Here is a 57,380-nt window from a genome sequence, read left to right as displayed (position 1 = left end):
CGGCTATCTACGACGCGTACGGGAACGAGTGCCAGGCGGTCGGATCATCACCCGCACGGTGTCCTGCAACCAGCCCGCCGCCCGCCACCGCCCCGGAACCGCCGCTCAACGAGCCTCACCGGGCCGCACTCGCCCAGCCCCACCACGTACCCGCGACTCCCGTACCGCACCCGCCAACCGGGCACCCTCCGAACGCCCACCGCGCCGCGAGCCCGTACCCCTGTCCGTACCGCACCCGGGCTTTCCCACCGGGGAGCTACTCAGGGCAGCAACGGACCTCCTGGCCCGCCTGCACCACACCGACCCGCGCCTCCTGCTCTCCGCACGAGACACAGAGCAGCTGGCCCCGGGAGTCGCGGCCTGGCTGGAACACGAGGCCAGCCCCGACGCCGTACGCCACGCACTCACCACCAACCTGCCCGCCGATGGCCTGCGCCGACCGGCCGGACTGCTGGCCCACCGGCTCACGGCAGGGCTGCCACCAGCGCCGCCCTTCCGACCGCCCACCGAGAACCCGCCCGTGCGGCACCCGCTCCAGAACTGCGACCGCTGCGACCGGGCGTTCCGCGCCCCGACCCCGGGGCGCTGCCGTGGCTGCGCCACGACTCATCCAACCGACCCACCACCGTAGGAACCACATGGTCAGCTCACCCCACGAGGCGATGCACCGCATCTTCCAGGAGTACCCAGAACTGTTCACCGGGGTCTCCCAGTTACTCGGCCTCACCCTGCCCACGCCCAGCTCGGTCACGGTCCTACCGACCGACCTGACGGAGACCAAGCCTGTAGAACGGCGGGTCGATACGCTGCTGCGCTTCGATACGGAGGGCGAAGGAGCCTTCCTCCTCGCTGTAGAAGCCCAGGGCAAGAAAGACCCATCCAAGCCAGGGAGCTGGGCCTACTACCTCACCTATCTCTACGAGAAGTACCGGGTGCCGCCGCTGCTGCTGGTGGTCTGCCAGGACCGGGCCACCGCCGAATGGGCATCACGGCCGGTAGTGATCGGGCCACCTCAGTGGCCCTCAGTCGTCCTGCGAGCGCTGGTGGCGGGCCCACACAACATGCCTGTGATCACCAACCCGGCAGAGGCCCGCAAGGACCTGGCACTGGCCACCCTGTCGGCGATTACGCACGCAGCCGATCCGGACGTCGGTGCCATACTGAAGGCGCTGTCCACCGCACTGCGGGACACACCGGAAACCATCGCCGACCCCATCGTCGAACTGACCGCACAAGGCCTGGGTAAGCGCCCGGCCGCACAACAGTGGAGGAACCTGGTGGCCGTGGACCTTTCTTTCTACAAGTCGCCTCTCTCTGAGGAAATCCGAGACGAAGGCCGGGCAGAAGGACGAACAGCAGGCCGGGCGGAAGGCCGGGCAGAAGGCCGGGCGGAAGACATCCTGCTCGTGCTGGAGCTGCGGCAGATCGCCCTCACCGACGAGGCCCGGGCGCGCATCACCGAGTGCGCCGACCCCGAAATCCTGCGTCAGTGGCTCGCACGCGCCGTCCTCGCCAGCTCAGCCGAAGAGATCTTCACCGAGGCGTAGCAGCGACGAGGTGGTGACCACACTGTGCGGTCACCACCTCCCCCGAGAACCAGCTTGAGAATCACGTTGACCTGGCTCCACCAACCAGTCAGTACGCGGTCAGATACACCCGTACACGGTCTCCCGAGTCCTGGCCCACATGGATTTCCATGCCCTGGACGTTGCTCCGCCGTCCGTCGCCGACGCACGGCGGACAGACACTCGTCGTACGGACACCCTTGATGTCCTGTGGTGATGTGAGCCCCAGGTGCTCAAAACCATCCCCACTCAGCGAGTCAGTACCGGTACCGGCTTCCAGCGGGTACTCGGAACGCAGGTCATCCGCGATGGACTCGGCAGTCTCCTCGCTGGTGAGAAAGGACAGGAGGTACACCCGCTCCTGCGGCTGAACCCGCACGGCTCCCTTCACCCGCGTCGCACTCTGGGGAAGCTCAACATTCATGAATGCCACAGCCTCGGGGACCCCCGCCCCCTTCTCCCAGTACGGGTAGCGGTCGTCGATTCCTCGGCTCCCCTGTCCCGTCGCACAGCCGACAGTCAGCAGACCGACGGCCGCGGAGAGGACGGTAAGGCGATTCACCATTCTGCGGGTGTGATTCACCGGTTCTTCTCCTCGCCCCGCGAAACATCAGCACGCGTTCCCTCGCGCCCAGACTGATCAGCCATATCCGGCTCAATGCTAGGGAGCGCACCGCTGTTGAGGTCATGGTTACGGGCACTGCTAGTTCCCCGCATGTCGAACTCCTGCGCAGAGCCAACCTGATGCAGGCGCCCCATGTCGGAATCCGAGATGGTAGCTCCACCTTTGAACTCCGTAGCCTTACCAGCATCCCAGTTATAGCGGTCCCACACATTTACCTGATAGTCGAGAGAGACTCTCGGCGCGCCGCCATCCGAACCTGGTGTGACGGTGACCATTCCAGAAATGTTCTGCGCATGGGACCCGACCGCATGGAACCACTCTTCACTGCGCAACGTACTGTGCTGGACCTTGCTCTCGACAGGAACAACTACGGCCTGGTCTCCCCCAGACCGATAAAACTCGTCCAGCGCTTTCTGGCGCCACGCATTCTGACCGGAGGCCAGATGCTCTTCTTCGATTCTCGACCGAAACCCTGAGTCGTCCTTCAGCATCCGGTTCACATCAAGATTCAGGGTCTCTCCGGTGGCTCCAAGGTAATGGAGCATATTTCGTGAAGCCCCAACTTCACCGATTAAATCCCCGCCTGTGGCAATAGCCAGAGCCTGGGCATGAAGCATGGCGTCCCTGGGCGTGGATTTCTCCACGTTGAACTCTCCTGACCCTTCATCCGGGCTCTCCCACTGATACAGGGGCTCCATGACCCCTGCCGCCCTCATCTCGTCACCGCGCTCCTGGAGCAGAAGCCATCGGGTCGTCGGATCGAGGGAGCGCCACCATTCAGGAATCTCCGCCCTCTCCTTGGGCATGTTGGCAACCTTCCCCATTTCCGCCAAGGAAGGGTACGGACTGTCTACCGGCCTCCTGTTGAATCCATTCAACGTGCCGTCCATGTAGTCCGAGTCGCGCACCGCCGCCGCCAATGCGAGACGTACCCCGTCGTCCGTATCGGTCACCGCCTGGACGGCCTGGTTGATCCGGTCGAACCAGGCCGTCGCCGCCGCGCGCCTGCTCTCCTGATAGCTGGGGTCATGCACATACGCGAGGCGCTCCCCCGGAGTGAGGCGTTCGGTATCGAAAGCGACAACACCCTGTTCCGAGACCCGCATGCCTGCCGTGACCGCATCGTCCCGTAATGCCTTGAGCTTCGCCTGAAGACTGACGAGCTGGGTGTGGGCATCCCGCAGCAGGGAGGCGACCGCCTTTGCTTCCTGCTGGGCCCCACGAAACTCCTTCAGCGTCACACTAAATCTGTCGTTGGCGGCTTGGGCGCTCACCCCCAGCCACGAGGTGCCGAGCGATATCCCATGGACAGACCGCTCGTACTTCTCCCCGAGCTTCTTGAATTTTCCCGCGGTTTCGCCCCACCTGTCAGCAGCCGTGCTGAGTTTGGACAGGTCGGTGTTCATGATTTCGTAGTAGGTCGGCACGCATCCCCCCGGAGCAATTCAGATGTTCAGACGCCGTCTATTCGGGACTGCCGTGCCACTTTCGCCGCGATATCGAGTTCATTGTTACGGAAGTCGATTCCCGTCCTAGCCAGTGCGTGTTCCTCCGCAGCCAGCCGATCGAGCAGCATCTTGACCTGCTTGGTCCAGGTCTCCTGTGCCTTCTGCAAGGCGCCGGAGGTGTCCCAGCCGTGGCCGTCCCGTGGTCCGAACTCCTTGATGGCCGTGCGCATGCTGTCGGTGACGTGCTTACCGCCGCTACGAACTCCAGGCTCCACCTCTTCGTTGATCGCCCTCGCCGCGGCCTGCTTGTCCTCCGGGCTCGACGCAAGCTCAGGCATACCAACGCCGCCACCGTCCAGCGGGGCCAACTGGTTCAACCGCGTCTGAGCGGTCTGCCGGGCGCTCGCCTCAGCCTTCACCTGTGCCCACTCTTCCCACGCCATGATTTGTCCCCCGCCATGGTTCGCCATCGTGATGGTTCCTTCCATTCCAACGTACGGAACCCACGTACGGGCCGAAATCGGCATGCCAGTGGCATGGATCAGCATGGCCGGAATCAGGCGGAAATCACCGCAAGGGTCCTTATCACGCAACCACCCGAGCAACCCTCCATGTCGATAATCCGTCTAGTTGATCGCGAGCGGGTCTGACCAGCCCGTTCGCACTCGAATCACACCACTGCATCGCAGACGGGGGCTTGTTGCCGGCCCGCTGCGGGGGGAAGCGGACGGAGCACACACCCACGTGAACGATGGACTTGCCCATGCCCAGGTGACGCATGCCCGGACACGGAAGACCAGCCCACGGCGGCGCAGCATCCTGGCCGCGCTCGGTGTCACCTCGATCGCCGCCGGGGCGCTCAGCGGCTGCACCGTACCCGCGCCCCAGCGGCCCGTGCCCGCCGCTGATCCTGCTCCCGGCATGGCCATAGCCAGCTCCCGGCGCGCCCAGTTGATGCAGATAGTCGCCCACCCGGACGACGATCTGTACTTCATGAACCCGGACACCGAACGGCTGTTGGACGGCGGGGTCCCGCTGCTGTCCGTGTACGTCAGCGCAGGCGAGCACACCGGCATCAACAAGATCCCCGGACAGCATCACCACGGACCCGAGGACCGGCCCGGCTACTCCTCCGCCCGGCACCAGGGCCTGCGGCAGGCGTACGCGACGCTGATCGGACTCGACAAGTTCAGCGACTGGACCAAGGGAGTCATCTCCCTCCGCGGCAATCGGCTCGCCGAGATCAACACCCTCACCAACGGGCACCGCCGCGTCGAGTTGGTCTTCCTCAATCTGCCGATGCACACGGGCCGCCGCTGGATGGCGTTGCCCAGCCTCTGGCGCGACCGGGGAGTCGGCGTACAGACCGTGATCGCCAAGGACTCGCCCCTGCGCAAGACCATCTCGTACGGACATCAGGGGCTGATCGACGTCCTCGTCGGGCTGATGGAGCAGTACCGGCCGACCGTCATCCAGACGCTCGACCCCGATCCGGACATCCAGCACAGTGACGAGCGCACCCGTAAGCACGACAGCGAGCAGCCCGGCTACTCCGACCACGCGGACCACACGGCCGTCGCCTGTTTCAGCTGGGCGGCGATGGTGCGGTGGGTCGCGGAGGCCACAGCGGACGGTGGACGGGTGCCCGGGTTCGTCACACAGGCGTTCCGCGGCTACTACAACCGGCACTGGCCCAAGAACCTGCCCCCTCGGGTGTTGAAGGAGAAGGCGGCTGCCCTGGTCCCCTACGGCGGTGATCCGGGTTGGGAGTGTGGCAACGCGTCCGGTTGCGGTGACTACAGCGTGAGCGGTGACCGTCCGCTGAAGAACAGCAAGGGATGGGTGCGCTCCACCCACCACCGCTACCCCGGTGCGCGACCGGTCGTCGCCGTGGAGCGGACGGACCGCCTGGCCGCGTACGGGGTGCTCGGGCTGCGTGCCGTCCGCTGGCGGGAGACCGCGCCCGGCAGCGGCCGGTGGGGTGCCCCCGACGACCTCGGCGGTGGGCCGCTGGCCCCCGCGCTGGGCTCGGCCGTGTTGGAGGACGGCCGGCAGCTGCTGTTCGGGCTGCGGTTCGCGGCGCTCGGCGGGCGTGGCGCGGAGAACCGGCGCGAGATAGTCCTGCTGGAGGAGCGTGCCCCGGGCGGCGAGTTCCGGGCCTGGCAGGGGCTGGGCAACCCGGAGTACAACGACGATCGCGGACGGCGCATCGGTGTCCCGGTCGCGGTGACCGCGGCGGACGGCCGGGTCCATCTGTTCGTGCGCACCGCCGACAAGCGGATCAGTACGCGCGTACGGGACCTGGACGGCGAGTGGAGCGCCTGGCGCACTCTGCTGGGCGAGGAGATCCAGGACGGTCTGACGGCCGTCGTGGATCGCGCCGGTAGGGTGCACGTGTTCGCGGCCGGGCGGGACACCGTCCACCACTGGGGGCAGGAGTCCCCCGGCCAGGACGTGTCGATCCGTACGTCCGCGCCGGGTGGTCACGGCGTACGCTTCCCGGCTCCCGGCGGGCCGGTCGCCGCACTGGCGATGAGCGACGGCGGTGTTCGGCTGTACTACCGGCAGCCTTCGAGCCCGCTCGTGACGTCGATCCACACGGACGGGTCCCGCCAACACACCGAAGCGACGGGGTACGGGCCGTTGAGCGTGGCTGCCACACCCGGCGGGCCGGTCCTCCTCGAACAGGACCTGGGCGGGCGGCCTCGGCTGCGTACCGCGAAGGTGTCCCTGTCCCCGAAGGGGCCCTTCGTGATCACGGGTACTCCCGCGCTGATGGTGACGGGCCGCGGGCCCACGGCCGTCGGGATCGGGGCGGACGCCCGACCGTGGTCCTGGCAGGCACGGGACGTCGCCAAGGAGACCCGCCCCATCAGCAAGGTCTGAGACCGGCGCGGATCCACCACGCTCGGAACGGGCCCGAGAACAAGCGGCCCCGAGAACATGCGAAGAGGCCCCACACCTTTCGGTGCGGGGCCTCTTCTTGGTGCTCGTTTGGAGCTACCAGGTCAAACCGTCAAAACTACTTGACGATCTTGGTGACCTGGCCGGCGCCCACGGTCCGGCCACCCTCACGGATGGCGAACTTCAGGCCCTCTTCCATGGCGACGGGCTGGATGAGGTTCACCGTCATGACGGTGTTGTCACCCGGCATGACCATCTCGGTGCCCTCGGGGAGGGTCACCACGCCGGTCACGTCCGTGGTACGGAAGTAGAACTGCGGGCGGTAGTTGTTGAAGAACGGGGTGTGACGGCCACCCTCGTCCTTCGACAGGATGTACGCCTGGGCCTCAAACTCGGTGTGCGGCGTAACCGAACCGGGCTTGATGATGACCTGGCCGCGCTCGACGTCCTCGCGCTTGATGCCACGGAGGAGCAGACCGACGTTCTCGCCAGCCTGACCCTCGTCGAGCAGCTTGCGGAACATCTCGATGCCGGTGACCGTGGTGGTGGTCTTCTCGGTCTTGATACCGACGATGTCGACGGTCTCGTTGACCTTGAGGACACCACGCTCGATACGACCGGTGACGACGGTTCCACGACCGGTGATCGTGAAGACGTCCTCGATCGGCATCAGGAACGGCTTGTCGACGTCACGCTCGGGCTGCGGGATCGACTCGTCGACGGCGGCCATCAGGTTGAGGACAGAGTCGCCCCACTCCTTGTCGCCTTCGAGAGCCTTGAGCGCCGAGACCTTGACGACCGGAAGGTCGTCGCCCGGGAACTCGTACTCGGAGAGGAGCTCACGAACCTCGAGCTCAACGAGCTCCAGGATCTCCTCGTCGTCCACCATGTCGGCCTTGTTCAGCGCGACGACGATGTACGGAACGCCAACCTGGCGAGCCAGGAGCACGTGCTCCTTCGTCTGCGGCATCGGGCCGTCGGTGGCGGCGACCACCAGGATGGCGCCATCCATCTGCGCCGCACCGGTGATCATGTTCTTGATGTAGTCCGCGTGACCCGGGCAGTCGACGTGCGCGTAGTGACGCGACTCCGTCTGGTACTCGACGTGCGCGATCGAGATGGTGATACCGCGCTGACGCTCCTCAGGAGCCTTGTCGATCTGGTCGAAGGCCGAGGCCTCGTTCAGGTCCGGGTACTTGTCGTGCAGCACCTTGGTAATGGCGGCCGTGAGGGTCGTCTTACCGTGGTCGATGTGACCGATGGTGCCGATGTTGACGTGCGGCTTAGTCCGCTCGAACTTCGCCTTCGCCACTGGGGTCCTCCTGGGGAGTGGTTCTGTACGCCTTACTCATCGGCGCCAGGTGATCTTTGCTGGGATGCCGGGGCCAGGGACATTTCCTTGGAAAACTCTCGTAATCGGCTGGAATGCCCCAACGGCTCCGGTGATAAGCCTAAAGCGTCTACTCGGAAGAGTTACTCGCCCTTGGCCTTCGCGATGATCTCCTCGGCGACGTTCCGCGGAACCTCGGCGTAGGAGTCGAACTGCATCGAGTAGCTTGCGCGACCCGAGGTCTTGCTGCGGAGGTCTCCGACGTAGCCGAACATCTCCGAGAGCGGCACCAGGCCCTTGACGACCCGGGCACCGGCCCGCTCCTCCATGGCCTGAATCTGGCCACGGCGGGAGTTGATATCACCGATGACATCGCCCATGTAGTCCTCGGGCGTGGTGACCTCGACGGCCATCATCGGCTCAAGAAGCACGGGGCTCGCCTTACGCGCGGCCTCCTTGAAGGCCTGCGAACCGGCGATCTTGAACGCGAGTTCGGAGGAGTCGACCTCGTGGTAGCCACCGTCGAGGAGCGTAAGGCGCACGCCCGTCATCTCGTAGCCGGCCAGGATGCCGAACTGCATGGCCTCCTGCGCGCCCGCGTCCACCGAAGGGATGTACTCCTTGGGGATGCGGCCACCGGTGACCTTGTTCACGAACTCGTACGAGGCGTCGCCGCCCTCGATCGGCTCGATCGCGATCTGCACCTTGGCGAACTGACCGGTACCACCGGTCTGCTTCTTGTGGGTGTAGTCCACGCGCTCGACGGCCTTGCGGATCGTCTCGCGGTACGCGACCTGCGGCTTGCCGACGTTGGCCTCGACCCGGAACTCGCGGCGCATCCGGTCGACCAGCACCTCAAGGTGAAGCTCGCCCATACCACCGATGATGGTCTGGCCGGTCTCCTCGTTGGTGTGCACCTGGAAGGAGGGGTCCTCCTCCGCGAGACGCTGGATGGCAACACCCAGCTTCTCCTGGTCACCCTTGGACTTGGGCTCGATCGCGACCTGAATGACCGGCGCCGGGAAGTCCATGGACTCCAGGATGACCGGGTTCTTCTCGTCCGCGAGCGTCTCACCGGTGGTGGTCTGCTTGAGGCCCATGACGGCGACGATGTCGCCCGCGCCCACCGACTCGATCTCCTCACGCTTGTTCGCGTGCATGCGGTAGATCTTGCCGATGCGCTCCTTGCGGCCCTTCACAGAGTTCAGGACCGCGGTGCCCGCGTTCAGGCGCCCGGAGTAGATCCGGATGAACGTGAGCTTGCCCAGGTGCGGGTCGCTCGCGATCTTGAACGCAAGAGCCGACAGCGGCTCGTCGTCGGACGGGCGACGCTTGACGACCAGCTCCGGGTCCTTGACGTCGTGGCCTTCGATGGCCTCGACGTCCAGGGGAGAAGGCAGGTAGCGCACGACCGCGTCGAGCAGGGGCTGAACGCCCTTGTTCTTGAACGCGGTGCCACAGAACACCGGCGTGATGGTGATGCCATCGGACTTGCCAGAGGCGATGGTGATACGACGGATCGCCGCGTACAACTGCTCCTCGGTGGGCTCAGTGCCCTCCAGGTACAGCTCCATCAGCTCTTCGTCGTTCTCGGCGACCGTCTCCAGAAGCTTGCCGCGGTACTCCTCGGCAGCCTCGGTGTGGGTGGCCGGGATGTCGACGACGTCGTACATCTCGCCCTTGGTCGCCTCGGCGGACCAGACGAATGCCTTCATGGTGACGAGGTCAACGACACCCTTGAAGTCCATCTCGGCGCCGATGGGCAGCTGCATCACGATCGGCACCGCGCCAAGGCGGTTGCTGATCATGTCGACACAGCGGTGGAACTCGGCACCGGTGCGGTCGAGCTTGTTGACGAAGCAGATACGCGGCACGCCGTAGCGGTCCGCCTGACGCCAGACAGTCTCGGACTGGGGCTCGACACCCGCGACACCGTCGAACACGGTGACAGCGCCGTCGAGGACGCGGAGCGAACGCTCCACCTCGACGGTGAAGTCCACGTGACCCGGGGTGTCGATGATGTTGATCGTGTGATCGACCTCATCGAGCGGCCAGTGGCAGGTCGTCGCGGCGGACGTGATCGTGATGCCGCGCTCCTGCTCCTGCTCCATCCAGTCCATCGTGGCAGCGCCGTCGTGGACCTCACCGATCTTGTAGCTCACACCGGTGTAAAACAGGATGCGCTCGGTGGTCGTCGTCTTGCCCGCGTCGATGTGGGCCATGATCCCAATGTTGCGGACCTTGGCCAGGTCAAGCGAAGTGGTGGCCATATGGCTCAGTCTTCTCTCGGTCTCGATGTGGGTAGGGACTACCAGCGGTAGTGCGCGAAGGCCTTGTTGGACTCGGCCATCTTGTGCGTGTCCTCACGCTTCTTGACCGAAGCGCCGAGGCCGTTGGAGGCGTCCAGCAGCTCGTTCATGAGGCGCTCGGTCATGGTCTTCTCGCGGCGGGCGCGGGAGTAACCGACGACCCAACGCAGCGCCAGGGTGGAGGCACGACCGGGCTTGACCTCGATCGGCACCTGGTAGGTGGCGCCACCGACACGGCGGGACTTGACCTCAAGAGACGGCTTGACGTTCTCAAGGGCGCGCTTCAGCGTGATGACCGGGTCGGCGCCGGTCTTCTCACGAAGACCTTCCATGGCGCCGTAGACGATCCGCTCGGCCGTGGAACGCTTGCCGTTCAGCAGAAGCTTGTTGATGAGCGAGGTCACCAGAGGAGAGCCGTAGACCGGGTCGATGATGACCGGGCGCTTCGGGGCGGGGCCCTTACGAGGCATTCTTACTTCTCCTTCTTGGCGCCGTAGCGGCTGCGGGCCTGCTTGCGGTTCTTGACACCCTGAGTGTCGAGGGAACCGCGGATGATCTTGTAACGAACACCCGGCAGGTCCTTCACACGGCCACCACGCACGAGCACGATGGAGTGCTCCTGCAGGTTGTGTCCCTCGCCCGGAATGTAGGCCGTGACCTCGATGCCGGAGGTCAGACGCACACGCGCGACCTTACGCAGGGCCGAGTTCGGCTTCTTCGGGGTGGTCGTGAAGACACGCGTGCAGACGCCACGGCGCTGGGGGGAACCCTCAAGTGCGGGCGTCTTGTTCTTCTCGACCTTGTCCTGCCGGCCCTTCCGGACCAGCTGCTGGATCGTAGGCACTACTTCTCCGGTTTCTGTGTGCCGTTCAGTGAAACTAACCTGGAACATCTCCGACCCACGCGGTCGGGTGTGTCGAAGCTGCGAGGCTTCCGCCGACGTAGGCGGAGAGGCGCAGATTGCGGTGGCCGTTAGAAGACTCGTCATGCGGTTGAGGACACGCACACGAGCCCAGGCACACCCCAGGCACAAGGCAAGAGCGTACCTACCGCATGGGCTGCGGTCAAAACAAATGCACACGCGTAGAAAACAGCCGCCCATAGTACAGGAACATGGGGCGGCCACCTCTCCCGAGATGGCCGCCCCATGACCGTTTCTACTGCTTGTTACCGCTACTGGTTGTACGGACCGTAGTCGTAGTCCTCCAGCGGCACGGCCTGGCCGGAGCCGGAGCCGAACGGCGAGTAGTCGATGTCGTCGTAGCCGACGGCCGAGTACATCGCGGCCTTGGCCTCCTCGGTGGGCTCCACCCGGATGTTGCGGTAGCGGGCGAGGCCCGTACCGGCCGGGATGAGCTTACCGATGATGACGTTCTCCTTGAGGCCGATCAGGGAGTCCGACTTGGCGTTGATCGCCGCGTCGGTCAGAACCCTGGTCGTCTCCTGGAAGGACGCCGCGGACAGCCACGACTCGGTGGCGAGCGAAGCCTTGGTGATACCCATCAGCTGCGGACGACCGGAGGCGGGGTGACCGCCCTCGGTGACCACACGACGGTTCTCCGTCTCGAACTTCGAACGCTCGACCAGCTCGCCGGGCAGCAGCTCGGCGTCGCCGGACTCGATGATCGTCACTCGGCGCAGCATCTGCCGGATGATGATCTCGATGTGCTTGTCGTGGATCGACACGCCCTGCGAGTTGTAGACCTTCTGCACTTCGCCGACCAGGTGGACCTGAACGGCCCGCTGACCGAGGATGCGCAGCACGTCGTGCGGGTTGGTGGCACCGAAGGTCAGTGCCTGGCCCACCTCGACGTGGTCGTCCTCGCGCACCAGGACCTTGGCACGCTTCGAGATCGGGAACGCCGTCTCGTCGCTGCCGTCGTCCGGGGTGACGACGATCTTCTTGGTCTTCTCGGTCTCCTCGATACGGATGCGGCCGGCCGCCTCCGAGATCGGGGCGACACCCTTGGGCGTACGGGCTTCGAAGAGCTCGACGACACGGGGCAGACCCTGGGTGATGTCGTCACCGGCCACACCACCGGTGTGGAAGGTACGCATCGTCAGCTGGGTACCGGGCTCACCGATGGACTGGGCGGCGATGATGCCGACCGCCTCACCGATGTCGACCAGCTTGCCGGTGGCGAGCGAACGGCCGTAGCAGTACGCACACGTGCCGACCGCGGACTCACAGGTCAGGACCGAGCGGGTCTTGACCTCCTCGACGCCAGCGGCGACGAGGGCGTCGATCAGGACATCACCAAGGTCGACGTTGGCAGGCGCGATGACCTTGCCGTCGACGACGACGTCCTCGGCGAGCATCCGCGCGTACACCGACGTCTCGACGTCGTCGGTCTTGCGCAGACGGCCCTCGGAGTCCTTGGTGGCGATCCGCAGCTTGAGGCCGCGGTCGGTGCCGCAGTCCTCCTCGCGGATGATGACGTCCTGCGAGACGTCCACCAGACGACGGGTGAGGTAACCCGAGTCGGCGGTACGCAGGGCGGTGTCGGCCAGACCCTTACGGGCACCGTGGGTGGAGATGAAGTACTCCAGCACGGACAGGCCCTCACGGAAGGACGCCTTGATGGGACGGGGAATCGTCTCGTTCTTGGCGTTCGACACCAGACCACGCATACCGGCGATCTGACGCATCTGCATCATGTTTCCACGAGCACCCGAGTTCACCATCATGAAGATGGGGTTGGTCTTCGGGAAGTTCGCGTTCATCGCGTCGGCAACCTCGTTGGTCGCCAGGGTCCAGATCTTGATGAGCTCGTTGGTGCGCTCTTCCTTGGTGATCAGACCGCGCTCGTACTGCTTCTGGACCTTCTCGTCCTGAGCCTCGTACGACGCGACGATCGCCTTCTTCGCCTCGGGCACGACGACATCGGAGATGGCGACGGTGACACCGGAGCGGGTCGCCCAGAAGAAGCCCGACGCCTTCAGGTTGTCGAGCGTCGCCGCCACGATGACCTTGGGGTAGCGCTCGGCGAGGTCGTTGACGATCTCGGAGAGCTGCTTCTTGCCGACCGAGTAGTCGACGAAGGGGTAGTCCTCGGGCAGCAGCTCGTTGAACAGCGCACGACCCAGGGTCGTCCGCAGCCGGAAGCTGTCTCCCTGCTGCCAGTCGGGCTCGCCCTCTTCACGGGCCGGCGGGGTCCAGCCGCGCGGCGGGATGGTGCCCACCGGGAAGCGGATGTCGACCTTCGCCTGCAGGGACAGCTCACGGGCGTCGAACGCCATGATCGCCTCTGCGGTGGAGCCGAAGAACCGGCCCTCGCCCTTGACCTCGCGCTCCTCTTCGTCCGTGGTGAGGAAGAAGAGGCCGAGCACCATGTCCTGGGTGGGCATGGTGACCGGACGGCCATCGGCCGGCTTGAGGATGTTGTTGGAGGACAGCATCAGGATGCGGGCCTCGGCCTGCGCCTCCGCGGAGAGCGGCAGGTGCACGGCCATCTGGTCACCGTCGAAGTCCGCGTTGAACGCGGTGCAGACGAGCGGGTGGATCTGGATGGCCTTGCCCTCGACCAGCTGCGGCTCGAATGCCTGGATGCCGAGGCGGTGCAGCGTGGGCGCACGGTTCAGCAGCACCGGGTGCTCGGCGATGACCTCTTCGAGGACGTCGTACACCACGGTGCGACCGCGCTCGACCATGCGCTTGGCCGACTTGATGTTCTGCGCGTGGTTCAGGTCCACCAGGCGCTTCATCACGAACGGCTTGAAGAGCTCCAGCGCCATGGCCTTGGGCAGACCACACTGGTGCAGCTTCAGCTGCGGGCCGACGACGATGACGGAACGCGCCGAGTAGTCAACTCGCTTGCCGAGCAGGTTCTGACGGAAACGACCCTGCTTGCCCTTGAGCATGTCGCTCAGGGACTTCAGCGGGCGGTTACCGGGACCGGTGACCGGGCGACCACGACGACCGTTGTCGAACAGCGCGTCAACGGCCTCCTGGAGCATCCGCTTCTCGTTGTTCACGATGATCTCGGGGGCACCGAGGTCGAGCAGACGCTTCAGACGGTTGTTCCGGTTGATCACCCGGCGGTACAGGTCGTTCAGGTCGGAGGTCGCGAAGCGGCCACCGTCCAGCTGCACCATCGGACGCAGGTCCGGCGGGATGACCGGGACGCAGTCCAGCACCATGCCCTTGGGGCTGTTGCTGGTCTGGAGGAACGCAGAGACGACCTTGAGGCGCTTGAGCGCACGGGTCTTCTTCTGGCCCTTGCCGGTGCGGATGATCTCGCGGAGGCGCTCGGCCTCCTCGTCGAGGTCGAAGGACTCCAGGCGCTTCTGCAGCGCGGCGGCGCCCATCGAACCGTCGAAGTAGGTCCCGAAGCGGTCGCGCAGCTCGCGGTAGAGCAGCTCGTCGCCCTCCAGGTCCTGGACCTTGAGGTTCTTGAAGCGGTTCCACACCTCGTCGAGGCGGTCGATCTCGCGCTGGGCGCGGTCGCGGAGCTGCTTCATCTCACGCTCGGCGCCTTCGCGCACCTTGCGGCGCACGTCGGCCTTGGCGCCCTCGGCCTCAAGCTCGGCCAGGTCGGTCTCAAGCTTCTTGGCGCGGGCTTCGAGGTCGGCGTCGCGACGGTTCTCGACCTGCTGGCGCTCGACGGAGACGTGAGCCTCCAACGAGGGCAGGTCGCGAGTACGACGCTCCTCGTCCACGAACGTGATCATGTACGCGGCGAAGTAGATGACCTTTTCCAGGTCCTTCGGCGCGAGGTCCAGCAGGTAGCCCAGGCGTGAGGGAACGCCCTTGAAGTACCAGATGTGGGTTACGGGGGCGGCAAGCTCAATGTGGCCCATCCGCTCGCGGCGCACCTTGGCGCGTGTGACTTCGACGCCACAGCGCTCACAGATGATGCCCTTGAAGCGGACACGCTTGTACTTACCGCAGTAGCACTCCCAGTCCCGGGTCGGACCGAAGATCTTCTCGCAGAAGAGTCCGTCCTTCTCGGGCTTGAGCGTGCGGTAGTTGATCGTCTCGGGCTTCTTGACCTCGCCGTGCGACCACTGGCGGATGTCGTCAGCGGTGGCCAGGCCGATCCGAAGCTCGTCGAAGAAGTTGACGTCGAGCACTATGCGTCAATCCCTCTCAGGGTTGTGTCTCAAGGTGGTCTGTACGGGTCCGTGGGAATTCCCCCCACGGCAGAGTCCTAGGGGGAGGCGGCCGGGACCTCTCTCACGAGCGGTCCCGGCCGGACCCGTCAGACCTCTTCGACGCTGCTGGGCTCGCGCCGTGACAGGTCGATGCCGAGCTCTTCCGCAGCGCGGAAGACGTCCTCGTCGGTGTCGCGCATCTCGATGGACATGCCGTCCGAGGACAGCACCTCCACGTTGAGGCACAGGGACTGCATCTCCTTGATGAGCACCTTGAAGGACTCAGGGATGCCGGGCTCGGGGATGTTCTCGCCCTTGACGATGGCCTCGTAGACCTTCACGCGACCGGTGACGTCGTCGGACTTGATGGTCAGCAGTTCCTGGAGGGCGTACGCGGCGCCATAAGCCTCCAGCGCCCACACCTCCATCTCTCCGAACCGCTGGCCACCGAACTGGGCCTTACCGCCCAGCGGCTGCTGGGTGATCATGGAGTACGGGCCGGTCGACCGGGCGTGAAGCTTGTCGTCGACCAGGTGGTGGAGCTTGAGGATGTACATGTAGCCGACCGAGATCGGGTCCGGGAACGGCTCGCCGGAGCGGCCGTCGAACATCCTCGCCTTACCGGACGGGAGGACCATGCGGTCACCGTCGCGGTTGGGGATCGTGGACTCGAAGAGACCGGAGATCTCGTCTTCCCGGGCACCGTCGAAGACCGGAGTCGCGACGTTGGTGCCGGCAGCGACGTCGTCGGCGCCGATCGCCTTGAGCCGCTCCATCCACTCCTCGTTGCCCTCGACCTTCCAGCCCTGGCTGGCGAGCCAGCCGAGGTGGATTTCGAGGACCTGTCCCGGGTTCATTCGGGACGGCACACCGAGGGGGTTGAGGATGATGTCGACCGGGGTGCCGTCCTCCAGGAACGGCATGTCCTCGATCGGAAGGATCTTCGAGATGACGCCCTTGTTGCCGTGACGGCCGGCGAGCTTGTCACCATCGGTGATCTTGCGCTTCTGGGCGACATAGACGCGGACCAGCTGGTTCACGCCCGGAGGAAGCTCGTCGCCCTCCTCGCGGTCGAAGACGCGTACGCCGATGACCTTGCCGATTTCGCCGTGCGGCACCTTCAGCGAGGTGTCACGGACCTCACGGGCCTTCTCACCGAAGATCGCGCGCAGCAGGCGCTCCTCCGGGGTCAGCTCGGTCTCGCCCTTGGGCGTGACCTTGCCGACCAGGATGTCTCCCGCGACGACCTCGGCACCGATGCGGATGATGCCGCGCTCGTCGAGGTCGGCGAGGACCTCTTCGGAGACGTTCGGGATGTCCCGGGTGATCTCCTCGGGGCCCAGCTTGGTGTCACGGGCGTCGACCTCGTGCTCCTCGATGTGGATCGAGGAGAGGACGTCGTCCTGGACGAGGCGCTGCGACAGGATGATCGCGTCCTCGTAGTTGTGGCCTTCCCATGGCATGAACGCCACGAGGAGGTTCTTGCCGAGGGCCATCTCGCCCTGCTCGGTGGCCGGGCCGTCAGCGAGGACCTGGGCCTCGATGACCCGGTCGCCCTCAGAGACGATGACCTTCTGGTTGACCGAGGTGCCCTGGTTGGAGCGGGAGAACTTGGCCACCCGGTAGGTGGTGTAGGTGCCGTCGTCGTTGGCGACGGTGATGTAGTCCGCGGAGACCTCCTGGACCACACCGTCCTTCTCCGCCTTGATGACGTCACCGGCGTCGACCGCACAGCGGTACTCCATGCCCGTTCCGACCAGCGGCGCCTCAGCCGTGATCAGCGGGACGGCCTGACGCATCATGTTCGCGCCCATGAGGGCACGGTTGGCGTCGTCGTGCTCCAGGAAGGGGATCATGGCCGTCGCGACCGACACCATCTGGCGCGGGGAGACGTCCATGTAGTCGACCTCGGCCGGCGGCACGTAGTCGACCTCGCCACCACGGCGGCGGACCAGTACGCGGGGCTCGGTGAAGCGCATCTCGTCGGAGATGGTCGCGTTCGCCTGGGCGATGACGAAGCGGTCCTCTTCGTCAGCGGTCAGGTAGTCGACGTCGTCGGTGACCTGGCCGTCGACGACCTTGCGGTACGGGGTCTCGACGAAACCGAACGCGTTGACCCGGCCGTAGGAGGCGAGCGAGCCGATCAGACCGATGTTCGGGCCTTCGGGCGTCTCGATCGGACACATGCGGCCGTAGTGCGAGGGGTGCACGTCACGGACTTCGAAGCCGGCCCGCTCACGCGAGAGACCACCCGGGCCGAGCGCCGACAGACGGCGCTTGTGGGTGAGACCCGAGAGCGGGTTGTTCTGGTCCATGAACTGCGACAGCTGGCTGGTGCCGAAGAACTCCTTGATGGAGGCGACGACAGGCCGGATGTTGATCAGTGTCTGCGGGGTGATCGCTTCGACGTCCTGAGTCGTCATGCGCTCACGCACGACGCGCTCCATACGCGCCAGGCCCGTACGGACCTGGTTCTGGATCAGCTCGCCGACGTTCCGCAGACGGCGGTTGCCGAAGTGGTCGATGTCGTCAGTCTCGACGACGATCTGCGTGCCGGACTCGCCGACCGTCTCGGTCTCACCGGCGTGCAGCTTGACCAGGTACTTGATGGTCGCGATGACGTCGTCGGTGGTGAGCACGCCGGCGTCCAGCGGCTCGTCGGCCCCGAGCTTCTTGTTGACCTTGTAACGGCCGACCTTGGCCAGGTCGTAGCGCTTCGGGTTGAAGTAGAGGTTCTCCAGCAGCGTCTGGGCAGCCTCACGGGTCGGCGGCTCGCCCGGACGGAGCTTGCGGTAGATGTCGAGCAGTGCGTCGTCCTGGCCCTGAGTGTGGTCCTTCTCCAGGGTGGCGCGCATCGACTCGTACTCGCCGAACTCCTGGAGGATCTGCTCGGTCGTCCAACCGAGAGCCTTGAGGAGGACGGTCACGGACTGCTTGCGCTTGCGGTCGATGCGGACACCGACCATGTCGCGCTTGTCGATCTCCATCTCCAGCCAGGCACCCCGGGACGGGATGATCTTGGCGGTGAAGATGTCCTTGTCGGACGTCTTGTCGATGGAGGAGTCGAAGTAGACACCCGGCGAGCGCACCAGCTGGGACACCACGACACGCTCGGTGCCGTTGATGACGAAGGTGCCCTTGCCCGTCATGAGCGGGAAGTCGCCCATGAAGACCGTCTGGGACTTGATCTCGCCGGTCTCGTTGTTGGTGAACTCGGCGGTGACGAAGAGCGGCGCGGCAAAGGTGAAGTCGCGCTCCTTGCACTCGTCGATCGAGTTCTTGGGAGGCTCGAAGCGGTGATCCCGGAAGGTCAGGGACATCGACCCACTGAAGTCCTCGATCGGGGAGATCTCCTCGAAGATCTCTTCCAGACCGGACTTGGTGGGGACGTCCTGTCCACTCTCAAGAGCAGCCTCGACCCGAGCCTTCCAGGCGGCGTTGCCGAGCAGCCAGTCGAAACTCTCGGTCTGGAGCGCGAGAAGGTTCGGAACCTCAAGAGGCTCCTTGATCTTTGCAAAGGAGATGCGCAGCGGGGCAGTGCTGGCGCCATTGTTCGTATTCGCGGTCGAGGCGTTGCGCGAGGCGGCCAAGAGGGGGTCCTTCCGAGGGCTCGGACTCACTACGCGCGTACCGGTCCCAAGCGAGGCACAGAGATGGAAGTCCCAGGTCAGGGATGGATCAATCCGTTGTGCTGATGCGAGGGGATGCCCCTGGTGACGGGCAGGGGGCAGTTAACAGGCAGCGCAAAGGGTCAGTGTAGCCACTTGGCACACTGATGTCCAGTCCGGATATTCAGGACCCTCGTTGTTCTCAACTCCGCGCTACTTCGCGCCGTACGGCGCACATCGATACTGCCCACTCGGCCGCCGATCCATGCCTCGGATACGGATCGTTGTGGCGGCGCGTCCTGAGAATTGCGCGCTGCGTGCGGTTCGTCAAGGCCCCCTCCCCCCGGCTGGCTGCTGGGATCGTCACTGACCAGGGGCTGACCTGGGCCTGAGGCGCACGGTGAAGATCACCATACTCGGCGGTGCCAGAAGTGCAACGCAGCCCCCGCGGTACGCCGAAGGGCGACCACCCGGTTGGGTGATCGCCCTTAGCTGAGCCCTTCGTGTTCCTCCGGGGTCCTGGAAGGACCGGGAGGAACCCGTGCATCACGGACGGATCAGCAGAACTGCTCGCACCGTGGCACAGAACTCACAGAGTCACTGAGTGACGCTGAGGTGGTTCGGGGTCACTTGACCTCGACGGAGGCGCCGGCGCCCTTGAGGGACTCGGCAGCCTTCTCAGCGGCCTCCTTGGCGACCTTCTCCAGGACGGGCTTCGGGGCGCCGTCCACGAGGTCCTTGGCCTCCTTCAGACCCAGGGAGGTCAGCTCACGCACGACCTTGATGACCTGGATCTTCTTCTCGCCGGCACCGGTGAGGATGACGTCGAACTCGTCCTGCTCCTCGACGGCCTCGGCGGCGGCAGCAGCGCCACCGGCGGCGGCAACGGCGACCGGGGCAGCGGCGGTGACGTCGAACTTGTCCTCGAACGCCTTCACGAAGCCGGCGAGCTCAAGGAGGGTCATGTCCTCGAACTGGGCAAGCAGGTCGTCCTGGCTGAGCTTCGCCATGATGGGCGATCCCTTCACTAAATCGGCGTGTGCCGGATGTATATGACGGCGGGCGTTCGGCCCGCTGCGATCAGCGCATGGGAACAGAGCTGATCAATGCGCGAGCCGAATTACTCGGCACCGCCCTGCTCGGCCTGCTTGGCACGAAGCGCCTCCGCGGTGCGGACGAACTTCGAGGGAAGCGCCTGGAAGAGCGCGGCAGCCTGGGACTGCTTGCCCTTCATGGCGCCCGCCAGCTTGGCGAGCAGAACCTCGCGGGACTCGAGGTCCGCAAGCTTCTTGATCTCATCGGCGGACATCGCCTTGCCATCAAGGACACCGCCCTTGATGATCAGGTTGGGGTTGTCCTTGGCGAAGTCACGAAGACCCTTCGCCGACTCCACCGGGTCACCGGTGACGAAGGCAACCGCCGTCGGACCGTTGAACAGGTCGTCGAGCGTGTTGATCCCGGCCTCGTTGGCCGCAATCTTGGTCAGCGTGTTCTTCACCACGGCGTACTGGGCGTTCTCACCGAGTGAGCGGCGCAGCTGCTTGAGCTGTGCCACGGTGAGACCCCGGTACTCGGTCAGCACGGCGGCGTTCGAGCTGCGGAACTGGTCCGCCAGCTCGGCTACCGCGGCAGCCTTGTCGGGCCTTGCCATGAGCATCGGCCTCCTTCCGGGTGATGAGGACCGCGCGGACCCGAAGGAGGAAACTGTGCAAAACGAAACGCCCCGGCGCAGGCGCACGGGGCTGAGCTCGACCGAATGGAACTCGGGAGCTTGACACTGTGTCACCTGCGCAGGCCGTCCGCAGCTAGCGGATTCCTTCGGTCGCCGCACTCTCAGAAGAGCAAGCGGCAACGACCAGCGGTCTTTGGCTTCTGGGGAAGACTACGTGAGCGGTTCCGTTAGAAGCAAATCGCCCTGTACGGCCTGGTCAGGGTGGGTGTGCCCAACCGAGGAAGCCATGGCGCGGGCGTCGATCGGGCCCTGTGCCACCGCCGGGAACCCACCCGCTCCGCCGGACGGCGATTCTCGGCCATCGCACATGACCGTGCCCTCCACCGAAGCTCTCCATGCCGGCGCGGCAGCAAGCACGCCCCAGGGGCACCACCAGCCCCACTGAGAACACCGGAGCCGGCCGATGGGGCCGATGAGCGGAGCAACGTGCACAGGCCCGCCAGCGGGCTGCCACGAGCCCGCGCCCCAGCGCTCACGACCTCACGACCTCACGACCTCACGACGACGGTGAGCCGTGCTGGATCCGGTCGCCCCGGAAGTCACCGCACCGCCCGTCCTCGGGCTCCCGGGATTCTGCTTCCGCCGGGCGCGACCTTCAGAACCCGTCAGGATGCCCGACAAGCGCCCTCAGACTCGGGGCTAGCTCTGGGTGGAACCCTCGTCGAGCTTCTCCAGCCCCTTCATCTCCTTGCTGAGGTCCCCGAGCTCCTTGAAGAGCTCCATCAGGTCCGCGGTCTCACTGGCCGGCGGAGCCTTCACCGACGCCTTGGTGCCGTAGTCGGAGTAGTCGGCGCTGGTGACGAGCTTGCCCTTGCCCTCGGGGAAGTTCATGGTCACGTTCATCCGGACCGGATAGTCGTCCTTGTTGACCCAGACCTCGGTCTCGAAGCCCTTCATCTTGGACTTCTTCATCTTCGCCAGCAGGTCGTCGCGCTCCTTCTTCTCCAGAAGGTCGAGCTTCGACTTCATCATCTCTTCGAAGGTCAGCGTGCCCTTGTAGTGCTGGGTCTGGACACCGTCGATCTTCTCCTCGCCGACCTTCTTCACATTCGGCGAGTCCAGCAGGAGCGCGAGCTGCTGAGCCGGGTCCTGGTTCATGTCCTCCATGCCCCCGGTCATCTGCTTCTGCAGCTCGGGGTCGCCCGACATCTCGGCGATCGCCCCGAAGTCCATCTTCATCCAGCGCTTGCCGTCCATCTCCTTGGCGGACTTGGCGCCCATGTCCACGTAGACGACGTTGTCGACCATGACCATGCGCGACTTCCCGGGCGCATCGGCGATGTCTTCCATGCCGGTCACGGTCATGTCCATCAGCACGGGGTCCCAGCCGACGACGCCGGACATCTGCATGTCGAGCTTCTCGCCACCGGCCGTGCCGTCGGAGCCCTTCATACTGATGTCGACCTTCGCCGACTTCGCATCGGCGGTCTTCTTGTGCGCGGCCGTGAGGACCTGCCCAACGGAACGCTCCTTCGTGCCCGACTCACTGCCACAACCGGCCACACCGGCGATGACGGCGACCGCCGTCAGCGACATGCCCGCGCGCTTCCATGCGGTCCTGCTCATGCCCCACCCCTTGAAGATCTCTTTACGAACGTTTGAACGGTATCCGACGCCTATGACACCGGCGCAACAGAAAAACCGGCCCCCTCACCTCGTAAGAGGCTTGGGGACCGGCTTTCGTTGTACGGAAACCCGCGACTGCTGTGTGGATCACACAGCGGCCGGGTCCTCCTCGACGAGGAGGTTGCGGGTGCGGTTGGCGTCCAGCGGGATGCCGGGGCCCATCGTGGTGGCCAGGGTCGCCTTCTTGATGTAGCGGCCCTTCGCAGCGGACGGCTTCAGACGGAGGATCTCCTCCAGCGCCGCGGCGTAGTTCTCGACCAGCTTCGTCTCGTCGAAGGAAACCTTGCCGATGATGAAGTGGAGGTTCGAGTGCTTGTCGACGCGGAACTCGATCTTGCCGCCCTTGATGTCCGTCACGGCCTTGACGACATCGGGGGTGACGGTGCCGGTCTTCGGGTTCGGCATCAGACCACGCGGACCGAGCACGCGGCCGAGACGACCGACCTTGCCCATGAGGTCCGGGGTGGCGACGACGGCGTCGAAGTCCAGACGGCCCTTCGCCACCTCGTCGATCAGTTCGTCGGCGCCGACGATGTCGGCGCCCGCGGCACGCGCGGCCTCGGCACGGTCACCGGTCGCGAAGACCAGGACCCGGGCGGTCTTGCCGGTGCCGTGCGGAAGGTTCACGGTGCCACGGACCATCTGGTCCGCCTTGCGCGGGTCGACACCCAGACGCATGGCGACCTCGACGGTCGCGTCGAACTTGATGGACGTGGTGTCCTTGGCCAGACGGACGGCCTCAAGCGGGGCGTACACGCGCTCCCGGCTGATCTTGGCGTCCGCAGCGCGGAGAGACTTGCTGCGCTTCACTTCAGCTCCTGTATTTCAGGTATGGAGTTGTGGTGCGGACCAGCGCTGGCCCTACCACGGAGGTCAGACGGGGACTGTCAGCCCTCGACCGTGATGCCCATGGAACGGGCGGTGCCGGCGATGATCTTCTCGGCGGCGTCCAGGTCGTTGGCGTTCAGGTCGGGCATCTTGGTGGTGGCGATGTCACGGACCTGGGCGCGCGTCAGCTTGGCGACCTTGGTCTTGTGCGGCTCGCCGGAGCCCTTGTCCACACCCGCGGCCTTGAGGATCAGCTTGGCGGCCGGCGGAGTCTTGGTCACGAAGGTGAAGGAACGGTCGTCGTAGACCGTGATCTCCACCGGCACGACCATGCCACGCTGCGACTCGGTCGCGGCGTTGTAGGCCTTGCAGAACTCCATGATGTTGACGCCGTGCTGACCCAGGGCGGGGCCGACCGGCGGAGCCGGGTTGGCCGCGCCGGCCTGGATCTGGAGCTTGATAAGCCCCGTGACCTTCTTCTTCTTGGGAGGCATTGCTCTCTCCGGGTCCTAGTGAGAGTTTCCAGCACTCCACCCGATCATCCGGATGGAGGCATACCGCACAACGATAACGGGTATAGGTGCGCGGATAAAAACCGACAGGTCAGAACGGCCGCGAGGGCTGTTCTGACCTGGTCGGAAGCTGTTGCGTACGCAGTGAGCGGCGTACGGCTAGTTCTTCTGGATCTGGTCGAAACTCAGCTCGACCGGCGTCTCACGGCCGAAGATCTCGACCAGGCCCTTGACCTTCTTCGAGTCAGCGTTGATCTCGTTGATGGTCGCCTGGAGCGTGGCGAACGGACCGTCGGTGACGGTGACCGAGTCGCCGACCTCGAAGTCCAGCACCTGAACCTCGACCCGACGGGAAGGAGCGGCCTTGCCCTCGGCCTCGGCAGCCTCGCGCGCCGCCTTCTCCTCCGCCTCGGGAGCGAGCATCTTGACGATCTCGTCCAGCGTCAGCGGGTACGGGTCATAGGCGTTGCCCACGAAGCCGGTGACTCCGGGGGTGTTGCGGACGACGCCCCAGGACTCGTTGGTGAGGTCCATGCGGACCAGGACGTAACCGGGAAGCTTGTTCTGGCGGACGTTCTTGCGCTCGCCGTTCTTGATCTGGACGATCTCTTCCTCGGGCACTTCGGCCTGGTAGATGAACTCCTCGACGTTCAGCGAGACGGCACGCTGCTCCAGGTTCGCCTTCACACGCTTCTCGTAGCCCGCGTAGGTGTGGATGACGTACCACTCGCCGGGGAGCAGACGCAGTTCCTCGCGGAGTGCGGCGATCGGGTCGACCGGAGCCTCGGGCTCGGCCTCGACACTCGCGGCGTCTTCAGCATCAATGGCGCCGTCGGCTTCAACGTCGTCGTCGGCATCAGCGTCGGCCTCGTCGGCGTCCGCAGCCTCTTCGGAGTCAGTGTGCACAGCAGCCTCTTCGGCCGGCTCACCGGCCGCTGCGTCTGCAGCCTCGGCCTGGTCCTCGTCGGCCGCCTCAACGATGTCGAGCTCGTCCTCTGAGGACTCGGCGGATTCGAAGCTCTCGCCCGGCTCGACGGCCTCGTTCAGGTTCGGGTCAGACACGGTGGCTGCTTCTTTCTGGATACAGATGGGTGGAACGTACGAAAGGCTGCCGCCATGCCGACGCCCTCCGTGGGATCAGCCGAAGACGTACTTGACGGCTTCCTGGAATCCATAGTCCATCACGGTCACCAGACCGATCATGATGACAACGAAGACAATCACCACTGTGGTGTATGTCGTCAGCTGATTGCGCGTAGGCCAGACGACCTTGCGCAGCTCGGCGACGATCTGCCGGTAGAAGAGCGCGAGACGGCCCAGAGGGCCCTTCTTTCCGCGCTTACCGCCCTTGCGGGACTTCTTCTGAGGCGCTTCGTCCTCGGCATCAGGCGTGTCGATGGAGCCCACGGCGTCCGTCACTTTCTTTCACCTGATTCCGGGTCGTGGCCGTGCCGCACCCGGTGGAGCCGCACGGCGGTTCATCTACTGCACGTACATGCGCACACAGCCTGCGGAAGGCTTGTGTAGCAGGGCCGGAGGGACTTGAACCCCCAACCGCTGGTTTTGGAGACCAGTGCTCTACCAATTGAGCTACGACCCTTTGTGGCTTCCCCAACCTACCGTATCCAAGGATGTGGTCGGTGCGGGCCAACGACGAGTGAGTGTACGTGGTCGTCGGCCCGACGTCGAACAGATAGCCCCCCAGCGCTTCTTGCGTCCCTCTTGTACCGGCCTGGCACCGACTCCGCACCGACCCGGTGCGCTCCCAGCGGGTCGAGCGGCTGCCGACCTGGGGAGCGCTCGATGTCCGCGGGGCGAAACACTTGTGCCGGGCATGATTGCCGTCTGGGACGATGGATCGTATGAGCGCTGCAACCTCTCCCACCGAGCGCCGGGTCTCCGCGCGCATCGCCGCGATCTCCGAGTCCGCGACCCTCGCCGTCGACGCCAAGGCGAAGGCCCTCAAGGCCGCCGGACGTCCGGTGATCGGCTTCGGTGCCGGTGAGCCCGACTTCCCGACGCCCGACTACATCGTCGAGGCCGCGATCGAAGGCTGCCGAAACCCGAAGTTCCACCGCTACACCCCGGCGGGCGGTCTGCCGGAGCTGAAGAAGGCCATCGCCGAGAAGACCCTGCGGGACTCCGGCTATGAGGTCGACCCGGCGCAGATCCTGGTGACCAACGGCGGGAAGCAGGCGATCTACGAGGCATTCGCCGCGATCCTGGACCCGGGTGACGAGGTCATCGTGCCCGCTCCTTACTGGACCACCTACCCCGAGTCGATCCGGCTCGCCGGCGGTGTGCCGGTGGACGTCGTCGCCGACGAGACCACCGGCTACCGGGTCTCGATCGAGCAGTTGGAGGCCGCGCGCACCGAGCGCACGAAGGTGGTCCTCTTCGTCTCCCCGTCCAACCCGACCGGCGCCGTCTACAGCCGGGAGGACACCGAGGCGATCGGGCGTTGGGCCGTCGAGCACGGACTGTGGGTCCTCACGGACGAGATCTACGAGCACCTGGTGTACGGGGACGCGGCCTTCACCTCGCTGCCCGCGGTGGTGCCCGAGCTGCGCGACAAGTGCATCGTCGTCAACGGCGTCGCCAAGACGTACGCCATGACCGGCTGGCGCGTGGGGTGGGTCGTGGGCCCCAAGGACGTGGTGAAGGCTGCGACCAACCTCCAGTCGCACGCCACGTCGAACGTCTCCAACGTGGCACAGGCCGCCGCCCTGGCCGCCGTGTCCGGGAACCTGGACGCGGTCGCCGAGATGCGGGAGGCGTTCGACCGCCGCCGACAGACCATCGTCCGGATGCTCAATGAGATCGACGGCGTCGTCTGCCCCGAGCCCGAGGGCGCCTTCTACGTCTATCCCTCGGTGAAGGCCCTGCTCGGCAAGGAGATCCGCGGCAAGCGCCCGCAGTCCTCGGTGGAGCTGGCCGCGTTGATCCTGGATGAGGTCGAGGTCGCGGTGGTCCCGGGCGAAGCCTTCGGCACCCCCGGCTATCTGCGCCTTTCCTACGCACTGGGTGACGAGGATCTCGCCGAGGGCGTCTCGCGCATCCAGAAGCTGCTGGCCGAGGCCACCGACTGACGGTTCAGGCCACGGGTCTCTTTGGATCGGCTCCTGTTCACGGGCGACGCTCGTGGGCAGGAGCCGATTCTTCGTTCGGGCAAGGACCCGATCAGGGAATCCGGTTACCTCTCGGCGTGGCGGTGCGGCAAGATCCTGGAATGGACCATGTACGTGACGTCAGCCGGCTCCCCAAAGCCCATCTCCATCTGCACTTCACCGGCTCGATGCGGCCCTCCACCATGCTCGAACTGGCTGATAAGTACGGCGTCCACCTGCCTGACGCCCTGACCGGGGGCGAGCCTCCGAAGCTGCGCGCCACGGATGAGCGCGGCTGGTTCCGCTTCCAGCGCCTCTACGACATCGCACGCTCGTGTCTACGGAGTCCCGAAGACATTCAGCGACTGGTGCGGGAGGCCGCCGAGGAAGATGTCAGGGATGGTTCCGGTTGGCTGGAAATACAGGTCGATCCGACGTCGTACGCACCCCTTCTCGGCGGGTTGATCCCCGCCCTGGAGATCATTTTGGACGCGGTGGACCGTGCGGCGCGTGCGACCGGGCTGGGGATGCGGGTGCTGGTCGCAGCGAACCGTATGAAGCACCCGTTGGAGGCCCGTACGCTCGCTCGTCTCGCCGTGCGGTACGCCGACCAGGGCATCGTCGGGTTCGGGTTGTCCAATGACGAGCGCCGGGGCATGGCCAGGGACTTCGACCGTGCGTTCGCCATCGCCAGGACGGGCGGTCTGTTGGCCGCGCCGCACGGCGGGGAGCTGAGCGGCCCGTCGTCGGTGCGGGACTGTCTGGACGACCTCCATGCGGCCCGGGTCGGTCACGGAGTGCGGGCGGCGGAGGATCCCCGGCTGCTGCGGCAGCTCGCCGATCGCGGTGTGACCTGCGAGGTCTGCCCCTCGTCGAATGTGGCCCTGGGCGTGTACGAGAAGCCTGAGGACGTGCCGCTGCGGACGTTGTACGACGCCGGTGTGCCGATGGCGCTCGGGGCAGACGACCCGCTGCTGTTCGGTTCCCGGCTGGCCGCCCAGTACGACTTCGCGCGCAAGCACCATGCGTTCACGGACGAGGAGCTGGCGGAGCTGGCCCGGCAGTCGGTGCGGGGGTCGGCGGCGCCCGCGGACGTACAGGGGAAGCTGCTGGCCGGGATCGACGACTGGCTGACCGACTGACCGACGGCTCGTCACTCAGGCGCGCGGATACCGCCCAGCAGGGTGCGGGCGAGATCGGCGGCGAACGCGTCGAGCGGGGGCGGGGCGACTCCGCCCTCCGCGCTGTCGTAGGCGAAGGCCCGGTGGGCGCAGGCGCCGAGCAGCAGTGAAGCGGCGGCGTAGGTGTCGGCGTCCGCTGCGATGCGGCCCACCTCCTGCTCGGCCCGCAGATACCGGTCGAGGCCGTGGATGGGCTTGTGCGGCCCGGTGCCCAGGGCGCGCAGTGCGGCTTCGTGTCGGGCCTTGAGTCGGGGGTCGGCGTACAGCGACGCAGCGATCGGGAGGGTCTGGGCGTAGAACCGGGCGGCCTGTCGGACCACTTCGACGAGATTGCCTTCGATGCTTCCGGCGCCTGGGCTTGCGGTGAGATCGCTCAGCAGCGGACCCAGCTTCGGCAGCCGCTCGTCGAGGACCGCGATGAACAGTTCCTCCTTGCTGGCGAAGCTCTTGTAGAGCGCGGCCTCCGAGCAGGCCGCGGCCCTGGCGATCTCCTTCGTGGTGGTGCGGGCCAGCCCCAGGCTGAGCATGAGGTCGTACGCGGCGTCGAGGATGCGGGTACGTGCCGGTTTCTGCATGGTCTTCTTGGTGTCCTCTGACGGAAATCGATCTCTGGACTTGACGGGTGAGTGAGTACTTACCCACCCTAGGGGTGAGTGAACACTTACCCCCTTGGAGGCGCGACCGATGAGGTACACCGTTTTCGGAGCGACCGGCGGAGTCGGTCGGGAAATCGTCACCCAGGCACTGGCCGCCGGCCATGAGGTGACGGCAGTCGTCCGCGATCCGTCGCGCTACACCGTCACGAGCCCCGGCCTCACGGTGTTCGAGGCCGACCTGGCGAAGCCGGAGACCCTGCGACCGGCCGTGGCGGGCCGGGACGCCGTGCTCTCGGGCCTGGGCGCCCGCACCCGGGCTGACGCAGGGATCGCCACGACCCTGACGCGCGCGGTGCTGACCGCCATGGAGGCGGAGGGCACCCGTCGGCTGGTCGTGGTGAGCGCGACACCGCTCGGCGGATCCCCTCAGGGGGAGAGCCTGCTCGACCGGGTATCCATGAGCGTGGTCTCCACCGTGTTCAAGGACCTGTACCGGGATCTGCGCGCCATGGAAGCGGCGCTGGCCAACAGCGATACCGACTGGACCGCCGTACGCCCGCCCCGGCTCCTGAACAAGCCGCTGACCGGTGTCTACCGCACGGCGATCGGGGGCAACCCCCGCGCCGCCCGGACCATCGCACGGGCGGACGTGGCCCATGCGATGCTCGCGCAGGTGGCCCGGAGAGAGACGGTGGGGCAGGCCGTGGGAGTCGCCTACTAGGCGTACCGCCCCGACGGTCGCGCCGGCCCGAACCTCCGCCCGGAACGGATGCAGCCCCTAGCTAGTCGGATCCGAGGCTCACGCCGATGGTCACCGGCTCGTTGACCAGGGTGATCCCGAAGGCGTCCTCGACGCCCGCGACGACCTCCCGGGCGAGGGCGAGCAGATCGTCCGTGGTCGCCGCCCCCCTGTTGGTGAGCGCGAGGGTGTGCTTGGTCGAGATACGGGCCGGTCCGCTGCCGTACCCCTTGGTGAAACCGGCTCGGTCGATCAGCCAGGCCGCTGAGGTCTTGGTGCGCCCCTCCCCCGCGGGGTAGGCGGGCGGGGCGATCTCGTCGCCGAGGCGTTCCCGAACTCGGTCGAGGAAGGTCGTGTACTGCGCGGCACTCAGGATCGGGTTGGTGAAGAAGGACCCGGCGGACCAGGTGTCGTGGTCCTCGGGGTCGAGGACCATGCCCTTGCCCGCACGCAGTCTCAGCACGGCGCGGCGCACCTCGGCGAGATCGGCCCGGTCGCCCGGCTCCACACCGAGGAGTCGGGCGGTCTCCGCATACCGAATGGGTGCGGAGAGCCCATCGGCCTCTTCCAGCCGGAAGCGGACCCTCAGGACGACATAGCGGTCGGGGTGTTTCTTGAAGCGGCTGTGCCGGTAGGAGAAGTCGCACTCGGCGTTGGCGAGGGTGACCGTCCGGTCCTCGTGGCGGTCGTAGGCGACGACCTCGGTGATGGTCGAGGAGACTTCCTGGCCGTACGCTCCGACGTTCTGGATCGGGGTGGCTCCGGCCGAACCGGGAATCCCGGCCAGGCATTCGATGCCCGCCAGCCCCTCGGCCACGGAGAGGGCCACGGCGTCCGTCCAGATCTCGCCCGCGGCCAGTTCCAGTTCGGGGCCGTTCACCCGGCACCCCCGGGTGGCGATGCGCAGGGCCGTTCCCTCGAACCCCTTGTCGCCGATGACCAGATTGCTCCCGCCGCCGATGATCAGCAGCGGGGTGCCGGTGGTGTCCGCTTCCCTCACGGCCGCGATCACCTCGTCGTCCGTGGTGGCCGTCAGGAGCCGGGTGGCGGGGCCGCCGAGCCGGAAGGTGGTCAGGGGGGCGAGGGGGGCATCGTGGAGTTCCTGCACGGGACAAGGGTACGGGCCCGGAGTGCGCCGCCCCGGGGTACGGCTCTCGACGTTCGCCGTGGAGAGCCGCACCGCGGTATCGGGGACATGGCTGCCGGGGGCCAGAGCCCGGCAGCCGTGTCCCCGTCCACCAGGTTCATGTCCAGGCGACGGTGCACCGACATCCACACGGCACCCATGGCCCGGCGACCGCTTGCCCGAAGACGGGCGCCCGACGGAGGTCGACGTCAGACGGTTGCCGACGAACGGGCAGGAGTACGCACCGGGGGGAGTTCGTCCCGGTCGGAGTTCGCCCGTCGCTCCATCAGGAGAGCGGCGATCGCGCCGACAGCCACCGCCCCGGCGCCGATCCACAGGGCCGGCACTATGCCGTCCGTGAACGTCCACGGAGTGCTGTAGCCCCCTTGGGCGGCGAATACCGCCGCCAGCGCGGCGACGCCCAGTGCCCCGCCGACCTCCCGGAGCGCGTTGTTGGCACCTGACGCCATGCCCTGCTCGGCAGGTTGCACGCTGGACATGACCAGACTGGCTGCGGGCGCGAAGAAGAGCGCCATACCGAACCCGCCCGCGATCTGCGCCGGCAACATCGCCGCGTAGGACATCCCCGGCTCCAGGACCAGTGCGAAGAGTCCGAGGCCGATCGCCTGGAGGGTGAGGCTCGCGATGATGATCGGCCGGCCGCCGATCCGGTCGGAGAGGTATCCGGCTAGTGGGGAGACGAGGAGCGGCATTCCGGTCCACGGCAGCATCCGCAGCCCGGCCTCGGTGGGCGAGTACCCGAGGACGCTCTGCATGAACTGGCTGAGGAGGAAGATCGATCCGAACATGCCCAGGTACATCAGCATGCTCGCGGCGTTGATGCCGGCGAAGGTCCGGTCGCGGAACAGCCGCATGGGCAGCATGGAATGCCGGCTGACCGTGCCGTGGCGGACGAACGCCAGGAGCAGTGCGACGCCCACAGTCGCGCTGGTGACCACACCGACGCTGGTCCAGCCGTCCACATGCCCGTTGACCAGGGCGTAGACAACTCCGAACAGGCCACCGCTCACCAACAGGGTGCCGGGGACGTCGAGCCGGGGGTTCGGTGCGTGGGACTCCTCCAGCCGCATCCGGGCGAGGGGGAGCAGGACCAGACCGATCGGCACATTGAGCCAGAAGATCCACTGCCACGAGATGTGTTCGGTGAGACTGCCGCCGATGAGGGGGCCGCTGGCCACCGCCACTCCGGTCACCGCGCCAAGGATGCCCAGGGCCGCGCCCCGGCGCGCGGGCGGAACGGCGACCGTCAGCAGGGTGAGGGCCAGCGGCATCATGATCGCGGCGCCGACCCCCTGCACCGCACGGGCTGCGATCAGGGATTCGATGCTGGGGGCGAGCGCAGCACCGGCGGAAGCGGCGGTGAAGATCGACAATCCGATGGTGAAGAGCCGGCGACGGCCGAAGCGATCGCCGAGTGCGGCACCGAACAGCAGCAGCACGGCAAAGGTCAAGGTGTAGGCGCTGACCGTCCATTCCAGGTCCGCCAGCGCCCCGCCGAGGTCATCGCGGATGGCGGGTAGTGCGGTGGTGACGACGAGATTGTCCAGAGCGGCCATGAAGCCTGCGGCGCTCGTGATGACGATGGCCCAGGCGGTGCCGCCTCGACGTGCTGATGGTGGCTGGGTCACTGCTCCCCCATTTGATTAGTAATTGATCACTAACTTTTATGGACAGAAAGCTCCCCGGCTCAGCAAGAAGACGGGGAGACGGCCCGTCACCCCCACTCAGGGGAGGACGGGGGCCAGAAGGTCAGAAGGTCAGATCGACATGGGCATCAGCCCGTCGGGCCAAACGGTCGACAGTCACGTTCCGTCACCATCGCGCGGCCCGCGAACAGCGGGAACGACGTCCGGGGCGAGTCACCCCGCCTCGGATACCTCAGACACCACGGACACCTCAGGGGCATCAGACGCCTCGGGCGCCGGAGCGGCTGTCGACTCCGCACTCCCGCCCGGTCGTGGACCGTCCGCTGCCGGACCCGGTTCACGGTCATCGGGCGCCACCGGCGGGAACTCGCCGCCGAATCCGGCCCACACCCGGTGCTCCCCGGGGAATCCCAGGGTCGCCAGGGTGTTGATCAGCATGCCGGCGCTCATAAATTCCGTGGTGGCCTTGAGGTCCCCCCCGAACGCGAGGGACGCCCGGTCCCAGATCTCGGCCCACTCGGCGCGGATCAACTCGCCGAACTCATGATCGCCGACCGCTTCGGCCGAGGCCACGGCGACATACGTCTGCATCTGCATCAGCAGCCGCTCATGATCGTCGAGAAGCCGCAGATACGCCCCGGCCATCACGTCCTTCGGCGGGGCCTCGGGCTGCTCGGCCAGGGCGTCCGAGAACGCCGTGACGGTCTCTTCGAGGCAGCGCACACTCGCCGCGAGGAACAACTCCCGCTTGTTCTTGAAGAGGCGGAAGAGATACGGCTGCGAGACGCCGACCCGTTTGGCGATGGCCTCGGTCGAGGTGCCGGCATAGCCGCCCATCGCGAACTCGCTGATCGCCGCGCGGATGACACTCTCGCGTCGCTCCTGTGCACTCATCCTGACCATGCAAGTAAGTTAGTGACCAATCACTAAGTACGTCAACCGTCACCCGGTCGCGGTGCGAGCGCCACATGCATCAGGGGCGCCCGTCCGCGGAAGGGCACCCCTGATGAAACGCACACCGATCAGCCGAGCTGCACCACGGCACGGGACATGGTCAGAACCTTCTCACCGGCACTCGTCGCCACCAGGTCGACACGTACCCGACGGTCTTCCAGCAGGGCCGCGACCTTGCCACTGACCTCGATCACGGCGCCCTTCTCGTCATTCGGCACGACGACGGGCTTGGAGAAACGGACGCTGTACTCCACCAGCGCGCCCGGATCCCCGGTCCAGTCGGTCACCACACGGGCCGCCTCGGCCATGGTGAACATGCCGTGGGCGATCACATCAGGAAGCCCGACATCCACCGCGAACTTCTCGTTCCAGTGGATCGGGTTGAAGTCCCCGGAGGCACCGGCGTACCGAACCAATGTGGCGCGGTCCACAGGGAAACTCCGCACCGGCAGCTCGGTACCGACCTCGACGTCAGCGTAGGAGATCTTCCCCGTCATCACGCCTCCTCGGCGGCGCGCGCCACCAGCTTGGTCCACGCGGTCACCACGTGCTCACCGGCTTCGTCGCTCACCTCGCCGCGAATGTCCACGACGTCATTGCCCGCCAGTGTCTTGATGCTCTCAATGGTGGAGACGACGGTCAGCCTGTCCCCCGCCCGTACCGGTCTGGCATAGGCGAACCGCTGGTCACGGTGCACTACGCGGGCGTAGTCGAGGCCCAGGAGCGGGTCCTGAACCACGGCTTCGGCAGCCCGGAAACTGATCGCGAAGACAAAAGTCGGCGGAGCGATCACATCGGGGTACCCGAGCGCCTTCGCGGCCTCTTGATCGACGTATACGGGATTGTCGTCCCTCACCGCCTCGGCGAACTCGCGGATCTTTTCCCGGCCGACCTCATAGGGCGAGGTGGGCGGATAGGTCCGCCCTACGAAGGACTGGTCGAGCGCCATGAACTGGCTCCCTCCTGACAGATTTGACCATTCTGATCAACGGCCCGAGTTATCGGGACGCCGGGCCGTCGCAACAAATGCCACGAGGCCGCCCCCGAAAAAGGGGGCGGCCTCGTGGGACGAACCTGATCAGCGCGTCTCGCGATGCGCAGTGTGCGCCTTGCAGCGCGGGCAGTGCTTCTTGAGTTCAAGACGGTCCGGGTTGTTACGCCGGTTCTTCTTGGTGATGTAGTTCCGCTCCTTGCACTCCACGCAGGCCAGCGTGATCTTCGGGCGGACGTCGGTGGCAGCCACGTGAGTGCTCCTTGGACGGACTTAAACGACAGATGTTGAACGCATAAAAGAGTAGCCGATCGGAGGACCGACCCCGCAATCGGCTACTGTGTGTAGCGGTGACCGGACTTGAACCGGTGACACAGCGATTATGAGCCGCTTGCTCTACCGACTGAGCTACACCGCTGCGATATCAGTTCACCTCGCCCGAAGGCGAGGATCACCGACATCAGAGCCCCAATACGGAATCGAACCGTAGACCTTCTCCTTACCATGGAGACGCTCTACCGACTGAGCTATTGGGGCGAGCGATGAAGACATTACACGGTCGCCCACCGATCGCCCAAATCCGTTTCGTCGCCTGATGGCTGTGGCGACCGCTTTGCCGCGCACGGGCCCTCTGCGGACCCGGCCGGAGCCCCCTGCACGGCCGCTCGAAACCGGCTGCCGCCCCGTCACGGAACGCCGCGCCCACCAGCACTGCTACTCCTGTTTCCCTTGCGCACGGCCACACCGGTACGACTATTCCGCTCTTCCCAGAAGCCCACCCCTAGCGCCCCTAGGCTCGTCTCACGCTGTGTGATCTTCCCCTCGGCTCACACGCCCGAGCCCCGACCTCCCCCGCAGGAGCGCGATGCCCGACAGCCAGCCGCAGTCACCCGGCGGCGCGACCGCCGACACCACCGCGCTGCTGCTGTGCGGCGCCCGGCTGACGGACGGCCGCACCGTCGACGTACGACTCGGCGGCGGGCGGATCGAGGCGGTCGGCACCACGGGCAGCCTGAGCCCGCACTGCGCCCGGGTGGACCTCAGCGGCTACCTGCTGCTCCCCGCCCTCGCCGAACCGCACTCCCACGGCGACACGGCCCTCACCGCCGACTCCCCCGGCCCGGTCTCGTACGAGACGCAGGAGGTCCAACGCCGGGCCACCGAAGCCGCCCTGCTCCAACTGGGCCACGGAGCCACGGCACTGCGCTCCCACGTACGGATCGGCGATGTGCAGGGGCTCGGCCCGCTGGAAGCGGTGTTGCAGGCCCGGCGCTCCCTGCGCGGATTGGTCGACCTGACCACCGTGGCCGTGCCCAGGCTGCTGACCGGAGTTGCCGGTTCGGACGGTCTGGCGATGCTGCGGGACGCCGTGAAGATGGGTGCCGCCGTCGTGGGCGGCTGCCCCGACGCCGACCCCGACCCGACCGGATATGTGGAAGCGGTACTGGAAGTGGCCGCCGAGCACGGCTGTCCGGTCGACCTCCACACCCACGGCGACGATCCCGCCCGGCTCGCCCGGCTCGCGGCGATGGCCGGCGGTCTGCGCACGGGCGTGGCGATCGGACCGTGCTCGGGCCTGGCCCGACTGCCGCGCGCCGTGGCCGCCCGGGCCGCCGACCAACTCGCGGCATCCGGGGTCACCGTGGTCTGCCTCCCCCAGGGCGGCTGCGGAGCGATGGAGCAGCGCGGCACCGCGCCCGTACGACTGCTGAGAGCGGCCGGCGTAAGGGTCGCGGCCGGCAGCGGCGCCCTGCGGGACGTGGGGAACCCGGTGGGGCGCGGTGATCCGTTGGAGGCGGCCTATCTCCTGGCCTCCCAGGCCGGATTGCGGGCCCAGGACGCCTACGCGGCGGTGGCGACGGGGGCACGCGAGGTGATGGGGCTGCCGGAGGTACGGGTGGAGGCGGGCTTCCCGGCCGAGTTGCTCGCCGTGCGCGGGGAACAGCTCTCCGCCGTGCTGTCCCTCGCGTACAGCAGGATCGTGATCCATCGCGGTCGTGTGGTGGCCCGCACGAGCGCCGTACGGGAGTACTGCGACTCCGCGGTGTCCGTGGCGCTCGAACTACCGCGACAGGGACGGCCTTGACCTCCTCGGTGCGACGACAGGCGCCGGCCGCCGTTCACGCTGCGGCCATGGTGCTGTCAGGCGCAGGACGGGCTTCGGACGTACGGTCGTAGACATGCGCATTGTGATTGCAGGAGGACACGGTCAGATCGCGCTCCGACTGGAGCGGCTGCTCTCGGCAGGCGGGCATGAGGTCGCGGGCATCATCCGCAACCCCGACCACAGCGCGGACCTGCGCGACGCGGGGGCGGAACCCATCGTGCTGGACCTTGAGTCGGCCTCCCTCGCCGAGGTCACCGAGGTGTTGAAGGGCGCGGACGCCGCGGTCTTCGCGGCGGGCGCGGGCCCGGGCAGCGGGGTCGGCCGCAAGGACACGGTGGACCGGGCCGCGGCGGTCCTGTTCGCGGACGCCGCCGAACAGGCCGGTGTGCGCCGCTACCTCATCGTCTCGTCGATGGGCGCGGACTCCGCCCACCAGGGGAACGAGGTCTTCGACGCCTATCTGCGGGCCAAGGGCGCCGCTGACGACGACGTACGGGCACGGCCCCGGCTCGCCTGGACGATCCTGCGTCCGGGCATGCTGACCAATGACGCCGGTACGGGACTGGTGGCGCTCAAGGCTTCCACCGGCCGGGGGCCCGTGCCGCGCGACGACGTGGCCGCCGTACTGGCGGAACTGGTCGAGACGCCGGCCGCTGCCGGGTTGACACTGGAGTTGATCAGCGGATCGGTGCCGGTGGTGGTGGCCGTGAAGGACATCGCGGGCAACTGATGCGGTCCGGCCGATGAGTCGACGGCCGGCAACCGGTCTCACTCCGGGGGAGCCTTCGTCGGCGCCCCCTGCCGCCCTGCTCCTACTGCTTGAGGTATCGCCATGTCTGATGTGACGCCCGTAGTCGTCGAACGGACCGAGCAGCCGTACGCCTTCATCCGCGGCTCGGTCCGGATGGACTCCTTCGACCAAATCGCCGACCGGCTGGGGGAGCTGATCGGGTGGCTGATGGCCCATGAGGCAGAGTTCGCGGGGGCGCCGTTCTTCCGCTACAACACCGTCGACCTGGAGGGTGAGTCGGAGGTCGAGGCGGGCATGCCCATCGTGTCCCGACCGGAGCCGGAGGGTGACATCCGCGTCGGCACGCTGCCCGCGGGTCGCTATGCCACGCTCACCCATGTCGGCCACCCGGACGAACTCTTCGACGTGGCCGACGCACTGCGTTCCTGGGCCACCCGCGAGGGCCTGGAGTGGGACATGACGGAGGTGGCGGGGGTGGAGCGCTGGGGCTGCCGACTGGAATCGCACCTCACCGACCCCCGGGTACAGCCGGATCTGAACAAGTGGGTGTCCGAGTTGGCCTTCCGGCTCGCGGACCAGTAGACGGGCGACGGCCGCCTCTGAGCGGCTTCCGGGCCGGTCAGAGGCCGTCGGGGAACACCTTGCCGCCGCCTTGCCCAAGGAGGGCCGGCGAACCGGCACGGCCGACGGGCTTCACTCAGGCCCGATCGCCGCCTCCATGAGCTCCTTCCACCCCGTGTTGCCGAAACCGCTCATCATCAGCACATCCCGGTAGTCCGAGTAGGCTTCTTCGAGGATCTCCAGGTACCGGTCCACATCCCCGGCCGCGAAGAGCACGATCGCCGTCTGCACGCGATCCACTTCCCAGGCGACGAAGGATCGGCCCCACTCCTCCAGCAACTCGATCACCACCGCCGCGACTTCCGGGTCCGGGAAGTCCTGGTACACCCGGGCCCGCACCCTTGGACTCACTTCGGCCGACTCCTCCATGACACCCCTCCCAGGATCCCCCGCCGGCACGGGCAGACACCCTTGCTGCATCCGGGCGCCCGTGCTCGGGCCCACAGTCCCACTCGGCGCCCCACCCGTTCCCATCGCATCCAAAGCGCGGGCGTTCGGGTTCTTCCTGGTGTCAGCCGGCGCGGCCGATCGCCTCCGTACGCACATCGACGTTGTCATCGATGCATTCCGTCGGCTCGACGTCTGAGGAGGCATCGATGAACGAACCGATCCTCGCCCGTCACTCCCTCGCCCTCGCCCTGCCCAAGGCCGCCCCGGCCATCGCCACCTCCAGCGTGCTCGTCCTCGGCCGGGTCTGGAACGCCAACGGGGCCGAGCACTCCATCGGCAATGCGACCCTCATGGCGCTGCTCGCCGTCGGGGCGGCCACGGCCGGCGCTTTCGCCGCAGCCGGGCGCGGCGGAAACGAGGTCATCGCGGGAACGGCGTTCGCCCTGTCCGGCGGGCTCGCCCTCGCGGGCGTAGCCGGATACGCCGACGGCCTTTCCCTTCCCGTCCTGTTGTGGGCACTGGCCACGGCCACGGCGTACGCCCTCTCCGCCCGGCACTGGCGTACGGACCGCCGCATCGCCGTGGCGCACGAACACAGCACGGTCGAACGCCGGGAGGCGCACGCACACGTGGAACGCGTCGAAGCGCTACGGGCCGGAGCCCGGATCGAGACCGCCCGGGTGGGTGCCGCCTACGCCGAGCAACTCGCCGCTGCCCTCCTCACCCGTGCCACGCTCCCCGGCTTCGACCCCGCCGCGGTCCATGAGGGGGGCCTGCCCGAACTCCCTGTCGGCCGTGGCGTCGGGACTTCTCGCGCCTGACCCAAGCGGATCCGCACAACACTTGAGCTGACGCCACCTCAAGAGCGGTGCGTACGACCGTCTTCTGTTCCCAACGCCGCCGACTGCACCTGTTGGAAGTGGGCCTCAGGGCCTCAGGGCCTCAGGGCCTCAGGGCCTCAGGGCCTCAGGAAGTGGAGCCGTTCTCTGGCTCCGCCACAAGGCGGTACGCGGTGAGCCCGAGCGTGGCCACGGCGATGAACGTCGCCCCTCCTGCGCGACCTCATCCCGAGTCCTGAGCGGCGTCCTCGCACGGAGCGTGGGTCACGCACGGTCCCCCCTGACGCCGGCCGACTCGGGCCTATGACCTTCCCCACATGCCTGCCTCCCCTTGGCTCCATGTCCGACGAAAGGCCCGGGGGGTCCTCACCATCGCCCGTCGATGCGGTCCGGCGGCACTCTTCGCGGGCAGCCGAGGGTTCCTCGGCATCCGGGGTTCCTCGGCATCCGGGGTGGCGCGGGCGCCGGGGAGGGTGGGCCGGGACCGCCATGCGCATCCAGCCAAGGTGGGTCGGCAGCGTGAGCGAGAGCCGCTCACCGGGCGACGCGCTTTCCGTCCGAAGAACGAAGAAGCCCCTCTGATTGCGTCTCCGCAGATCAGAGGGGCTTTCATCGCGTGGCGGCGCCAGGATTCGAACCTGGGTAGGCTAAGCCGACGGATTTACAGTCCGCTCCCATTGGCCACTCGGGCACACCGCCATGGGATGTCGCCTCGAACGTACCGCTGTAGTGCGGGGTTCCTTGGCGACGACGTAAACGATACCCGATGTCCGGGGGTGCTTCGCCACTGGATTGATCAGCCCTTGGGGCGGGTGCGGGTGGCTAGGCTTGGCCGAGCGGTTCGGGGACTCCGGCCGCCCTCCACGCACCCGATTCAAGGAGCCACAGGACATGGCCGACTCCAGTTTCGACATCGTCTCGAAGGTCGAGCGGCAAGAGGTCGACAACGCCCTCAATCAGACGGCAAAGGAGATCTCCCAGCGCTACGACTTCAAGAACGTCGGGGCGTCGATCGCCTGGTCCGGCGAGAAGATCCTGATGCAGGCGAACTCCGAGGACCGGGTCGCCGCGATCCTCGATGTGTTCCAGACCAAGCTGATCAAGCGGGGCATCTCGCTGAAGTCGCTGGACGCGGGCGAGCCCCAACTGTCCGGCAAGGAGTACAAGATCTTCGCCTCCATCGAGGAGGGCATTTCGCAGGACAACGCCAAGAAGGTGGCGAAGATCATCCGCGATGAGGGGCCCAAGGGCGTCAAGGCCCAGGTCCAGGGCGATGAACTCCGGGTGAGTTCGAAGAGTCGCGATGACCTCCAGGCGGTGCAGGCGCTGCTGAAGGGTCAGGACTTCGAGTTCGCCATCCAGTTCGTGAACTACCGCTGATCGATCACCGGGGAGGGGGCGGGCCCAGGGCCCGCCCGCCCTGGTGCGGAGCAGGTGCCATGTCGGATTCCTGCCAGCCCGGAGCGGGGTGAGTGGAGCAGACTCGTGGTGTGCGGTGCGGACTGCACTGCAAGCGTCACTGCAGGCGCCACTGCGAGGGAAGGAGCACCGATGACCGCGGCGAGGGTCTACACGACCATGGAGAGTCCGTTGGGCGATGTGTTGCTGACGGGCGAGGTATCCGCTTCGGCCCCGGGCGGCACGGCGCTGGCCTCGGTGTCACTGCCCGGGCAGAAGGGCGGCGTACTCGTAGCGGACGGGTGGCTGCGCTCACCGACCGCCTTCGGCGAGATCGAGCGGCAGTTGGAGCGCTATTTCGCCGGTGAGCTCACGGACTTCGCCCTCCACTACGCCCGCGGCGGTACGGAGTTCCAGCAGCGGGTCTGGCAGGAACTGGACCGGATCCCCTACGGGACGACGGTCACCTACGGGGAGATCGCCCGGCGGATGGGGGCGTCCAGGATCGCGGTCCGGGCAGTGGGCAGTGCGATCGGACGCAATCCGCTGCTGGTGGTGCGACCGTGCCACCGGGTGATCGGTTCGGATGGAGCACTGCACGGGTACGCGGCGGGCCTGGGGCGCAAGGAGCACCTGCTGCGACTGGAAGGTGCGCTGGTGGCATGAACGGCGGCTCCCGATGAGCGGGGACGCCCTGTTTCCGCGCGATCCGGTCACCCTGGGCCCCGGCGCAGTGCATCTGCCGGGGTGGCTGTCGATCGAGCAGCAGCGAGCGTTGGTGGAGGCGTGTCGGGCATGGGCCCGTGGGCCAGTGCCGCTGAGGCACACGGCGCTTCCCGGTGGCGGTGTGATGTCAGTGCGGACGGTGTGTCTGGGGTGGCACTGGTTGCCCTATCGCTACAGCCGAACCGCGGACGATGTGAACGGCGCCGAGGTCGAGGCCGTCCCCCAGTGGCTGGTGGAGTTGGGTCGGTCCGCGCTGGTTGCGGCGTACGGCGAGCGGTACGAAGCCTCGGACTACACGCCCGATGCGGCGCTGGTGAACTTCTACGACGGCGCCGCGCGGATGGGGATGCACCAGGACAAGGAGGAGCGTTCCGATGCTCCGGTCGTGTCGCTGAGCATCGGGGACAGTTGCGTCTTCCGGTTCGGCAACGCCGAGAACCGGGGGCGTCCCCACACCGATGTGGAGTTGCAGTCCGGAGACCTCTTCGTCTTCGGCGGACTTTCCCGGTTCGTCTACCACGGGGTGCCGAAGGTCTACCCGGGGACGGGTGACCCGGCGACGGGCATGAGCGGCGGGCGGTTGAACATCACCCTGCGGGAGACCGGGCTGGCCGGCTGAGAACAGCCCGGTCCAGAGGTCAGCGTGAGCGCGAGTGGCCGAAGAATATGCGGTAGACGACGAGCAGCACCAAGGAGCCTCCGATGGCTGCGGCCCAGGTGGCGCCGTCGTAGAACTCATTGGTGATCGGCCGGTCGAGGAAGCGGGCGGAGATCCAGCCGCCGACGAAGGCTCCGATGACGCCGATGATCGTGGTGCCGATGAGTCCGCCCGGGTCGCGCCCGGGGAGCAGGATCTTGGCGACGATCCCGGCCAACAGCCCGAGAACGATCCAGCTGATGATGCCCATGCCCTGAACCTGCCTTCCCTGCAGAATTCGTCGCTCACGCGATCCATAGGTCGTTTTGAGTGGTTCACCATGAGACGCGAATCTTGCACCCGATGGTTGCGATCTCCGCGGATGGGCCGATGTGATCCTTTGCGGGCCCTCGTGGATCGCTCGCACTCCGGTCCTTCGATGGACGTCTGCCCAGCTCAGGAGCGATCATCCAGGGAGGCACCGGGTTGGGAAGCAGGCACCCGGGACTGTTCCGGGTGGGCGACGCGCTGTGGTCAGCGGGTGGCGAAGGGCTGGTCCGTCGGCACGATCTCCTTGCCCAGGGGCAGCAGGGAGACCGGGATCAGCTTGAAGTTGGCGACGCCCAGTGGGATGCCGATGATCGTCAGGCAGAGGGCTATGCCGGTGACGATGTGGCCCAGGGCGAGCCACCAGCCGGCGAGGACCAGCCAGAGCACGTTGCCGACGCATGAGGGGGCTCCGGCGTCACGACGGTCCACGACCGTGTAGCCGAACGGCCAGAGGGCGTAGACCCCGATGCGGAAGGCGGCCATACCGAACGGGATGCCGATGATCGTGATGCACAGCAGCGCACCGGCGAGGATGTAGCCGAGGAACATCCAGAAGCCGCACAGGATGAGCCAGATCACATTCAGGATTGTCTTCATGGTCAGCGACCTGCCATCTGTTCTAGTCGGGCGATCCGCTCCGCCATGGGCGGGTGGGTCGAGAACATCTTGGTCAGGCTCCTGCCCGGCCGGAACGGGTTCGCAATCATCATGTGGCTCGCCGTCTCCAGACGCGGCTCCGGAGGCAGCGGAAGCTGTTTGGTGCCGGCGTCGAGCTTGCGCAGTGCGCTCGCCAGGGCCAGCGGGTCACCGGTCAGCTGAGCGCCGGAGGCATCCGCCTCGTACTCGCGGGAGCGGCTGACGGCGAGCTGGATGATGGAGGCGGCGATCGGCCCCAGGATCATGATCAACAGCATTCCTGCGAGCCCCGGGCCGTCGTCGTCGGAGCGGCCCACCGGGATCAGCCAGGCGAAGTTCGCTAGGAACATCACGACGGAGGCGAGCGCGCCGGCGACCGAGGAGATCAGGATGTCCCGGTTGTAGACATGGCTCAGCTCATGGCCGATGACGCCGCGCAGTTCCCGCTCGTCCAGGATGTGCAGGATGCCTTCCGTACAGCAGACCGCGGCGTTGCGCGGGTTGCGGCCGGTCGCGAAGGCGTTCGGGGCCTGGGTGGGCGAGATGTAGAGCCGTGGCATGGGCTGGCGGGCGGCGGTCGAGAGCTCGCGGACGATGCGGTAGAGCGCAGGCGCCTCGAACTCGCTCACGGGGCGTGCCCGCATGGCCCGCAGGGCGAGCTTGTCGCTGTTCCAGTAGGCGTAGGCGTTGGTGCCGAGCGCCACGGCGAGCGCGACGAGCAGTCCCGTACGTCCGAAGAAGCTACCGAAGGCGATGATGAGTGCGGACAGTCCCCCGAGGAGTACGGCGGTCTTCAGCCCGTTGTGCCGGCGGTGCACGGTAGGCCCTCCAGGTGGTGCGGCAGGGGAACCCTTGTGATGGTGCTGTGGTGGTGCTCCACTCTCCAGTGGACCCTTCTGTACTGGTCAACGCCAGGCGAAGGGCCCTAGTTCCCTGGTGGGGCAAGGCCGCGGGCTGAGCCGTACGGGTGAAGGTCAGAACAGGCTGGTGGCCGCGAACCGCAGGACCAGCTGGGGGTAGCCGGAGAGGGCCACGCCCACGACGGCCGTCAGGGCGATCGCCAGGGTGACCGCCCTGGGCGTGCGTCGCAGCGCGGGACGTCCGCGGTCGGCGTCCGTCGCGGATGCCGTCTCGGGCGCGGCCTTGGGGGTGCGGAAGAGGATCGCTGTCCACCGGAGGTAGTAGTAGAGGGCGATCACCACGTTGATGGCCATGACCACGGCGAGCCAGCCGAGCCCCGCGTCGACGGCCGAGGAGAAGACGGTCACCTTGGCGAAGAGGCCGATGATGCCCGGGGGCAGACCGGCGAGGCAGAGCAGGAAGAAGCCCATCGCGAGGGCGGCGAGCGGGCGGGTGGAGTAGAGGCCGCGGTAGTCGGCGATCCGGTTCAGCGGATGGGTGCGGGAGACCAGTGCGGCCACCGCGAACGCACCGAGGTTGACCGCCGCGTACATCAGGGCGTACGCCACGGTGGCGCCGATCTGGTCGTCACTGGAGTACGCGGCTGCCGCGATCGGGACCAGGATGTAGCCGGCCTGACCGACGGATGACCAGGCCAGCAGGCGTACGGCGCCCCAGGGGCGGTCCGCGGACTGGCGCAGTGCGGCCACATTGCCTGCGGTCATGGTGAGTGCGGCCAGTACGGCGATGGCGGGGCCCCAGACGTCGGCGTATCCGGGGAACGCGATGACGGTCACGAGGATGAGGCCGGAGAATCCGACCGCCTTGCCGACGACGGACAGATAGGCGGCGATGGGCAGGGGTGCGCCCACGTAGGTGTCCGGAACCCAGAAGTGGAACGGGACGGCCGCCGTCTTGAAGGCGAAACCGATCAGGGTGAGGGCGACGCCGGTCTTCGCGAGGGTGTCCAACTGTCCGGAGACCTCGCCGATCCGAGTGGCGATCTCGGTGAGGTGGAGGCTGCCGGTGGTGCCGTAGACGAAGCTCACGCCGAGGAGGGAGACGGCCGTGGCGGTGACCGACGAGAGGAAGAACTTGAGGGCCGCCTCGCTGGAGCGGCGGTCTCCCCGCTTGAGGCCGACGAGCGCGAAGGCGGGCAGAGAGGCCACTTCCAGCGCCACGATGAGCGTGGCCAGGTCCCGGGAGGCGGGCAGCAGCGCGGCTCCGGCCGCGGACGCGAGCAGGAGGAACCAGAACTCGCCGGCGGGGAGATCTCGGCGGGTGTCGCTGAGGGCCAGGAGCGCTGTCAGCAGTGCGCCGCCGAGGACGAGGAGTTGGATCGCGAGCGTGAAGTGGTCCGCGACGTAGCTGCAGGTGTCGGGCGCGGTGGTCAGACAGAACGTCTGCCGGTCGCCGTCGGTCAGCGGCACCAGGGCGATGAGGGCCGCGATCAGGCCGCCGATGGCGCCGAGACCGAGCCAGCGCTTGTGGGCGGCCGGTACGAACAAGTCGGCGACCAGGACGGCCAGCGCCACCACGGCCGTGATCGTGGGCGGGGCGATGGCGACCCAGTCGACCGACTGGACGAGGTTCGGGACGTCCGCCGCGAGGGTGGTGACGTCGGGGAGCGACGCGCCGTACGCCGGGGTGCCGGAGTCCGTGGCCGGGCCGATGACGTCTTGCGCTGTGAGTCCGGTGCCGGGCGCCGTGAGCTCCTGGGCACCGGCGGGGCTGCTCGTGTCCATGGCGGCTGTGGAAGGGGCGGTGGCCATGATCACGAGTTGCCTCCTGCGAGGAGCTTCTGCACGGCCGGGTCGGTGAGACCGAGGAGGACAGCGGGCCACAGTCCGGCCAGGACGGTGAGGGCGACCAGCGGGGACCAGGTGGCGAACTCGTAGCGCTGCACGTCGGCGAAGGGCTCGGTCGTGTGCTTCTGCTGGATCGCCCCCATGCAGACGCGGCGCACCACGATCAGGAGGTAGGCGGCGGTCAGCAGGGTGCCGAAACCGCCGATCGCCATGAAGGTGAGGAAGGCGGGCCGGTTGAGGCCGTCCGCGGGGTCAAAGGCGCCGAACAGGGCAAGCATCTCGCCCCAGAACCCGGCGAGGCCGGGCAGCCCGAGCGAGGCGATGGCGGCGAAGGCGAGCAGTCCGCCGAGCCGGGGGGCGCGACCGTAGAGGGCGGCGCCGGTGGCTCCTGCGAGCGTGTCGAGGTCGGCCGTTCCGTAGCGGTCCTTGAGCGCTCCGACCAGGAAGAACAGCAGGCCGGTGATGAGTCCGTGAGCGATGTTCGCGAAGAGGGCTCCATTGACTCCGGTGGGGGTCATGGTCGCGATGCCGAGCAGGACGAAGCCCATGTGGCCGACGGAGGAGTATGCGATCAGTCGCTTGAGGTCGCCGCCCGCGCCTTCTTTGGCCAGCGCGAGACAGGCCAGGGAGCCGTAGATGATGCCGACGACCGCGAAGGCCGCGAGATAGGGCGCGAAGGTCTGCATCCCGTCGGGTGCGATCGGGAGCACGATGCGGACGAACCCGTACGTGCCCATCTTGAGCAGGACACCCGCCAGCAGGACCGAGCCGACGGTGGGGGCTGCGGTGTGGGCGTCGGGGAGCCAGCTGTGCAGGGGCCACATCGGGGTCTTCACGGCGAGTCCGATGCCGATCGCGAGAACGGCGATGAGCTGCGTGGACGCGGTGAGGCCCCGGCCGTTGTCAGTGGCGAGTGCCACCATGTCAAAGGTGCCGGCCTTCAGCCCGATCAGCAGCAGGCCGAGCAGCATGACCACGGAGCCGAGCAGGGTGTAGAGGATGAACTTCCAGGCGGCGGCTCGCCGTTCGCCACCGCCCCAGCGGGCGATGAGGAAGTACATCGGGATGAGGACCATCTCGAAGGCGAGGAAGAAGAGCACCAGGTCGAGGACGGCGAAGGTCGCCAGCGTCCCCGATTCAAGGACGAGCAGCAGAGCGACGAACGCCTTCGGCGAGGGGCCCGAGGGCATCTTGAAGTAGCTGTAGAGCGCGCAGAGGAAGGTCAGGAGCGCGGTGAGGACGACCAGGGGAAGGGAAATGCCGTCGACACCGAGGTGGATGCGCACGTCGAGTGCGGCGATCCAGCTGATGTCCGTCGTGGCCTGCATCCTCGACGGCTGGTCGTGGTCGAACCCGATGGTGAGGATGACGGCCGCGATCAGGACCGCACCGGTGACGGTGACGCCGTGGCGCAGGACCGCCTGGTCAGGGCTGGTTCCGCGCAGCCCGGGCGGGGCCGGCAGCAGCGCGGCGACGGCGCCCAGGAGCGGCACGACGATGATGAACGCGAGAAGGAACTGCATCACGGACTCGCTGATATCGATCACGGCTCACGATCCCGCGTTGGCATGGGAGAGGACTACGGCGGCGATCACCAGGACGACGGAGCCCGCCAGCAGTGCGCTGAGGTAGGTCTGTACGTTGCCGGTCTGGGCGCGCCGGACGAGTTGGCCGAGCCAGTTGCTGCCCGTTGCGGCACCGCGCACATAGGTGTCGACGACCTCGCGGTCGAGGAAGCGGACCAGGTCGGCGCCTGCTTGGACGGGGCGCACGAACAGCACGTGGTAGACGGCGTCGAGGTGGAAGCCGGAGACCGCGTGGCGGTGCAGCGGGCCGAGCAGGATCCGACCGGGGTCGGTGGGGTCGGCGGCGCCAGCGATGTCCCCGAAGACGGGTGCGTGGGTGGCGATCGCCTCTGCTTCGGTGACCGCCGGGGACGCCTCCGGGTCCGCTGCCACCGCGCCCATGGGGGTGCGGGCGGCCAGGGGGCGACGGCTGCGCCAGGCTGCGTAGGTGATCAGTCCACCGATCAGGGAGACCCCGACGCCGAGGACTGCGGTGACGAGGGTGGGCGCCAGGCTGTGTCCGTCGAACCAGTCGTCGAAGTAGCCGTAGGTCAGCCCGAAGCCGAGGGAGGGGACTGCGAGGACCCAGAGCACCGCGGTCATGGGGAGGGGCTCGCGGCCGTGGTCGGGGGCGTCGGCCCCCTTGCCGCGGAAGGCCAGCAGCCATAGACGGGCGGCGTAGGCGGCGGTGAGGAGGGCGGTGACCAGACCGGCGACCAAGACGGTCCAACCGGCGACGCCCGGTGCGGTGGTGGATTCGCGCAACGCCGTGTGCTCCGCGGCGACGAGAACGGCTTCTTTGGAGAAGAAGCCGGCGAAGGGCGGGATCGCGGCGAGCGCGAGGAGGGCGATGGTCATCGTCCAGTAGGTGTCCGGGATGCGCTTGGCGAGACCGCCCATCCGGGACATCGCGGCGAGCGAGTTGGTGCCGGCGGCGTGGATGACGACGCCTGCGGCGAGGAACAGCAGCGCCTTGAAGGCGCCGTGGGACAGGAGGTGGAACACGGCGGCCCCACGGTCGGCGACGGCGAGGGCGCCGGCCATGTAGCCGAGTTGTCCGATGGTCGAGTAGGCGAGGACGCGCTTGATGTCGTCCTGGGCCAAGGCGGCGAGGGCCGAGCCGACCATGGTGATGGCGGCCATGACCGCGAGCACGGTGAGCGCGGCGGCGGAGGCTGCGAAGAGGGGCAGCAGTCGGGCCACGAAGTAGATGCCGGCCGCGACCATCGTCGCGGCGTGGATCAGCGCGGAGACGGGGGTGGGGCCGGCCATGGCGTCCGGCAGCCAGGTGTGCAGCGGGAACTGGGCCGACTTGCCCGCGACGCCCGCCAGCAGCAGCAGGGCGATCAGGGTGGGGTGGTCGATGCCGCCCGCCGCGACCGCATCGAGGATTCCGGTGATCCGGAAGGTGCCGGCGTCGGTGGCCAGCGCGAACAGACCGATGAGGAAGGGGACGTCACCGAGCTTGGTGACCAGGAACGCCTTCAGGGAGGCGGCTCGCGCCTCGGGCGTCTCCCAGTAGTGGCCGACGAGGAAGTACGAGCAGATGCCCATGATCTCCCAGCCGACCAGAAGCACCATCAGATCGCCGGAGTAGACCACCAGGAGCATCGCGGCGGTGAACAGGGAGACCAGGGCCGCGTACGACGAGTAGCGCGGATCGTCACGGAGGTAGGCCGTGGAGTAGATCTGCACGCAGGAGGCGACGAGCCCGACGAGTACGGCGACCAGCGCGGCGAACCCGTCGATGTGCAGGGCCAGATCGATGGGGACCGAGCCGGTCGGCGTGAGCTGGGTGGCTGCGTCGAGCGTTTTGTCGCCGCCCTGGCGGACGGCGACGACGACGGCGAGTGCGGTCGTGACCAGCGGCGGCAGGACCGCCAGGGGACGGATGAACCCGGGGGCGATCCGGCCGAGGAGCAGTCCGGCCACCGCGCCCAGGAAGGGGAGGAGGGGGACAAGGACGGCAAGGGTCGTGGTGGTCACGCGGTGGCCTCAGCCTTCTGCGCCGGGGAGGCCGTGTCAGGGGCGGCGGTCTCGTCGAGGTCGCCTTCGTGGCCCTCGGCGGTGTCGCGGAGGCGGTCGATGTCCGAGGTGCCGCGGTTGCGGTAGACCATCAGGACGATCGACAGTCCGATGCCGATCTCGGCAGCGGCGATGGCGATGGTGAAGAGGGTGAGGGCCTGGCCGGCGTGGAGGGCGTCGCGCAGCCAGACGTCGAAGGCGACCAGGTTCAGATTGACGGAGTTGAGCATCAGCTCAACGGACATCAGCACCAGGATCGCGTTGCGTCGGGCCAGTACGCCGTACAGGCCGACGCAGAAGAGGAGGGCCGCGAGGACGGCGGGATAGGCGAGGTGCATCAGCTCTCTCCCTCGGGTGCCTTCGCGGGTGCGCTGTCGGGCTGCGCGGGGGTGCCGGTGGTGCGCGAAGCGGGGCCTGCATCCGGGTTCGCGGCGGTGCCCTGACCCGCGGCATCGACCGACGGGCCCGGAGCGGTAGCTGACTGTGCGGCGGAGACGGGGCCTGCGGGCCGGTCGGCTGCCGTGGTGGTGCCGGGGGCGCCGGAGGCGTTCGAGCCGGTGTTCGGTGTGGCCGCCTTGGCCCTGCCGGCCGACCTGGCTGGGTTGCCCGCAGGGCCCGTACGGGGCCGGGCGGGACTCTTCGGGGTGGGCTCCTGGTCCCGCTTGCGCGAGAGGACGATCGCACCGATGAGCGCGGCGAGGAGAAGCACCGAAAGTGCTTCGAAGGGCAGTACCCAGTGGCGGAAGAGGATCGAGCCGGTCACGGCAGTCGTCCCCTGCGGGGGCCCGTCCAGATCGATCCAGGTGGCGCGGAACGCATCGACGACGACCCAGACCAGCGCGACCGCCGCGGTCAGGGCGACACCGAGGGCGACGAGGCGGTTGCCTGAGTCGGCGTCCGGGGACCGGCCGATGGGCGCCTTGGTGAGCATCAGACCGAAGAGGAGGAGGACGACGACGGAACCGAGATAGATCAAGACCTGCACCCAGGCGATGAACTCGGCCGTGAGGAGCAGGTACTCGACGGCAAGCCCGCCGAGCGTCACCACCAGCCACAGAGCGGCGTGCACCAGTTGCTTCGTGGTGACGGTCATGACGGCCGCGCCGAGCGTGACCAGTCCGACGAGGAGGAAGGCGATCTCCACACCGGTCGGGGACAGGAAGCCTTGGGCCTCGGCCGCCTGGGCCGCTGTCAGGGCCTTAGCTGTCGCCGTGGTGGTGGTGAGCATCATCGCGGGCCTCCTGCGCCCTCGGGCGGGGTGGCGGGCCCGGGTCGGCCGTGATCGTTCGGGCCTTCGGAGGCGGGGTCACCGGACGAGGGACGGGGAGACGAAGGGCCGGAGGGCGAGGGGCCGGGAGAGGGAGCGCCGGGAGAGGGAGGGCCGTCGTCCTGGGTCTCGCCGGCTGCCGGGGAGGCAGGGGGCGCCGGCTTCTTCGGAGCTTCCGGAGTTGCCGGGGCTCCATCGGTGGCAGCCTTCTGGGCACCCTTCGCCCCCGGACCCGGATGCACCGCCGAGTCCTGCGGTGCAGTCGGGGCTGGCTGGGCTGGCTGGGCTGGCTGGGCTTCTTCTGCCCGTGCAGCCTCCTGGGCCGCGGCGAGCTTCTCGGCTGCCTTGCGGGCCGCCGCGATCTCCTTCGGCTCCTCGGCCCCGGGGTCGAGCGCGGGCGGTGCGGGGACCGTCCACATCCACTCGCGGAGCTTGTCCCGCTCGTGCGTCAGTTCGCGGATGTCGGTCTCCGCGTACTCGAACTCCGGCGACCAGAACAGCGCGTCGAAGGGGCAGACCTCGATGCAGATCCCGCAGTACATGCAGAGCGAGAAGTCGATGGCGAACCGGTCGAGGACGTTGCGGCTGCGCTCGCGACCACCGGGCGTGGTAGCGGGAACCGTCTCCTTGTGGGAGTCGATGTAGATGCACCAGTCGGGGCATTCACGGGCGCAGAGCATGCAGACCGTGCAGTTCTCCTCGAACAGTCCGATCACACCGCGCGTACGCGGCGGGAGGTCGGGCTGCACCTCGGGGTACTGCGCGGTGACAGTCTTCTTCGTCATCGTGCGGAGGGTGACGGCAAGGCCCTTGGCGAGGCCGGAGCCGGGAATCGGCGCCATGACTAGATCACCACCTTCACGATGCCGGTGAGAGCGATCTGGGCGAGGGCGAGCGGGACGAGGGTGGTCCAGGCGAGCCGCTGGAGCTGGTCCTCCCGCATCCGGGGATAGCTCACCCTCAGCCAGATGACGATGAATGCGAGGACGGCGGTCTTGAGCAGGGTCCAGACCCAGCCGAGTCCGTCCGCCCCCATCGGGCCGTGCCAGCCGCCGAGGAAGAGGACCGTGGTCAGACCGCAGAGGACGACGATGCCCGCGTACTCGGCCAGCAGGAAGAGCGCGAAACGCAGACCGGTGTACTCGGTGTAGGCGCCGAAGATGATCTCCGAGTCGGCGACGGGCATGTCGAAGGGCGGCCGTTGCAGTTCGGCGAGCCCCGCGACGAAGAAGACGATGGCGCCCACGATCTGCCAGGGCAGCCACCACCACTCGAAGGCATCGAGGATGCCGGTCAGCGAGACGGTGCCCGCGGCCATGGCGACAGAGGCGGCGGTCAGCAGCATCGGCAGTTCGTAGGCCAGGAGCTGTGCCGCCGTACGCAATCCGCCGAGCAGGGAGAACTTGTTGGCCGAAGCCCAGCCGGCCATCAGGGAGCCGAGGACTCCGACGCCCATGACCGCCATGACGAAGAAGATGCCCGCGTCGATGACCTGGCCGACGGCGCCCTCGCCCGGGCCGATCGGGATGGCCAGCAGGACGAGGAGGTACGGCAGCAGGGCGACGGCGGGGGCGAACTGGAAGATCCGTCGATCGGCACCGGCCGGAACGATGTCTTCCTTCTGGACGAACTTCACCCCGTCCGCGACGAGCTGGGCCCAGCCGTGGAAACCACCCGCGTACATCGGACCGAGGCGGCCCTGCATGTGCGCCATCACCTTGTGTTCGGTCTGCCCGATGACGAGCGGGAAGACCATGAACACGGCGAAGACGATGAGCAGTCGGATGGCGACGTCGAGAGCGTCGTTCACTCGGGGTCGCCTCCGGGATCTGTGGTGTCATCTGGCTGCTGAGGGCCGGGCTCGTCGTCCTGGCCGGGTTTCTCGGCCGGGCCCGCTTTGCTTCCGGTGGCGCTGTCCGGGTCGGTCCCTTCCTGCGGTGGGCCGGACTTCGTGGCGGCCTCGTCCGTACCCGGCGCTGGGTCGGCGCCTTGGGCCCCGTCAGCCGAGCCGGTCGCGCTGGCGCCTTGTGCCGCGACGGTCCCGATAGCCCCGGCATCCCCAGCAGACGGGGCGGTCGTCTCCGTCGCGTCCGTCGCGTCCGTGTTCTCGGTGGCCTGGGAAGAGTCGAACGCCGGACGGGCGTGGTGCCAGGGTGCGTCCGCGCTTCGAGCAGCCGGGGTGCTCCCCGGCTCCGGAGCGGACCCTGCCGCAGCCTCGGCGGTACCGGCCGACGGCGCGGGTCCATCGGCGCCTCGCGCACCAGCGGCACGTCCATCGGAAGCGGGCGCACCAGTGGCGGGTCCATCGGAGGCGGGCGCACCGGTGGGCGGTGCTGCGGGCGCGGACCTACCCGCGCCGGCTGCCGCTTCCCCTGCTGGCGCCGACCTAGCAGCGCCAGCTGCCGCTTCCCCCGCTGGCCTGGTCCGGCTCGCGTCGGATGCCGCGTCGGGCCGTTGCGCGGCCTGGCTCGCAGACCCCTCGCCGACGCTCCTGGAGCGTCGGGCCGGAGCTGCCGTGCCCTCCGCGCCGGCCGCTTGGCTCGTCGAACCCTCCCCCACCGTGCGAGCGCGACGGGCCGGGCGTTCCCCGGCCGCGGCGCCCGCAGCTCGTGGCGCCCGCGCCGGCCGGGCCGGTGCGGGAGGCAGCTGGCCCTTGAGCGGGCCCCACTCGTTGGGGTCGGGCACGCCGGGCGGAAGCATCTGCCGCCGCTTGGGCCCCCCGTGCTCGGACTCGCCAGGTTCCTTCGCCCCGGGCCATGCCTTGGCGACCCGGGCGGCGAGGACGAAGTCCTTGCGCAGCGGATGGCCTTCGAACCCCTCGGGCAGCAACAACGGCACCAGGTGAGGGTGGTCGGTGAACTCCACGCCGAACATCTCGTGGGTCTCGCGCTCGTGCCAGTCCGCCCCCGCGTACACCTCGCGGGCGGTGGGAAGGACGGGTGCGTCGTGCGGAACGGTCGTGCGGAGCATCAGCCTGCGCACCTGGATCCCACCCGGGGATCCATGCGCGGGCGGAGCCTGCGCCTCGGCCCCGGATTCGTCCGCCGCCGGCGGCGGGCCGCCGAGCGCCACCACATGTGCGCAGATGCGGAAGCCGGTGCCGGGTTCGTCCACCGCGCTCAACCAGTCGAAGTAGCTGCAGCCGAGTTGGTCGCGGGCGATCTCCAGGGCCGCGATCCATGAGGCCGGGGGTACGTCGACGGTCAGGAGTTCGTAGGCGGATTCAGCGGTGGCGTCCGGGCCGAAGAGTTCCGCGACACCGTCCGGGAGGCGGTCGTACCCGGTCACCGGGCACCCCCGGTCGAGCCCGTGGCCCCGTCCGTTCCGGTCGTACCCGTGGTGTCGGGAGTCTCGGTTCCGGCCGTACCAGCCGTGCCGGTGTCAGTGTCAGTCTCGGTGCCGGCTGCGGGCACCGGGGGCGCGGACACGAGCCCGCTGCGCAGTGCGGCGGTCGAAGCCTGAGCGCCCGACCCCGTGCCGTAGCGCTCGCCCAGCGACTCCCGGGCGATCTTCTCCTGAAGTTTGAGGATGCCCTGGAGCAGCGCTTCCGGCCGCGGCGGGCAGCCGGGCACATAGACGTCGACCGGGATGATCTGGTCGACGCCCTTGGTCACCGAGTACGAGTCCCAGTAGGGCCCGCCGCAGTTGGAGCAGGCGCCGAAGGAGATGACGTACTTGGGTTCGGGCATCTGCTCGTAGAGCCGCTTGACCGCGGGTGCCATCTTGTCCGTGACCGTGCCGGAGACGATCATCAGATCCGCCTGGCGCGGACCCGGCGCGAACGGGATGACCCCGAGCCGGATGAAGTCGTGGCGGGCCATCGAAGCCGCGATGAACTCGATGGCGCAGCAGGCGAGCCCGAAGTTGAAGACCCAGAGGCTGTAGCGGCGCCCCCAGTTGAGGACGACCTTCATGGGCTCGGGAGCCAGCCGGGAGAGGATGCCGAGCCGGCGCGGCTCGGGAAGCGACTCCGGGATCACGTCCATGTCAGGACGCCCTTCTTCCATGCGTAGAGCAGTCCCACGGCCAGGAAGCCGAGGAAGATGAACATCTCCACGAGCGTCGTCGCGCCGTACCCCGGGGCGGCGAAGATCGTGGCCCAGGGGAAGAGGAAGATCGAGTCGACGGCGAAGATGACGTACAGGAACGCATAGACGTAGTAGCGGACCTGGGTGTGCGCCCAACCTTCGCCGACGGGGTCGACGCCGCACTCGTATGTCATGAGTTTCTCGGGGGTGGGCACGACCGGCCGCAGCAGCCGTCCGGCGCCGAAGGCCACCGCGACGAACAGCACGCCGACGAGGGCGAGCAGCCCGACGACCGTGTAGCTCTCGTAGTAACTGGCTGCGAGCGTGGTCACGGTCGGTTCCGTCACGTCCGCTCCTCGCTCCCTGGCCTCTTGGGCCTCGTCCGCCTAGTCGACCTTCGAAGGCCGCGTTTACTGCCGCGACGCCTTGGAATCGTCGACGAGCCGTGTGGTGTACGCACGGGAGTCTAGGCCCTGCCAAACGGACCCCAAGCAGTCACGCCCCGTGGTAGGTGGGGTTATCCCCACCTACGTCCCACCCGGGCAACCCCATGGCGCCGGCCTATCCGGCCAGGCAGGCTGACACGTATGACCGTGAGCAGCACCGCTTCCTCCATCGCCCCGCCCACGCAGACCGACGATCAGTTGCCGCCCGTGGGCTTCGCCTTCCCCCTCCACACGTGGAAGGAGATCGCCTATCTCCTGCTCAACCTACCGGCGGCGCTCATCGGATTTGTTTATGTGTCGTTCACAATCTTTGTGGGTGCGGGATTGTCGGTGACGGTGGTCGGGCTGCCGTTCCTCGCCTTCGCGCTGGCCGGGGCCCGGCTGATCGGCAAGTTCGAGCGAGCGCGGGCCCGGATGTTCCTCGGGGTGCAGGTGGAGGAGCCAAGTTCGTTGAACGGGGCGCACCGCGGGGAGGGGATGTTGGCGTGGCTGTGGATCAGTTTGAAGGACCCGGTCGCCTGGCGGACGGTGCTGTTCTCCGCCATCCGGCTGCCCTGGAGCGTGATCACCTTCACGATCGCCCTCGTCGGTCTCTTCGTCCTCTGGCCGGTGCTGCCCTACATGGCGCGGGGGCTGACCCTCGCCGACCGGGCCGTGGTCCGCGGCCTGTTGTCGCCGTCCGATGAGCTGGAGCGTCGGATCGCGGAGTTGGAGTCGGACCGGGGGGTGGTCGTGGACACCGCCGCAGCCGATCTCCGACGCATCGAACGCGATCTCCACGACGGCGCCCAAGCCCGCCTCGTCGCCCTCGCCATGGACCTCGGACTCGCCAAGGAAAAACTCCTCGAAGACCCCGACGCAGCCGCCGCCATGGTCGACGAAGCCCACGGCGAAGTGAAAATCGCCCTCCAAGAACTCCGCGACCTCGCCCGAGGCATCCACCCCGCCGTCCTCACCGACCGCGGACTCGACGCCGCACTCTCCTCCGTCGCCTCCCGCTGCACGGCCCCGGTGAAGGTGTCCGTGGAACTCGTCGAACGACCCGCGCCGGCGATCGAGGGCATCGCCTACTTCACCGTCTCCGAACTCCTCCAGAACATCAGCAAGCACGCCCAGGCCCGCCAAGCGGCGGTGGACGTCTGGCAGTCGGCCGACCGACTGCTGATCCAGGTCAGCGACGACGGCCGGGGCGGTGCCCGCCTGGACGGCGGTACGGGGTTGGCCGGGCTGGCGGAACGGCTGAACGCGGTGGACGGATTGTTCATCGTGGACTCCCCGGCTGGTGGGGGGACGAACGTGACGGTGGAGATCCCCTGGCGCGTCCGTACGACACCGCAGCGATGATCGCCCGCACCCGCGCTCACCGTCGCACCCGCACCCGCACCCGCACCCGCACCCGCACCCGCACCCGTTAGGCATGTCGTCCCGAGGGGGTGGCCCACAAGTCCAGCAGGACGGGTGTCCTTAAACCACCGATTTCACACCGGTCCCCACCAGTCCATACCGGCCCATACCGATTTCGGTACGAGACAGGGCAGCGCGGACAAGCGCGTGGGGGCCACGCCCGTACGGCGCGCTCCGGAGAGGTCCGCGGCGCCCACCGGGAGGGTTTTCGGGCACGGAGGCCATACCCGCGCCGCCCGGCATGGTGGGGAAAACCCCCGGGTCAAGAGGGCAACCGTCCTCATGGTGTGCGGCCCCCGGCCCCAGCACCCTTGATGTCATGACAGCCCGCAGCGCAGAACGGATGACGCCCATGGCCACCGACTTCCGACCGGAACGACGGGACCGGCACGAGCACGACCGGAACTCCATCGTCCCCTCGGCCCTGCGGGCCCCGTTCGAGCGCCGCACCTGGCGCGAGTACGGCTACCACCTGCTGAGCCTGCCGATCAGTGCCCTCCTCTTCGCCTTCGCGATCACCACCCTCTCGCTGGGCGCGGGACTGCTGGTGACGTTCATCGGGATTCCGGTGCTGGCCGCCGCGCTGGCCGGCTGCCGCGGCTTCGGAGCGCTGGAGCGCAGCCGGGCCCGGGCACTGCTGCACCATGACGTGGCCGCCCCCGAACCGCTGCGCCCCCGGTCCAACGGAATGCTGGCCTGGGTCGGCGCGGTCCTCAAGAGCGGCACGTCCTGGCGGAACCTGCTCTACGCGGTGCTGCACTTCCCGTGGGCCCTGATCTCGTTCGTCGTGCTCACCACGTTCTGGATCACCGGCTGGACACTGCTGCTGTACCCGCTGTGGCAGTGGACCCTGCCCACATTCGGGGACCAGCCCGGAATCCAGCTCTACGGTGACGGTTCCGGCTCCGAGGAGCGGAGTCTGTTCCTCGATACTCCGCTGGAGATCGCGATGGCCTCGGGGACAGGGCTTGCGGTCGTCCTGGTCTCGGCATGGATGATCCGCGGCTTCTCCTATGTGGACCGGGTGATGGTCAGCGGATTGCTGGGCCCCTCCTCGCTGGCGACCAGGGTGGTGGAGTTGGAGTCGGACCGGGGGGTGGTCGTGGACACCGCCGCAGCCGATCTCCGACGCATCGAACGCGATCTCCACGACGGCGCCCAAGCCCGCCTCGTCGCCCTCGCCATGGACCTCGGACTCGCCAAGGAAAAACTCCTCGAAGACCCCGACGCAGCCGCCGCCATGGTCGACGAAGCCCACGGCGAAGTGAAAATCGCCCTCCAAGAACTCCGCGACCTCGCCCGAGGCATCCACCCCGCCGTCCTCACCGACCGCGGACTCGACGCCGCACTCTCCTCCGTCGCCTCCCGCTGCACGGTGCCCGTGGCCGTGGATGTGGATCTTGCGGAGCGCCCCGCGGCTGCCATTGAGGGCATCGCCTACTTCACGGTCTCCGAACTCCTCCAGAACATCAGCAAGCACGCCCAGGCCAGTCGGGCCTCGGTGGACGTCTGGCAGTCGCAGGGGCGGCTCATGCTCCAGGTCAGCGACGACGGCCGGGG

The 57,380-nt window shown here is 67.5% G+C and carries 50 protein-coding genes, 4 tRNA genes and 2 pseudogenes (2 of these 56 cut by a window edge); 15 read left to right on the top strand and 41 right to left on the bottom strand.

Annotation, left to right across the window (positions count from 1 at the left end):
- Both OID54_RS22590 and OID54_RS22585 read left to right on the top strand, forming a co-directional pair.
- A protein-coding gene (locus OID54_RS22590) for a helix-turn-helix domain-containing protein (RefSeq protein ID WP_329022169.1) crosses the window boundary here: on the top strand, positions 1-631 show its 3' portion. The gene continues 317 nt to the left of window position 1, outside the view; the window shows 631 of its 948 coding nt (coding positions 318-948); the start codon falls outside the window, past its left edge; it ends in the stop codon at positions 629-631.
- A gap of 7 nt (positions 632-638) precedes the next feature.
- A complete protein-coding gene (locus OID54_RS22585; RefSeq protein ID WP_329022167.1) occupies positions 639-1,547 on the top strand; it encodes a hypothetical protein in 909 nt (302 codons plus the stop codon).
- An 88-nt stretch (positions 1,548-1,635) separates the two neighbouring features.
- Here OID54_RS22585 and OID54_RS22580 read toward each other — a convergent pair whose 3' ends face one another.
- Genes OID54_RS22580 through OID54_RS22570 form a run of 3 tightly spaced genes read right to left on the bottom strand, consistent with a single transcriptional unit; the run spans position 1,636 to position 4,081 of the window.
- Positions 1,636-2,130 (bottom strand): hypothetical protein, encoded by a 495-nt coding sequence (locus OID54_RS22580; protein WP_329022164.1) that lies wholly within the window; start codon positions 2,128-2,130, stop codon positions 1,636-1,638.
- 14 nt (positions 2,131-2,144) lie between these two features.
- Positions 2,145-3,596, bottom strand: a complete 1,452-nt coding sequence (locus OID54_RS22575) for a hypothetical protein (RefSeq protein WP_329022162.1) — start codon at positions 3,594-3,596, stop codon at positions 2,145-2,147.
- 47 nt (positions 3,597-3,643) lie between these two features.
- Positions 3,644-4,081 (bottom strand): hypothetical protein, encoded by a 438-nt coding sequence (locus OID54_RS22570; RefSeq protein ID WP_329022160.1) that lies wholly within the window; start codon positions 4,079-4,081, stop codon positions 3,644-3,646.
- Between the two features lie 328 nt (positions 4,082-4,409).
- On the opposite strand from OID54_RS22570, the gene OID54_RS22565 reads away from it, so the two are divergent.
- Positions 4,410-6,524: a PIG-L family deacetylase gene (locus OID54_RS22565; protein ID WP_443055785.1), complete on the top strand. Its 2,115-nt coding sequence runs from the start codon at positions 4,410-4,412 to the stop codon at positions 6,522-6,524.
- A 136-nt stretch (positions 6,525-6,660) separates the two neighbouring features.
- Here OID54_RS22565 and tuf read toward each other — a convergent pair whose 3' ends face one another.
- The 14 genes from tuf to OID54_RS22495 form a co-directional block, all read right to left on the bottom strand.
- Positions 6,661-7,854 carry an elongation factor Tu gene (gene tuf, locus OID54_RS22560; RefSeq protein WP_329022157.1) on the bottom strand — a complete coding sequence of 398 codons (1,194 nt, stop codon included), beginning with the start codon at positions 7,852-7,854 and terminating at the stop codon, positions 6,661-6,663.
- Between the two features lie 161 nt (positions 7,855-8,015).
- Positions 8,016-10,142, bottom strand: coding sequence for an elongation factor G (gene fusA / locus OID54_RS22555; protein WP_329022156.1), 2,127 nt, complete (start codon positions 10,140-10,142; stop codon positions 8,016-8,018).
- Between the two features lie 38 nt (positions 10,143-10,180).
- Positions 10,181-10,651, bottom strand: coding sequence for a 30S ribosomal protein S7 (rpsG, locus tag OID54_RS22550; protein ID WP_093656423.1), 471 nt, complete (start codon positions 10,649-10,651; stop codon positions 10,181-10,183).
- Between the two features lie 2 nt (positions 10,652-10,653).
- Positions 10,654-11,025 (bottom strand): 30S ribosomal protein S12, encoded by a 372-nt coding sequence (rpsL, locus tag OID54_RS22545; RefSeq protein ID WP_003948652.1) that lies wholly within the window; start codon positions 11,023-11,025, stop codon positions 10,654-10,656.
- Positions 11,026-11,354: 329 nt separating this feature from the next.
- Entirely contained in the window at positions 11,355-15,254 is a 3,900-nt protein-coding gene (locus OID54_RS22540) for a DNA-directed RNA polymerase subunit beta' (RefSeq protein ID WP_329022154.1), read from the bottom strand.
- A 128-nt stretch (positions 15,255-15,382) separates the two neighbouring features.
- The gene (gene rpoB, locus OID54_RS22535) at positions 15,383-18,865 is read right to left on the bottom strand and encodes a DNA-directed RNA polymerase subunit beta (protein ID WP_329022152.1); all 3,483 of its coding nucleotides are present in this window, start codon (positions 18,863-18,865) and stop codon (positions 15,383-15,385) included.
- Positions 18,866-19,509: 644 nt separating this feature from the next.
- Positions 19,510-19,893 (bottom strand): 50S ribosomal protein L7/L12, encoded by a 384-nt coding sequence (rplL, locus tag OID54_RS22530; RefSeq protein ID WP_329022150.1) that lies wholly within the window; start codon positions 19,891-19,893, stop codon positions 19,510-19,512.
- 110 nt (positions 19,894-20,003) lie between these two features.
- Positions 20,004-20,534 (bottom strand): 50S ribosomal protein L10, encoded by a 531-nt coding sequence (rplJ, locus tag OID54_RS22525; RefSeq protein ID WP_329022148.1) that lies wholly within the window; start codon positions 20,532-20,534, stop codon positions 20,004-20,006.
- 720 nt (positions 20,535-21,254) lie between these two features.
- A complete protein-coding gene (locus tag OID54_RS22520) occupies positions 21,255-22,181 on the bottom strand; it encodes a DUF6612 family protein (protein WP_329022145.1) in 927 nt (308 codons plus the stop codon).
- Between the two features lie 147 nt (positions 22,182-22,328).
- Positions 22,329-23,051 carry a 50S ribosomal protein L1 gene (gene rplA, locus OID54_RS22515; RefSeq protein WP_329022143.1) on the bottom strand — a complete coding sequence of 241 codons (723 nt, stop codon included), beginning with the start codon at positions 23,049-23,051 and terminating at the stop codon, positions 22,329-22,331.
- A gap of 77 nt (positions 23,052-23,128) precedes the next feature.
- Positions 23,129-23,563: a 50S ribosomal protein L11 gene (gene rplK, locus OID54_RS22510; RefSeq protein WP_329022141.1), complete on the bottom strand. Its 435-nt coding sequence runs from the start codon at positions 23,561-23,563 to the stop codon at positions 23,129-23,131.
- 177 nt (positions 23,564-23,740) lie between these two features.
- Complete coding sequence (gene nusG / locus OID54_RS22505) at positions 23,741-24,643, bottom strand: transcription termination/antitermination protein NusG (protein ID WP_329022138.1); 903 nt, start codon at positions 24,641-24,643, stop codon at positions 23,741-23,743.
- 75 nt (positions 24,644-24,718) lie between these two features.
- Positions 24,719-25,000 carry a preprotein translocase subunit SecE gene (gene secE, locus OID54_RS22500; RefSeq protein ID WP_329022136.1) on the bottom strand — a complete coding sequence of 94 codons (282 nt, stop codon included), beginning with the start codon at positions 24,998-25,000 and terminating at the stop codon, positions 24,719-24,721.
- Positions 25,001-25,108: 108 nt separating this feature from the next.
- A tRNA-Trp gene (locus OID54_RS22495) sits at positions 25,109-25,181 on the bottom strand.
- Positions 25,182-25,443: 262 nt separating this feature from the next.
- On the opposite strand from OID54_RS22495, the gene OID54_RS22490 reads away from it, so the two are divergent.
- The gene (locus tag OID54_RS22490) at positions 25,444-26,670 is read left to right on the top strand and encodes a pyridoxal phosphate-dependent aminotransferase (RefSeq protein WP_329022135.1); all 1,227 of its coding nucleotides are present in this window, start codon (positions 25,444-25,446) and stop codon (positions 26,668-26,670) included.
- Positions 26,671-26,810: 140 nt separating this feature from the next.
- Complete coding sequence (locus OID54_RS22485) at positions 26,811-27,830, top strand: adenosine deaminase (protein WP_329022133.1); 1,020 nt, start codon at positions 26,811-26,813, stop codon at positions 27,828-27,830.
- Between the two features lie 11 nt (positions 27,831-27,841).
- Here OID54_RS22485 and OID54_RS22480 read toward each other — a convergent pair whose 3' ends face one another.
- Positions 27,842-28,444: a TetR/AcrR family transcriptional regulator gene (locus OID54_RS22480; RefSeq protein ID WP_329022131.1), complete on the bottom strand. Its 603-nt coding sequence runs from the start codon at positions 28,442-28,444 to the stop codon at positions 27,842-27,844.
- 109 nt (positions 28,445-28,553) lie between these two features.
- Between OID54_RS22480 and OID54_RS22475 the strand changes: the two genes are divergently transcribed.
- A complete protein-coding gene (locus tag OID54_RS22475; protein WP_329022129.1) occupies positions 28,554-29,186 on the top strand; it encodes an NAD(P)-dependent oxidoreductase in 633 nt (210 codons plus the stop codon).
- 61 nt (positions 29,187-29,247) lie between these two features.
- On the opposite strand, the gene OID54_RS22470 is transcribed toward OID54_RS22475, so the two are convergent.
- From OID54_RS22470 to OID54_RS22435, 8 genes and pseudogenes are all read right to left on the bottom strand, one after another.
- Positions 29,248-30,312 (bottom strand): UDP-N-acetylmuramate dehydrogenase, encoded by a 1,065-nt coding sequence (locus OID54_RS22470; protein WP_329022126.1) that lies wholly within the window; start codon positions 30,310-30,312, stop codon positions 29,248-29,250.
- 227 nt (positions 30,313-30,539) lie between these two features.
- Positions 30,540-31,979 (bottom strand): DHA2 family efflux MFS transporter permease subunit, encoded by a 1,440-nt coding sequence (locus OID54_RS22465; RefSeq protein WP_329022124.1) that lies wholly within the window; start codon positions 31,977-31,979, stop codon positions 30,540-30,542.
- 393 nt (positions 31,980-32,372) lie between these two features.
- Positions 32,373-32,900: pseudogene (locus tag OID54_RS22460) on the bottom strand (TetR/AcrR family transcriptional regulator); the annotation flags it as partial.
- Positions 32,901-33,019: 119 nt separating this feature from the next.
- The gene (locus OID54_RS22455) at positions 33,020-33,448 is read right to left on the bottom strand and encodes a MaoC family dehydratase (protein WP_329022121.1); all 429 of its coding nucleotides are present in this window, start codon (positions 33,446-33,448) and stop codon (positions 33,020-33,022) included.
- Positions 33,448-33,900 (bottom strand): MaoC family dehydratase N-terminal domain-containing protein, encoded by a 453-nt coding sequence (locus tag OID54_RS22450; protein WP_329022119.1) that lies wholly within the window; start codon positions 33,898-33,900, stop codon positions 33,448-33,450. The genes OID54_RS22455 and OID54_RS22450 overlap by 1 nt, the downstream gene beginning before the upstream one ends.
- Before the next feature lie 129 nt (positions 33,901-34,029).
- Positions 34,030-34,194, bottom strand: a complete 165-nt coding sequence (gene rpmG, locus OID54_RS22445) for a 50S ribosomal protein L33 (RefSeq protein WP_018385553.1) — start codon at positions 34,192-34,194, stop codon at positions 34,030-34,032.
- 93 nt (positions 34,195-34,287) lie between these two features.
- Positions 34,288-34,360 (bottom strand) — tRNA-Met (locus tag OID54_RS22440).
- A gap of 46 nt (positions 34,361-34,406) precedes the next feature.
- Positions 34,407-34,479, bottom strand: a tRNA-Thr gene (locus OID54_RS22435).
- A 328-nt stretch (positions 34,480-34,807) separates the two neighbouring features.
- Here OID54_RS22435 and OID54_RS22430 point away from each other — a divergent pair.
- From OID54_RS22430 to OID54_RS22420, 3 genes are all read left to right on the top strand, one after another.
- Positions 34,808-36,028, top strand: coding sequence for an amidohydrolase family protein (locus OID54_RS22430; RefSeq protein WP_329022117.1), 1,221 nt, complete (start codon positions 34,808-34,810; stop codon positions 36,026-36,028).
- A gap of 94 nt (positions 36,029-36,122) precedes the next feature.
- Positions 36,123-36,779 (top strand): NAD(P)H-binding protein, encoded by a 657-nt coding sequence (locus OID54_RS22425; protein ID WP_329022115.1) that lies wholly within the window; start codon positions 36,123-36,125, stop codon positions 36,777-36,779.
- 102 nt (positions 36,780-36,881) lie between these two features.
- Positions 36,882-37,382, top strand: a complete 501-nt coding sequence (locus OID54_RS22420) for a GyrI-like domain-containing protein (RefSeq protein ID WP_329022112.1) — start codon at positions 36,882-36,884, stop codon at positions 37,380-37,382.
- Positions 37,383-37,493: 111 nt separating this feature from the next.
- Here the strand turns inward: OID54_RS22420 and OID54_RS22415 are convergent, their stop codons facing one another.
- The gene (locus OID54_RS22415) at positions 37,494-37,772 is read right to left on the bottom strand and encodes a hypothetical protein (protein WP_329022110.1); all 279 of its coding nucleotides are present in this window, start codon (positions 37,770-37,772) and stop codon (positions 37,494-37,496) included.
- A 245-nt stretch (positions 37,773-38,017) separates the two neighbouring features.
- On the opposite strand from OID54_RS22415, the gene OID54_RS22410 reads away from it, so the two are divergent.
- Complete coding sequence (locus OID54_RS22410) at positions 38,018-38,632, top strand: hypothetical protein (protein WP_329022108.1); 615 nt, start codon at positions 38,018-38,020, stop codon at positions 38,630-38,632.
- Positions 38,633-39,267: 635 nt separating this feature from the next.
- Here OID54_RS22410 and OID54_RS22405 read toward each other — a convergent pair.
- A tRNA-Tyr gene (locus tag OID54_RS22405) sits at positions 39,268-39,349 on the bottom strand.
- A 192-nt stretch (positions 39,350-39,541) separates the two neighbouring features.
- Here OID54_RS22405 and OID54_RS22400 point away from each other — a divergent pair.
- The 3 genes from OID54_RS22400 to OID54_RS22390 all read left to right on the top strand — a co-directional run bounded on the left by OID54_RS22400 (position 39,542) and on the right by OID54_RS22390 (position 41,393).
- On the top strand, positions 39,542-40,030 hold the full coding sequence (locus OID54_RS22400) for a YajQ family cyclic di-GMP-binding protein (RefSeq protein WP_329022106.1): 489 nt from the start codon (positions 39,542-39,544) through the stop codon (positions 40,028-40,030).
- A gap of 171 nt (positions 40,031-40,201) precedes the next feature.
- Positions 40,202-40,714 (top strand): methylated-DNA--[protein]-cysteine S-methyltransferase, encoded by a 513-nt coding sequence (locus OID54_RS22395; RefSeq protein ID WP_329022104.1) that lies wholly within the window; start codon positions 40,202-40,204, stop codon positions 40,712-40,714.
- 13 nt (positions 40,715-40,727) lie between these two features.
- Positions 40,728-41,393 (top strand): alpha-ketoglutarate-dependent dioxygenase AlkB family protein, encoded by a 666-nt coding sequence (locus OID54_RS22390; protein ID WP_329022102.1) that lies wholly within the window; start codon positions 40,728-40,730, stop codon positions 41,391-41,393.
- A gap of 19 nt (positions 41,394-41,412) precedes the next feature.
- Here OID54_RS22390 and OID54_RS22385 read toward each other — a convergent pair whose 3' ends face one another.
- The 13 genes and pseudogenes from OID54_RS22385 to OID54_RS22325 all read right to left on the bottom strand — a co-directional run bounded on the left by OID54_RS22385 (position 41,413) and on the right by OID54_RS22325 (position 54,317).
- Positions 41,413-41,682, bottom strand: a complete 270-nt coding sequence (locus tag OID54_RS22385; RefSeq protein WP_329022100.1) for a GlsB/YeaQ/YmgE family stress response membrane protein — start codon at positions 41,680-41,682, stop codon at positions 41,413-41,415.
- A 263-nt stretch (positions 41,683-41,945) separates the two neighbouring features.
- On the bottom strand, positions 41,946-42,338 hold the full coding sequence (locus OID54_RS22380) for a YccF domain-containing protein (protein ID WP_329022098.1): 393 nt from the start codon (positions 42,336-42,338) through the stop codon (positions 41,946-41,948).
- Positions 42,339-42,340: 2 nt separating this feature from the next.
- Positions 42,341-43,195 carry a zinc metalloprotease HtpX gene (gene htpX, locus OID54_RS22375; RefSeq protein WP_329022094.1) on the bottom strand — a complete coding sequence of 285 codons (855 nt, stop codon included), beginning with the start codon at positions 43,193-43,195 and terminating at the stop codon, positions 42,341-42,343.
- Positions 43,196-43,351: 156 nt separating this feature from the next.
- Positions 43,352-45,049, bottom strand: a complete 1,698-nt coding sequence (locus OID54_RS22370; protein WP_329022092.1) for an NADH-quinone oxidoreductase subunit N — start codon at positions 45,047-45,049, stop codon at positions 43,352-43,354.
- Between the two features lie 2 nt (positions 45,050-45,051).
- A complete protein-coding gene (locus OID54_RS22365) occupies positions 45,052-46,632 on the bottom strand; it encodes a complex I subunit 4 family protein (RefSeq protein WP_329022089.1) in 1,581 nt (526 codons plus the stop codon).
- 3 nt (positions 46,633-46,635) lie between these two features.
- Positions 46,636-48,636, bottom strand: coding sequence for an NADH-quinone oxidoreductase subunit 5 family protein (locus tag OID54_RS22360; protein WP_329022086.1), 2,001 nt, complete (start codon positions 48,634-48,636; stop codon positions 46,636-46,638).
- Positions 48,633-49,013, bottom strand: coding sequence for an NADH-quinone oxidoreductase subunit NuoK (gene nuoK, locus OID54_RS22355; protein ID WP_329022084.1), 381 nt, complete (start codon positions 49,011-49,013; stop codon positions 48,633-48,635). The genes OID54_RS22360 and nuoK overlap by 4 nt, the downstream gene beginning before the upstream one ends.
- Positions 49,013-49,906 carry an NADH-quinone oxidoreductase subunit J gene (locus OID54_RS22350; protein WP_443055661.1) on the bottom strand — a complete coding sequence of 298 codons (894 nt, stop codon included), beginning with the start codon at positions 49,904-49,906 and terminating at the stop codon, positions 49,013-49,015. Before OID54_RS22350 ends, nuoK begins: the two co-directional genes overlap by 1 nt.
- A 319-nt stretch (positions 49,907-50,225) precedes the next feature.
- Positions 50,226-50,784, bottom strand: a pseudogene (locus OID54_RS22345) (NuoI/complex I 23 kDa subunit family protein); the annotation flags it as partial.
- A 2-nt stretch (positions 50,785-50,786) separates the two neighbouring features.
- Positions 50,787-51,752, bottom strand: a complete 966-nt coding sequence (locus OID54_RS22340; protein ID WP_329022081.1) for a complex I subunit 1/NuoH family protein — start codon at positions 51,750-51,752, stop codon at positions 50,787-50,789.
- Positions 51,749-53,230 (bottom strand): NADH-quinone oxidoreductase subunit C, encoded by a 1,482-nt coding sequence (locus OID54_RS22335; RefSeq protein ID WP_329022078.1) that lies wholly within the window; start codon positions 53,228-53,230, stop codon positions 51,749-51,751. Before OID54_RS22335 ends, OID54_RS22340 begins: the two co-directional genes overlap by 4 nt.
- Positions 53,227-53,928: an NADH-quinone oxidoreductase subunit B gene (locus OID54_RS22330; protein ID WP_329022075.1), complete on the bottom strand. Its 702-nt coding sequence runs from the start codon at positions 53,926-53,928 to the stop codon at positions 53,227-53,229. The genes OID54_RS22335 and OID54_RS22330 overlap by 4 nt, the downstream gene beginning before the upstream one ends.
- A complete protein-coding gene (locus OID54_RS22325) occupies positions 53,919-54,317 on the bottom strand; it encodes an NADH-quinone oxidoreductase subunit A (protein ID WP_329022073.1) in 399 nt (132 codons plus the stop codon). Before OID54_RS22325 ends, OID54_RS22330 begins: the two co-directional genes overlap by 10 nt.
- A 240-nt stretch (positions 54,318-54,557) precedes the next feature.
- Between OID54_RS22325 and OID54_RS22320 the strand changes: the two genes are divergently transcribed.
- Positions 54,558-55,760: a sensor histidine kinase gene (locus OID54_RS22320; RefSeq protein ID WP_329022070.1), complete on the top strand. Its 1,203-nt coding sequence runs from the start codon at positions 54,558-54,560 to the stop codon at positions 55,758-55,760.
- A gap of 412 nt (positions 55,761-56,172) precedes the next feature.
- Positions 56,173-57,380, top strand: the 5' portion of a protein-coding gene (locus tag OID54_RS22315) for a sensor histidine kinase (protein ID WP_329027716.1). Its footprint extends 136 nt past the window's final position; the window shows 1,208 of its 1,344 coding nt (coding positions 1-1,208); its start codon is at positions 56,173-56,175; the stop codon falls past the right edge of the window.

The sequence above is a fragment of the Streptomyces sp. NBC_00690 genome, from assembly GCF_036226685.1.
Taxonomy (GTDB): domain Bacteria; phylum Actinomycetota; class Actinomycetes; order Streptomycetales; family Streptomycetaceae; genus Streptomyces.
Note: the sequence above shows the minus strand (reverse complement) of the source record. Positions and strands in the feature narration are given on the sequence as shown.

Excerpts from the sequence above, each read along its gene's own strand:
- OID54_RS22585 (WP_329022167.1), top strand. The coding sequence starts at position 639 with ATGGTCAGCTCACCCCACGAGGCGATGCACCGCATCTTCCAGGAGTAC.
- OID54_RS22580 (WP_329022164.1), bottom strand. The coding sequence starts at position 2,130 with ATGGTGAATCGCCTTACCGTCCTCTCCGCGGCCGTCGGTCTGCTGACT.
- OID54_RS22575 (WP_329022162.1), bottom strand. The coding sequence starts at position 3,596 with ATGAACACCGACCTGTCCAAACTCAGCACGGCTGCTGACAGGTGGGGC.
- OID54_RS22570 (WP_329022160.1), bottom strand. The coding sequence starts at position 4,081 with ATGGCGTGGGAAGAGTGGGCACAGGTGAAGGCTGAGGCGAGCGCCCGG.
- fusA (WP_329022156.1), bottom strand. The coding sequence starts at position 10,142 with ATGGCCACCACTTCGCTTGACCTGGCCAAGGTCCGCAACATTGGGATC.
- rpsG (WP_093656423.1), bottom strand. The coding sequence starts at position 10,651 with ATGCCTCGTAAGGGCCCCGCCCCGAAGCGCCCGGTCATCATCGACCCG.
- rplL (WP_329022150.1), bottom strand. The coding sequence starts at position 19,893 with ATGGCGAAGCTCAGCCAGGACGACCTGCTTGCCCAGTTCGAGGACATG.
- rplJ (WP_329022148.1), bottom strand. The coding sequence starts at position 20,534 with ATGGCAAGGCCCGACAAGGCTGCCGCGGTAGCCGAGCTGGCGGACCAG.
- OID54_RS22520 (WP_329022145.1), bottom strand. The coding sequence starts at position 22,181 with ATGAGCAGGACCGCATGGAAGCGCGCGGGCATGTCGCTGACGGCGGTC.
- rplK (WP_329022141.1), bottom strand. The coding sequence starts at position 23,563 with ATGCCTCCCAAGAAGAAGAAGGTCACGGGGCTTATCAAGCTCCAGATC.
- OID54_RS22490 (WP_329022135.1), top strand. The coding sequence starts at position 25,444 with ATGAGCGCTGCAACCTCTCCCACCGAGCGCCGGGTCTCCGCGCGCATC.
- OID54_RS22485 (WP_329022133.1), top strand. The coding sequence starts at position 26,811 with ATGGACCATGTACGTGACGTCAGCCGGCTCCCCAAAGCCCATCTCCAT.
- OID54_RS22480 (WP_329022131.1), bottom strand. The coding sequence starts at position 28,444 with ATGCAGAAACCGGCACGTACCCGCATCCTCGACGCCGCGTACGACCTC.
- OID54_RS22475 (WP_329022129.1), top strand. The coding sequence starts at position 28,554 with ATGAGGTACACCGTTTTCGGAGCGACCGGCGGAGTCGGTCGGGAAATC.
- OID54_RS22455 (WP_329022121.1), bottom strand. The coding sequence starts at position 33,448 with ATGACGGGGAAGATCTCCTACGCTGACGTCGAGGTCGGTACCGAGCTG.
- OID54_RS22450 (WP_329022119.1), bottom strand. The coding sequence starts at position 33,900 with ATGGCGCTCGACCAGTCCTTCGTAGGGCGGACCTATCCGCCCACCTCG.
- OID54_RS22430 (WP_329022117.1), top strand. The coding sequence starts at position 34,808 with ATGCCCGACAGCCAGCCGCAGTCACCCGGCGGCGCGACCGCCGACACC.
- OID54_RS22425 (WP_329022115.1), top strand. The coding sequence starts at position 36,123 with ATGCGCATTGTGATTGCAGGAGGACACGGTCAGATCGCGCTCCGACTG.
- OID54_RS22420 (WP_329022112.1), top strand. The coding sequence starts at position 36,882 with ATGTCTGATGTGACGCCCGTAGTCGTCGAACGGACCGAGCAGCCGTAC.
- OID54_RS22410 (WP_329022108.1), top strand. The coding sequence starts at position 38,018 with ATGAACGAACCGATCCTCGCCCGTCACTCCCTCGCCCTCGCCCTGCCC.
- OID54_RS22400 (WP_329022106.1), top strand. The coding sequence starts at position 39,542 with ATGGCCGACTCCAGTTTCGACATCGTCTCGAAGGTCGAGCGGCAAGAG.
- OID54_RS22395 (WP_329022104.1), top strand. The coding sequence starts at position 40,202 with ATGACCGCGGCGAGGGTCTACACGACCATGGAGAGTCCGTTGGGCGAT.
- OID54_RS22390 (WP_329022102.1), top strand. The coding sequence starts at position 40,728 with ATGAGCGGGGACGCCCTGTTTCCGCGCGATCCGGTCACCCTGGGCCCC.
- OID54_RS22385 (WP_329022100.1), bottom strand. The coding sequence starts at position 41,682 with ATGGGCATCATCAGCTGGATCGTTCTCGGGCTGTTGGCCGGGATCGTC.
- OID54_RS22380 (WP_329022098.1), bottom strand. The coding sequence starts at position 42,338 with ATGAAGACAATCCTGAATGTGATCTGGCTCATCCTGTGCGGCTTCTGG.
- OID54_RS22370 (WP_329022092.1), bottom strand. The coding sequence starts at position 45,049 with ATGGCCACCGCCCCTTCCACAGCCGCCATGGACACGAGCAGCCCCGCC.
- nuoK (WP_329022084.1), bottom strand. The coding sequence starts at position 49,013 with ATGCACCTCGCCTATCCCGCCGTCCTCGCGGCCCTCCTCTTCTGCGTC.
- OID54_RS22350 (WP_443055661.1), bottom strand. The coding sequence starts at position 49,906 with ATGATGCTCACCACCACCACGGCGACAGCTAAGGCCCTGACAGCGGCC.
- OID54_RS22330 (WP_329022075.1), bottom strand. The coding sequence starts at position 53,928 with ATGGACGTGATCCCGGAGTCGCTTCCCGAGCCGCGCCGGCTCGGCATC.
- OID54_RS22320 (WP_329022070.1), top strand. The coding sequence starts at position 54,558 with ATGACCGTGAGCAGCACCGCTTCCTCCATCGCCCCGCCCACGCAGACC.